The organism is Streptomyces sp. NPDC002845, assembly GCF_053591955.1.
Genome location: NZ_JBSFUU010000072.1, coordinates 1 through 51,788 on the forward strand (window position 1 = coordinate 1; position 51,788 = coordinate 51,788).

Annotated in this window: 49 protein-coding genes and 5 pseudogenes; 29 read left to right on the forward strand and 25 right to left on the reverse strand. The window is 71.1% G+C overall.

Translation table 11 applies throughout. The features are described from left to right. Positions 1 to 150 (forward strand): annotated as a pseudogene (locus tag ACWD3C_RS36550) (IS701 family transposase); the annotation flags it as partial. A gap of 107 nt (positions 151 to 257) precedes the next feature. Here ACWD3C_RS36550 and ACWD3C_RS36555 read toward each other — a convergent pair. Continuing rightward, positions 258 to 1,397, reverse strand: a complete 1,140-nt coding sequence (locus tag ACWD3C_RS36555; RefSeq protein WP_451150897.1) for an aminoglycoside phosphotransferase family protein — start codon at positions 1,395 to 1,397, stop codon at positions 258 to 260. Positions 1,398 to 1,629: 232 nt separating this feature from the next. Here ACWD3C_RS36555 and ACWD3C_RS36560 point away from each other — a divergent pair, with 232 nt between their 5' ends. Next, the gene (locus ACWD3C_RS36560; protein ID WP_451150899.1) at positions 1,630 to 3,117 is read left to right on the forward strand and encodes a DNA-binding protein NsdB; all 1,488 of its coding nucleotides are present in this window, start codon (positions 1,630 to 1,632) and stop codon (positions 3,115 to 3,117) included. Positions 3,118 to 3,149: 32 nt separating this feature from the next. Here ACWD3C_RS36560 and ACWD3C_RS36565 read toward each other — a convergent pair whose 3' ends face one another. After that, positions 3,150 to 4,589, reverse strand: a complete 1,440-nt coding sequence (locus ACWD3C_RS36565) for a PP2C family protein-serine/threonine phosphatase (RefSeq protein ID WP_451150901.1) — start codon at positions 4,587 to 4,589, stop codon at positions 3,150 to 3,152. Between the two features lie 484 nt (positions 4,590 to 5,073). Between ACWD3C_RS36565 and ACWD3C_RS36570 the strand changes: the two genes are divergently transcribed. Then, positions 5,074 to 5,487 carry an SsgA family sporulation/cell division regulator gene (locus ACWD3C_RS36570; RefSeq protein WP_451150903.1) on the forward strand — a complete coding sequence of 138 codons (414 nt, stop codon included), beginning with the start codon at positions 5,074 to 5,076 and terminating at the stop codon, positions 5,485 to 5,487. Positions 5,488 to 5,520: 33 nt separating this feature from the next. On the opposite strand, the gene ACWD3C_RS36575 is transcribed toward ACWD3C_RS36570, so the two are convergent. The 3 genes from ACWD3C_RS36575 to ACWD3C_RS36585 all read right to left on the reverse strand — a co-directional run bounded on the left by ACWD3C_RS36575 (position 5,521) and on the right by ACWD3C_RS36585 (position 8,997). After that, on the reverse strand, positions 5,521 to 6,624 hold the full coding sequence (locus tag ACWD3C_RS36575) for a baeRF3 domain-containing protein (RefSeq protein ID WP_451150905.1): 1,104 nt from the start codon (positions 6,622 to 6,624) through the stop codon (positions 5,521 to 5,523). A 61-nt stretch (positions 6,625 to 6,685) separates the two neighbouring features. Next, the gene (locus ACWD3C_RS36580) at positions 6,686 to 7,213 is read right to left on the reverse strand and encodes a DUF4232 domain-containing protein (protein WP_451150907.1); all 528 of its coding nucleotides are present in this window, start codon (positions 7,211 to 7,213) and stop codon (positions 6,686 to 6,688) included. 140 nt (positions 7,214 to 7,353) lie between these two features. After that, the gene (locus tag ACWD3C_RS36585) at positions 7,354 to 8,997 is read right to left on the reverse strand and encodes an alpha/beta fold hydrolase (protein ID WP_451150909.1); all 1,644 of its coding nucleotides are present in this window, start codon (positions 8,995 to 8,997) and stop codon (positions 7,354 to 7,356) included. A 300-nt stretch (positions 8,998 to 9,297) separates the two neighbouring features. On the opposite strand from ACWD3C_RS36585, the gene ACWD3C_RS36590 reads away from it, so the two are divergent. Continuing rightward, a complete protein-coding gene (locus ACWD3C_RS36590) occupies positions 9,298 to 9,993 on the forward strand; it encodes a chaplin (RefSeq protein ID WP_451150911.1) in 696 nt (231 codons plus the stop codon). Positions 9,994 to 10,047: 54 nt separating this feature from the next. On the opposite strand, the gene ACWD3C_RS36595 is transcribed toward ACWD3C_RS36590, so the two are convergent. Beyond that, on the reverse strand, positions 10,048 to 10,593 hold the full coding sequence (locus ACWD3C_RS36595; protein ID WP_451150913.1) for a nucleoside deaminase: 546 nt from the start codon (positions 10,591 to 10,593) through the stop codon (positions 10,048 to 10,050). Between the two features lie 132 nt (positions 10,594 to 10,725). Here ACWD3C_RS36595 and ACWD3C_RS36600 point away from each other — a divergent pair, with 132 nt between their 5' ends. Beyond that, positions 10,726 to 11,511, forward strand: coding sequence for a GNAT family N-acetyltransferase (locus ACWD3C_RS36600; protein ID WP_451150915.1), 786 nt, complete (start codon positions 10,726 to 10,728; stop codon positions 11,509 to 11,511). Between the two features lie 135 nt (positions 11,512 to 11,646). On the opposite strand, the gene ACWD3C_RS36605 is transcribed toward ACWD3C_RS36600, so the two are convergent. The 5 genes and pseudogenes from ACWD3C_RS36605 to ACWD3C_RS36625 all read right to left on the reverse strand — a co-directional run bounded on the left by ACWD3C_RS36605 (position 11,647) and on the right by ACWD3C_RS36625 (position 17,642). Beyond that, positions 11,647 to 11,910, reverse strand: a complete 264-nt coding sequence (locus ACWD3C_RS36605) for a GlsB/YeaQ/YmgE family stress response membrane protein (protein ID WP_451150917.1) — start codon at positions 11,908 to 11,910, stop codon at positions 11,647 to 11,649. Positions 11,911 to 11,992: 82 nt separating this feature from the next. Next, positions 11,993 to 13,816 carry a GNAT family N-acetyltransferase gene (locus ACWD3C_RS36610; protein ID WP_451150919.1) on the reverse strand — a complete coding sequence of 608 codons (1,824 nt, stop codon included), beginning with the start codon at positions 13,814 to 13,816 and terminating at the stop codon, positions 11,993 to 11,995. 53 nt (positions 13,817 to 13,869) lie between these two features. Beyond that, positions 13,870 to 15,189, reverse strand: coding sequence for an amylo-alpha-1,6-glucosidase (locus tag ACWD3C_RS36615; protein WP_451150989.1), 1,320 nt, complete (start codon positions 15,187 to 15,189; stop codon positions 13,870 to 13,872). Positions 15,190 to 15,609: 420 nt separating this feature from the next. Continuing rightward, positions 15,610 to 15,915: pseudogene (locus ACWD3C_RS36620) on the reverse strand (glycogen debranching N-terminal domain-containing protein); the annotation flags it as partial. A gap of 377 nt (positions 15,916 to 16,292) precedes the next feature. Next, positions 16,293 to 17,642: a mucin-1 gene (locus ACWD3C_RS36625; RefSeq protein ID WP_451150921.1), complete on the reverse strand. Its 1,350-nt coding sequence runs from the start codon at positions 17,640 to 17,642 to the stop codon at positions 16,293 to 16,295. A gap of 181 nt (positions 17,643 to 17,823) precedes the next feature. Here ACWD3C_RS36625 and ACWD3C_RS36630 point away from each other — a divergent pair, with 181 nt between their 5' ends. The 5 genes from ACWD3C_RS36630 to ACWD3C_RS36650 all read left to right on the forward strand — a co-directional run bounded on the left by ACWD3C_RS36630 (position 17,824) and on the right by ACWD3C_RS36650 (position 23,056). Beyond that, positions 17,824 to 18,843 carry a LacI family DNA-binding transcriptional regulator gene (locus tag ACWD3C_RS36630; protein WP_451150923.1) on the forward strand — a complete coding sequence of 340 codons (1,020 nt, stop codon included), beginning with the start codon at positions 17,824 to 17,826 and terminating at the stop codon, positions 18,841 to 18,843. Between the two features lie 97 nt (positions 18,844 to 18,940). After that, a complete protein-coding gene (locus ACWD3C_RS36635; protein WP_451150925.1) occupies positions 18,941 to 20,284 on the forward strand; it encodes an ABC transporter substrate-binding protein in 1,344 nt (447 codons plus the stop codon). 64 nt (positions 20,285 to 20,348) lie between these two features. Continuing rightward, on the forward strand, positions 20,349 to 21,347 hold the full coding sequence (locus tag ACWD3C_RS36640; protein ID WP_451150927.1) for a carbohydrate ABC transporter permease: 999 nt from the start codon (positions 20,349 to 20,351) through the stop codon (positions 21,345 to 21,347). A 2-nt stretch (positions 21,348 to 21,349) separates the two neighbouring features. Next, positions 21,350 to 22,204 (forward strand): carbohydrate ABC transporter permease, encoded by an 855-nt coding sequence (locus tag ACWD3C_RS36645; protein ID WP_451150929.1) that lies wholly within the window; start codon positions 21,350 to 21,352, stop codon positions 22,202 to 22,204. Between the two features lie 54 nt (positions 22,205 to 22,258). Next, on the forward strand, positions 22,259 to 23,056 hold the full coding sequence (locus ACWD3C_RS36650) for an ArsR/SmtB family transcription factor (RefSeq protein ID WP_451150931.1): 798 nt from the start codon (positions 22,259 to 22,261) through the stop codon (positions 23,054 to 23,056). Positions 23,057 to 23,125: 69 nt separating this feature from the next. On the opposite strand, the gene ACWD3C_RS36655 is transcribed toward ACWD3C_RS36650, so the two are convergent. Next, a complete protein-coding gene (locus ACWD3C_RS36655; protein WP_451150933.1) occupies positions 23,126 to 23,566 on the reverse strand; it encodes an SPW repeat protein in 441 nt (146 codons plus the stop codon). 167 nt (positions 23,567 to 23,733) lie between these two features. On the opposite strand from ACWD3C_RS36655, the gene ACWD3C_RS36660 reads away from it, so the two are divergent. The 3 genes and pseudogenes from ACWD3C_RS36660 to ACWD3C_RS36670 all read left to right on the forward strand — a co-directional run bounded on the left by ACWD3C_RS36660 (position 23,734) and on the right by ACWD3C_RS36670 (position 25,796). Then, on the forward strand, positions 23,734 to 24,363 hold the full coding sequence (locus tag ACWD3C_RS36660; protein WP_451150935.1) for a dihydrofolate reductase family protein: 630 nt from the start codon (positions 23,734 to 23,736) through the stop codon (positions 24,361 to 24,363). Between the two features lie 48 nt (positions 24,364 to 24,411). Beyond that, positions 24,412 to 24,866: pseudogene (locus ACWD3C_RS36665) on the forward strand (RpiB/LacA/LacB family sugar-phosphate isomerase). A 111-nt stretch (positions 24,867 to 24,977) separates the two neighbouring features. Continuing rightward, on the forward strand, positions 24,978 to 25,796 hold the full coding sequence (locus tag ACWD3C_RS36670; RefSeq protein ID WP_451150937.1) for an SAM-dependent methyltransferase: 819 nt from the start codon (positions 24,978 to 24,980) through the stop codon (positions 25,794 to 25,796). A gap of 10 nt (positions 25,797 to 25,806) precedes the next feature. On the opposite strand, the gene ACWD3C_RS36675 is transcribed toward ACWD3C_RS36670, so the two are convergent. Together ACWD3C_RS36675 and ACWD3C_RS36680 are read right to left on the reverse strand one after the other, a co-directional pair. Then, a complete protein-coding gene (locus tag ACWD3C_RS36675) occupies positions 25,807 to 26,862 on the reverse strand; it encodes an acyl-CoA dehydrogenase family protein (protein WP_451150939.1) in 1,056 nt (351 codons plus the stop codon). A gap of 94 nt (positions 26,863 to 26,956) precedes the next feature. Further along, positions 26,957 to 27,523 (reverse strand): annotated as a pseudogene (locus ACWD3C_RS36680) (ABC transporter substrate-binding protein); the annotation flags it as partial. A gap of 78 nt (positions 27,524 to 27,601) precedes the next feature. Here ACWD3C_RS36680 and ACWD3C_RS36685 point away from each other — a divergent pair. The 6 genes from ACWD3C_RS36685 to ACWD3C_RS36710 all read left to right on the forward strand — a co-directional run bounded on the left by ACWD3C_RS36685 (position 27,602) and on the right by ACWD3C_RS36710 (position 33,423). Further along, positions 27,602 to 28,051: a MarR family winged helix-turn-helix transcriptional regulator gene (locus ACWD3C_RS36685; RefSeq protein WP_451150941.1), complete on the forward strand. Its 450-nt coding sequence runs from the start codon at positions 27,602 to 27,604 to the stop codon at positions 28,049 to 28,051. A 235-nt stretch (positions 28,052 to 28,286) separates the two neighbouring features. After that, a complete protein-coding gene (locus ACWD3C_RS36690) occupies positions 28,287 to 29,135 on the forward strand; it encodes a glycoside hydrolase family 19 protein (protein ID WP_451150943.1) in 849 nt (282 codons plus the stop codon). Positions 29,136 to 29,245: 110 nt separating this feature from the next. Continuing rightward, complete coding sequence (locus tag ACWD3C_RS36695) at positions 29,246 to 30,613, forward strand: phospholipase (RefSeq protein ID WP_451150945.1); 1,368 nt, start codon at positions 29,246 to 29,248, stop codon at positions 30,611 to 30,613. A gap of 42 nt (positions 30,614 to 30,655) precedes the next feature. Continuing rightward, entirely contained in the window at positions 30,656 to 31,588 is a 933-nt protein-coding gene (locus tag ACWD3C_RS36700; protein WP_451150947.1) for an aldo/keto reductase, read from the forward strand. 111 nt (positions 31,589 to 31,699) lie between these two features. Continuing rightward, a complete protein-coding gene (locus tag ACWD3C_RS36705) occupies positions 31,700 to 32,782 on the forward strand; it encodes a SpoIIE family protein phosphatase (protein ID WP_451150949.1) in 1,083 nt (360 codons plus the stop codon). A gap of 107 nt (positions 32,783 to 32,889) precedes the next feature. Further along, positions 32,890 to 33,423 (forward strand): MarR family winged helix-turn-helix transcriptional regulator, encoded by a 534-nt coding sequence (locus tag ACWD3C_RS36710; RefSeq protein ID WP_451150951.1) that lies wholly within the window; start codon positions 32,890 to 32,892, stop codon positions 33,421 to 33,423. Positions 33,424 to 33,446: 23 nt separating this feature from the next. Here the strand turns inward: ACWD3C_RS36710 and ACWD3C_RS36715 are convergent, their stop codons facing one another. Then, entirely contained in the window at positions 33,447 to 34,214 is a 768-nt protein-coding gene (locus tag ACWD3C_RS36715) for a DUF4142 domain-containing protein (RefSeq protein ID WP_451150953.1), read from the reverse strand. Positions 34,215 to 34,425: 211 nt separating this feature from the next. Then, entirely contained in the window at positions 34,426 to 34,974 is a 549-nt protein-coding gene (locus ACWD3C_RS36720; RefSeq protein WP_451150955.1) for an aspartyl protease family protein, read from the reverse strand. Positions 34,975 to 35,201: 227 nt separating this feature from the next. On the opposite strand from ACWD3C_RS36720, the gene ACWD3C_RS36725 reads away from it, so the two are divergent. Continuing rightward, positions 35,202 to 36,350 (forward strand): site-2 protease family protein, encoded by a 1,149-nt coding sequence (locus tag ACWD3C_RS36725; protein WP_451150957.1) that lies wholly within the window; start codon positions 35,202 to 35,204, stop codon positions 36,348 to 36,350. Positions 36,351 to 36,528: 178 nt separating this feature from the next. Here ACWD3C_RS36725 and ACWD3C_RS36730 read toward each other — a convergent pair whose 3' ends face one another. Further along, entirely contained in the window at positions 36,529 to 37,206 is a 678-nt protein-coding gene (locus ACWD3C_RS36730) for a DUF4232 domain-containing protein (protein ID WP_451150959.1), read from the reverse strand. A gap of 326 nt (positions 37,207 to 37,532) precedes the next feature. Between ACWD3C_RS36730 and ACWD3C_RS36735 the strand changes: the two genes are divergently transcribed. The 6 genes from ACWD3C_RS36735 (at position 37,533) to ACWD3C_RS36760 (ending at position 42,392) form a co-directional block, all read left to right on the forward strand. Then, positions 37,533 to 37,991 (forward strand): FxLYD domain-containing protein, encoded by a 459-nt coding sequence (locus ACWD3C_RS36735; RefSeq protein WP_451150961.1) that lies wholly within the window; start codon positions 37,533 to 37,535, stop codon positions 37,989 to 37,991. Positions 37,992 to 38,306: 315 nt separating this feature from the next. Further along, positions 38,307 to 39,605: a glycosyltransferase family 4 protein gene (locus ACWD3C_RS36740; RefSeq protein WP_451150963.1), complete on the forward strand. Its 1,299-nt coding sequence runs from the start codon at positions 38,307 to 38,309 to the stop codon at positions 39,603 to 39,605. Positions 39,606 to 39,704: 99 nt separating this feature from the next. Continuing rightward, complete coding sequence (locus ACWD3C_RS36745; RefSeq protein ID WP_451150965.1) at positions 39,705 to 40,178, forward strand: diadenosine tetraphosphate hydrolase; 474 nt, start codon at positions 39,705 to 39,707, stop codon at positions 40,176 to 40,178. A gap of 74 nt (positions 40,179 to 40,252) precedes the next feature. Beyond that, the gene (locus ACWD3C_RS36750; protein ID WP_451150967.1) at positions 40,253 to 40,618 is read left to right on the forward strand and encodes a VOC family protein; all 366 of its coding nucleotides are present in this window, start codon (positions 40,253 to 40,255) and stop codon (positions 40,616 to 40,618) included. 245 nt (positions 40,619 to 40,863) lie between these two features. Then, complete coding sequence (locus tag ACWD3C_RS36755; protein WP_451150969.1) at positions 40,864 to 41,262, forward strand: VOC family protein; 399 nt, start codon at positions 40,864 to 40,866, stop codon at positions 41,260 to 41,262. Positions 41,263 to 41,321: 59 nt separating this feature from the next. Next, the gene (locus ACWD3C_RS36760; protein ID WP_451150971.1) at positions 41,322 to 42,392 is read left to right on the forward strand and encodes an adenosine deaminase; all 1,071 of its coding nucleotides are present in this window, start codon (positions 41,322 to 41,324) and stop codon (positions 42,390 to 42,392) included. On the opposite strand, the gene ACWD3C_RS36765 is transcribed toward ACWD3C_RS36760, so the two are convergent. Together ACWD3C_RS36765 and ACWD3C_RS36770 are read right to left on the reverse strand one after the other, a co-directional pair. After that, the gene (locus tag ACWD3C_RS36765) at positions 42,374 to 42,889 is read right to left on the reverse strand and encodes a mycothiol transferase (RefSeq protein ID WP_451150973.1); all 516 of its coding nucleotides are present in this window, start codon (positions 42,887 to 42,889) and stop codon (positions 42,374 to 42,376) included. The genes ACWD3C_RS36760 and ACWD3C_RS36765 overlap by 19 nt on opposite strands. Before the next feature lie 57 nt (positions 42,890 to 42,946). Then, complete coding sequence (locus tag ACWD3C_RS36770) at positions 42,947 to 43,840, reverse strand: LysR family transcriptional regulator (RefSeq protein WP_451150975.1); 894 nt, start codon at positions 43,838 to 43,840, stop codon at positions 42,947 to 42,949. A 112-nt stretch (positions 43,841 to 43,952) separates the two neighbouring features. Between ACWD3C_RS36770 and mgrA the strand changes: the two genes are divergently transcribed. After that, positions 43,953 to 44,954 (forward strand): L-glyceraldehyde 3-phosphate reductase, encoded by a 1,002-nt coding sequence (mgrA, locus tag ACWD3C_RS36775; protein WP_451150977.1) that lies wholly within the window; start codon positions 43,953 to 43,955, stop codon positions 44,952 to 44,954. A gap of 12 nt (positions 44,955 to 44,966) precedes the next feature. Here mgrA and ACWD3C_RS36780 read toward each other — a convergent pair whose 3' ends face one another. Then, complete coding sequence (locus tag ACWD3C_RS36780) at positions 44,967 to 45,254, reverse strand: DUF1905 domain-containing protein (RefSeq protein WP_451150979.1); 288 nt, start codon at positions 45,252 to 45,254, stop codon at positions 44,967 to 44,969. A gap of 250 nt (positions 45,255 to 45,504) precedes the next feature. Here ACWD3C_RS36780 and ACWD3C_RS36785 point away from each other — a divergent pair, with 250 nt between their 5' ends. Next, positions 45,505 to 45,915 carry a hypothetical protein gene (locus tag ACWD3C_RS36785; protein ID WP_451150981.1) on the forward strand — a complete coding sequence of 137 codons (411 nt, stop codon included), beginning with the start codon at positions 45,505 to 45,507 and terminating at the stop codon, positions 45,913 to 45,915. Between the two features lie 120 nt (positions 45,916 to 46,035). Here the strand turns inward: ACWD3C_RS36785 and ACWD3C_RS36790 are convergent, their stop codons facing one another. Together ACWD3C_RS36790 and ACWD3C_RS36795 are read right to left on the reverse strand one after the other, a co-directional pair. After that, positions 46,036 to 47,304, reverse strand: coding sequence for a streptophobe family protein (locus tag ACWD3C_RS36790; protein ID WP_451150991.1), 1,269 nt, complete (start codon positions 47,302 to 47,304; stop codon positions 46,036 to 46,038). Positions 47,305 to 47,655: 351 nt separating this feature from the next. Beyond that, positions 47,656 to 47,745, reverse strand: a pseudogene (locus ACWD3C_RS36795) (DUF6777 domain-containing protein); the annotation flags it as partial. 42 nt (positions 47,746 to 47,787) lie between these two features. Here ACWD3C_RS36795 and ACWD3C_RS36800 point away from each other — a divergent pair. Next, entirely contained in the window at positions 47,788 to 48,021 is a 234-nt protein-coding gene (locus ACWD3C_RS36800) for a DUF6480 family protein (protein ID WP_451150983.1), read from the forward strand. Between the two features lie 4 nt (positions 48,022 to 48,025). Here ACWD3C_RS36800 and glgB read toward each other — a convergent pair whose 3' ends face one another. The 3 genes from glgB to ACWD3C_RS36815 all read right to left on the reverse strand — a co-directional run. Then, positions 48,026 to 50,251, reverse strand: a complete 2,226-nt coding sequence (gene glgB / locus ACWD3C_RS36805; RefSeq protein WP_451150985.1) for a 1,4-alpha-glucan branching enzyme — start codon at positions 50,249 to 50,251, stop codon at positions 48,026 to 48,028. Positions 50,252 to 50,255: 4 nt separating this feature from the next. Further along, complete coding sequence (locus ACWD3C_RS36810) at positions 50,256 to 51,629, reverse strand: maltokinase N-terminal cap-like domain-containing protein (RefSeq protein WP_451150987.1); 1,374 nt, start codon at positions 51,627 to 51,629, stop codon at positions 50,256 to 50,258. A gap of 28 nt (positions 51,630 to 51,657) precedes the next feature. After that, positions 51,658 to 51,788, reverse strand: a 131-nt coding sequence (locus tag ACWD3C_RS36815; RefSeq protein WP_451150993.1) for an alpha-glucosidase C-terminal domain-containing protein, incomplete at its 5' end; no start/stop codon positions are given.

Below are 51,788 nucleotides of genomic sequence, written 5' to 3' on the forward strand. Positions count from 1 at the left end.
CTGGCTGTTCTCCGCGCCACCGTCATCCCGATGCCCCGCCGCGACCTCGACCACGTCCTGCACTGGTCCGCCTGGCGCCGCCGGCACCAACACCGCGCTACCGCCTGCCACCGGCACTGGAACAACGTCACCGCGGCGGCGACTACGTAACCCGACGACCAAGATCAAGACTTACAGCTGCCGTGACTGTTCAGCAGAGATGACGAAGGTCCGCGGCGCGCCTCTGTCCAGGGCGTGCCGCGGACCGTCGTCCCCCGTCAGCGAGTGCCGACCGCCGCGCGGACGGCCCGTCGGGCCAGCTGGCAGTCGTCGTGCAGCCGCCTGAGCAGCAGCCGTTGTTCCTCGCCGGACGGCGCAGCACTCGGGTGGGCCGGTCCCGGTGCCGCCGGGGTCGCGTCGTGCATCGAACGCTGCACGGCTGTCTCGTAGGTACGGATCTCACGCGTGAGGACGAGCATCAGGTTCACCAGGAACGCGTCGCGCGCCGCCGGACCGGCCGACTGGGCGAGCTGACTGATCTGGCGCCGCGCGACCGAGGCGTCCCCGAGCACGGCCCACAGCGTCGCCAGGTCGTAGCCCGGCAGGTACCAGCCGGCGTGCTCCCAGTCCACCAGCACTGGACCGGCCGGTGAGAGCAGGATGTTCGCCAGCAGGGCGTCGCCGTGGCAGAACTGGCCCATGCCTTGGCGGCCCGCCGCGTGCGCGATGCCGTGCAGCAGCTTCTGGAGATCGCCCATGTCCCGGTCCGTGAGCAGTCCCAGCTCATGGAAGCGGGAGATCCGCTCCGCGTAGTCCAGCGGGGCCGCGAAAGTCCCCGCCGGGGGCCGCCACGCGTTCAGCCGGCAGATCGCGCCCAGCGCCGCCCGGATGTCCGCGCGGGGCGGGGCCTCCACGGGATGCCGCTGGAGGGCGGCCACCCGGCCCGGCATCCGCTCGATCACAAGGGTGCAGTTGTCCGGGTCCGCCGCGATCAGCCGTGGCACCCGGACCGGCGGCCGGTGCCGTACGAAGCTGCGGTACGTGGCTATCTCGTGCCGGACCCGCTCCGCCCAGATGGGGGACTGGTCCAGTAAACACTTGGCGACGGCCGTGCTGCGTCCCGTCGTCCCGACGAGGAGCACGGAGCGGCCGCTGCGGCGCAGCACCTGTACCGGAGTGAACTCCGGGCAGATGCGATGCACCGAAGCGATCGCGGTGCGCAACTGGGCGCCCTGAGGGCCGGACAAGTCGAGTCTCCCGCTGAGCGGCTGGGTGCCGAGCCCGGGAACGCGCCGCGCCGGTCCGCCACCGAGCACGGGGGCCGCCGGGCGCGCGGGGTCGAGATAGGGGCCGCTGCCCGCCGGGCGGGGACGCGGCGACCGGGGCGGAGCGGACACGGAGGACGATGCTGCGTACATGGGCGGTACAGATCCCTTCGTGTGCCTGCGAGTTACGCGCTACCCGCCCCGGCCGCCGTGGCGCACCCTGGGGAATGCTCCTGCGGCGACCGGGTCGGGGTGGCGCGTTCCTACCTGACACCGGATGCCCACTGGCACACCATCTGGCGCACCCTGGCGAAGCCTGGCGAATAGTCCCGCAGCATCTGACAGGGGGTTACTGTCAACTCAGCCGAGTACCTGGGGGCTTGACGTGAGCGGACAACCCAACACCCGTCTGGCGGACCTGTTCGGCCTGGCCGGCTGGTCCAAGGGCGAGCTCGCGAGGCTGGTCAACCGGCAGGCGGCGGCCATGGGCCACCCCCAGCTGGCGACCGACACCTCGCGGGTGCGGCGGTGGATCGACAGGGGAGAGATCCCGCGCGATCCGGTGCCGAGGGTGTTGGCGGCGCTGTTCACCGAGCGTCTCGGCCGTGTCGTGACCATTGAGGATCTCGGTCTGGTCCGGCACGGGCGCGCGGGAAAACGGCAGGGCGGCGGGAACATCGAGCATCCCGACGGAGTGCCGTGGGCGCCCGAACGGACCGCCGCGGTCCTCACCGAATTCACGGGAATGGACCTCATGCTCAACCGACGCGGCTTGGTGGGCGCGGGTGCCGCGCTCGCCGCGGGATCAGCACTCAGCAGTGCCATGTACGACTGGCTGCACACCGATCCGGCCCTCACTTCCGACGCTCCCCGATTCGACCAACCCCTGCACGCCGATCCCGCCGGGTTCGACCGATACGAGGCCGCCCCCATCGGGTGGCAGGAGATCGAGGAACTGGAGCGTTCGGTCGAGGTGTTCCGGGCCTGGGACGCAGCCCGCGGCGGCGGGCTGCAACGCAAGGCTGTGGTGGGACAGCTCAACGAGGTGGGAGGCATGCTCTCCTACCGTCACCCCGACCCTCTGCAGCGGCGCCTGTGGGGCGTCGCCGCCAACCTCGCCGTCCTCGCGGGCTGGATGTCGCACGACATCGGCCTGGAGCCCACGGCACAGAAGTACTTCGTCATCGCCGCCCACGCCGCGCGCGAGGGAGGTGACCGGCCCCGCGCCGGGGAGGCGCTCTCCCGCGCCGCCCGCCAGATGGTGCACCTGGGCCGGCCCGACGACGCACTCGACCTCATGAAGCTCGCCAAGTCCGGTTCCGGCGACGAGGTGCTGCCGCGCACCAGGGCCATGCTCTACACCATCGAGGCCTGGGCACAGGCGTCCATGGGCAAGGGCCAGGCCATGCGGCGCACCTTGGGCGAGGCGGAGGAACTCTTCGTCTCCGACCGGGGCGATGTACCGCCACCGAGCTGGATGCAGATGTTCGACGAGGCGGACATGCACGGCATGCAGGCCCTCGCGTACCGCACCCTCGCCGAACACGAACCGGGCGCGGCTCTCATCGCGCAACGCCATGCGAAGGAGGCGATCGAGCTGCGGCAGGAGGGCCGGGACCGCTCGATGATCTTCGACCACATCTCGCTGGCGTCGGTCTGCTTCATCGCCGACGACCCCGAACAGGCGGCCGGCTACGCCCGCCTGGCCCTGTCCTCGATGGGATCCAACTCCTCCCACCGCACCTGGGACCGGCTGCGCGAGATGTACCGGCTCACCGCGCAGTACTCCGGCTACCCGAGGATCCAGGACCTGCGTGACGAGATCAAACTGGCGCTGCCCAGGCCGAAGGGCGGCAACAGCGCGCGGGTGTAGTCGGCGCGTGTGTATCAGTCGGAGGTCCCGGTTCAGCCAACCCTGGCGACGAGCACGCAGGCGTCGTCCTCGCGCTCGGTCTCGCCGAACTCCTCGACAACTGTCCGTACGCAGTCCTGCGCCGAGCGGGCTCCGCCGAAGCGCGGGGCCAGGTCGAGCAGCCTCTGGACGGCCGCCGTTCCTCCTTGAGGCACCAGTCCGTCGGTGTGCAGGAGCAGCAGGTCGCCCTGTTCGAGGGTGACCTCGGCCTGCCCGTAGGCGGCTCCCGAGGTCGCCCCGAGCAGCACGCCGTCCGGTGCTGTCAGCACGCACCCCGTCCCGTCGCGGAACAGCAGCGGGGCGGGGTGTCCTGCCCGCGCCCAGGTGAGGGTGCGACTCCGGGGCCGGTAGCGGCAGCAGACGGCGCTGCCGAGGGCCGGCTGCACGGTGGCATCGAGCAACTGGTTGAGCCAGCCCATGAGCTGGGCCGGCCTCGCGCCCGCCACAGCCATGCCACGTACGGCGCCGATCAGCGTCGCCATGCCCGAGGCGACCGCCACGCCGTGCCCGGTGAGGTCGCCGATGCTCAGCAGTGTCTCTCCGTCGGGCAGTTCGAGGGCGTCGTACCAGTCACCGCCGATCAGCGCGCTCGTCGAGGACGGCAGATAGCGGGCCGCCAGGTCCAGCGTCTGCGGACCCTGCCGCGGGAGCCGCAGGGAGCCGCGCCACGGCGGCAGCACAGCCTCCTGCAGCTCGACCGCGAGCCGGTGCTCGGTCTGGGCGATGTGCCGCTCACGTTGCAGCGAGTCACGGGTCTCGCGCACCGTCCGCTGGCTGCGCCGCAGTTCGCTGACGTCCCGCAGCACGGCCCACATCGAGGCGGTACTGCCGTCGGCGTCGAGCACGGGTTCGCCCATCATGTGCACCGTCCGCACCCCGCCCTCGGGGCGCACGATCCGGAACTCCCCGTCGATCGGCCTCGCGTCGATCAGACAGTCCGTCACCATCGCCGTCAGCCGGGACCGGTCCTCGTCCAGCACCAGCGACGGCAGCTCGTCCAGGGTGAGCGCCGGGGCGGCCGGGTCGCGGCCGAGGATCTGGTACAGCTCCCCGGACCAAGTCGCCTCGTCCGTCAGCAGATTCCACTCGGCACTGCCGACCCGGCTGAGCAGCGACCCCCGCCGGGGCTCGGCCGACGCGGCCGGTACCTCCGGCATGCCGGGAGCGGCTTTGGCGGGTTCGGCCGGTGATACGGGGGGCGGACCGTCCCGCAGCTGTGCCAAGTGCTCGTCCACATCGCTGAGCTGATGCAGCGCCAGATCGCACAGCGCGCGCTGCCATCGGCCCTCCGGGTCGGTACCGTCCGCGGGCGCGTCACGCCGTACGGCGTCCACGTCGCCCCGCAGCCGCCGCGTCTGCGAGATGAGCGCGTCGACCGTGCCGCGACCGGGCGGCTGGGCGGCGGAGCGATCCGCAGAGAGATGGGACGGCATGACGTACTCCGATACGGGACGGTACGACCAAGGCTGACGGAAGGACCGGTTACGACTGTTGCACAGCCTGCGACGCGCTGTAAGGGATTTGGCAACACGCGATGCGTAGATGCATCTGGCATATGCCGCAGTCCTTGCGAATGGAACGAGTGGCATCGATGCGGTACGCGTCCACGGTGCTCAAGTAGTAGGGCACGTACGCGACTTGACGGGTTGACGGAGTGATCCGACGCCACTCTCAGGCTTGCGTTCGAGGGTCATGTGTGCGACGGCGTCGTGGCTACGGAGCGTGGCATGCGCGGATGGGCCGCGCCAGTGCCGAGCCGAGTGGCCCACGGGTCCGGTGGGACTCGCACGCGATGTCCGGGCGGTGATATGGGTCACATTGGTCAATCCGGGAAAGCGCGTGCTGCGAAAACCCTCCGCAAGGCCGAACAGACATACCGGCAACCCCGGCCGGCCGTCACCCGAAGCGGAGTCCCTCATGCACATCACCCTGGAGCAGTCCGCCCGTCCCCGCCTGGTCACCGCCGAGGAGCGGGAGCTACCGGTGCCCGCCACCCTGCGCTACGACTCCGGCGACCCACTCGCCGTGCACATCGACTTCCCCGCCGATGTCGCCCTGGAGGGCGAGAGCGTGACGTGGACCTTCGCCCGCACCCTCCTGGAGGAGGGCCTGCGCACCCCCGCCGGGACCGGTGACGTGCGCATCCGGCCGTGCGGCCGCTCCCTCACCGTCGTGGAACTCCACTCGCCCCACGGCCTGGCCCTGACCCGGTTCGACACCCCGGCCCTCCGCGGCTTCCTCCTCCGTACGTACGCCGTTGTCGCGTCCGGGAGAGAAGACCTGGACGGGGCCGTCGACCGCGGTCTGACCGTCCTGCTCGGCGGAGTCTGACGCGCGGCCGTCGAGCCACGGGCGCCATCGCCCTCAGTAGCGCAGGACTCCCGCGATTCCGTCCGCGTCGCCGAGCGTGCCGTCGGGTACGAAGCGGACCTCGGCGCCCGTGTCCAGGCAGCGCTCGACGATCTCGTCCACGACGTCCTCGCGGGTGTCGAGGTCGCCGCTGTCGGCCGGGACGAGGTGGTCGCCGCCGTCGTCGCGGACCGTGACGCGGTAGTTCTCCTCGACGGCGAGCAGGCGGATGCGGCCCTCCTCCGCGTTCTGCCAGACCTCGTCGACGCCGGCGGCGAACTCCTTGCGCCCGCGGGCGGTTTCGAGCTCCCGGGCCACGGAGGCGACGTTCTTCCGGGTCTCGGCGTCGACCACCGGCCGAATCGCCTGCCACACGGCATCCGCGGTGCTGTGCGCGAGACCGCCGTGCGGGATGTGGGTGGCCTCCTTGGAGGCGGAGGCGGTGCCGACCTCGTCGAGGGCCGACAGCGCGGCGGTCTCGCCCGTGACGTACAGAGGCCGGGGCCGCTCGCGCAGCAGGGCGGCCATCGCGGTGTCGGCGTCGCGCAGGAAGCGGCGGGTTCCCTCGTCGAGGAAGGTGCTCGGCACGTCGCCGACCCGCTCCTCGCGCTCGACGTCCCAGTTCTCCGGGCGCCGGTTCAGCGGAAACCCTCCGGTGCGCTCCTCCACGACGCGATCGACGCCGCCGTTCCAGAGGGTGACCCGGTCGATGGAGACCGACAGGACCCAGAACGGCTGCTCGGCGGCCTGCGCGGCCACCAGGTTGCGGGTGAGGAAGGTGTCCGACAGCACCACCCGTTCGGGCACCGTGCGGGCCAGCGACCAGACCTGGTGCTCGCCGGGCGCGGCGAAGATGACCAGACCGTCCTCGGTGTGCCCCAGGTCGACCTCCGCGAGGGCGAGGTCGAGCTGCTGGGCGACGTCGTTGCGCCGCTCCCGGGTGACCGAGGGATCGGCCTCCAGCTTTTTCTTCGCCTTGGCCAGCACATTGCGCAGCCGGACGGGATCCTGCGCGTTGTCCGGCTCGCGGCGGTGCGTCGGAGCCAGCACGGACACGGCGGGGTACGGCCGCGGTCGGCGCAGTTCGATGAGGGTCGCGGGACTGAGAGCGTGCTCCATGACTTCACGATAGGACCGATTCGCGTATCGGGCATATGGGGCGCCGGAGGCTCGGCAGCCCTTACTTCGGTGCGTTCTCCAGTGCTTTGTCGGAGGCGGCCATCGACGGCTTCCACCAGGTCGTCACCGGCTCCCAGACCAGTACGGCGTCACCCGCGCCCAACTGCTCCGCCGTGAAAGTGCGGCCGTAATAGGCCGGGTTGGCCGAGACGGTGATCGTGTCCACGCTGCGGGCCTGAGGGTCGGCGGGGTCGGCGATGGTGCGCACGGCCGCGTACGCCGACCTGCCCGCGCCGAGCCGGTACGGACCGCTCTCGCCCGCGGGCACCGGCAGGGCCGCACCGTCGAGGTCACCGAAGGTGACGGTGGGGATGCGGTCGACGGTGCAGGAGCGGGCCGCGCCGTTGGTGACGCTGATGTGCGCCACGGTCGGGTCCGCGGACTGCCGGGCCCGCACCGTGAGCACCTTCTCCGGGCAGACGGCGGGCTTCGTGGCGGCCGGAGCGGCGGAGGCGGCCGCGCCCGGCGGTACGGCCACGAGCAGCGCACCGGCAGCGGCGGAGAGGGCGACGGCGGAACGAATGCGCATGGGTTGACGCATGGGTTGAATCCCCCGGTTTCGGTAATAAGCGTTGCTTACAGCTCTGGTGTGCATAAAAGTGACGCACACCCAGTGTGACGCGCGGGCCGTACGAAGGGTGCCGGGCGTCCCCGTAACGGGGCCGGTACTCAGTCGTCGGGCCCGCAGGAACTCCCGTTGTCCGGAAGGGACCCGTACAGCAGGAAGTCGTCGACCTTCTGGTGTACGCACTTCGACGACGCGTACCCCGTGTGCCCCTCGCCCCTGTTGTCGAGGACGACGGCCGAGGAGCCGAGCCGCTTGGCGGTCTCCACGGTCCAGCGGTACGGCGTGGCGGGGTCGCCCCGGGTGCCGACGAGGAGCAGCTTCGGCGTCTCCACGTCGCGCACCTCCTCGCGTATGAAGTCGGTCCCCTTGGGGCGGCCGTAGCACATCAGCACCTGGGTGAGCCGGTACGGCCCGAAGACCGGGGAGGCGTGCTCGTACGAGGCGCGCAACCGGTCGATGTCCTTGACAATCCGGTCGGCGCTGGGGCGGTCGGGGTCGTCCGCGCAGTTGATCGCCATCAGAGCGGCCCAGAGGTTGTCGAAGGGAACCTCGTCCTCGTCGACGAGTCCGGCGTGACCGCCGGTGGGGCTCGGACTGGTCTGCCCGGTCGGCTCGGTCGGCTTGATCTGCCCGGTCAGTGCGTTCGGCGCGTTCGGTGTGCCAGGTGCGTTCGGTGTGTCGGGTGCTGCGATGCCGCCGCCCGCCAGCGCCATCACACCCCGCGTGTCGCCGTCCATGACGAGCAGGTTGAGGGCCTGGGTGAGCGCCGGCCACAACTGCTCGCTGTACAGGGCCTGGCTGATGGCCCCCACGAGGTCCTGGCCGGAGAACTCCTGCCCGAAGCCCGCCGGGACCGGGTACTCGTCCAGCGTCTCGACCAGCTTCACGACCTGCTCGCGGGCCGAGCGTGTGTCCTGGCCGAACGGGCACGTCACCTCCTCGGTGCACGCGTCGAGATAGCCCTCCAGCGCGGTCTGCTGGCCCTCGGCGCCCACCAGGCCCTGCTCGGACAGGGGTTCGGTGAGGGTGTCCACACCGTCCAGGACCATTCGCCCGACATTCTCGGGGAACTGCGCCGCGTACACCGCCCCCAGCCGCGTACCGTACGAGAAACCCAGGTAGTTGAGCTTCTCGTCACCGAGCGCCGCCCGCATCACGTCCATGTCCCGGGAGGTGTTGACCGTGCCGATGTGCGGCAGGACGGGACCCGAGTGCTCGGCGCACTCGTCGGCGGCCCGCCGCAACTGCCTGAGCGCGGCCCGCGGATCGCTCGTGGCCTCGCCGCCGTCCGGCGTCCGAAGGGTCGGGTCGGTGCCCTCACCGCAGCTGACGGGGGAGGAGCGGCCGACGCCGCGCGGGTCGAAGGCGACCACGTCGTAGCCGTTCGTGAGCCCCATGAACGCGTCGCCCCCATAGGCCAGTTGAGGAACTCCCGACCCGCCGGGGCCGCCGAAGTTGAGCAGCACCGAGCCGCGCGACTTGCCCGTGGCCCGGTAGCGCGCCAGGGCCAGGTCGAGCGTTCCGGCGCCGGGACGCGCGTAGTCGAGCGGAACGGTCACCTTCCCGCACCGCAGGTCCTTCGGCATCTCCTCACCGCACGGGGACCACTTGATCTTCTGCTCGTAGAAGCGGGACAGGTCGGGCTCGTCGGGGGACGTGGCCATCGACAGCAGCCCGGCCGGCGGCAGCGCGAGTGCCGCGACCGCGGCTGCGGCGAGCGAGCGGCGTCTGTGCGTGGACCGCATGCATGCCTCCAGGGATGCCCGGCCGCGGGTCGGGGATGCCCCCTGGATCACGATAAGCGGGCACCCGGGGCCACGCCTCTCGGCGAGTGGAACGACCGGATCAGCCGCACCCTGCGGACCGACGCGCCGCGTGGCCTGCGCGCGCGTCGATGCCGTACGGCGGTCTCGATGATCGTTTCAGTTCGACAAGCAGGACACTCGATGGGGTGAAAGCCCGATTAGCCATAACTCCGATGGTTCGCCCGCGTTCTCACCGGTGCGGGCGCTTGCCCGCGTCCATCTCTGGAAGGCAGGGAACCTATGAGACGGGTGACCCGAAATGGAGTGATCGCCGCGGCCGCCGCCTCGGGCGCGATGGCCCTGACCGTCCCGGCGTACGCCGACTCCACGGCCGACGGCGCCGCGGCGGACTCGCCCGGGCTGATCTCCGGCAACACCGTCCAACTCCCGGTGCAGGTGCCCGTGAACGTGTGCGGGAACACGTTGAACGTCGTGGGGCTCCTCAACGCGGCGGCCGGCAACACCTGCGCTCACGCGGACCGCGGCACCGAACAGCACGGCGGCGCCGAGGCGCCCGGCAGCGGTGGCGGAGCCGTCGCCGAGGGCGGCGGAAAGGGTTCGCCGGGCCTGCTCTCGGGCAACGGCGTACATCTCCCGGTCGATCTCCCGGTGAACGTCAGCGGCAACTCCGCCACCGTGGCCGGCCTCGGCAACGCGGCCATCGGCAACGAGGCGACGAACACCTCCGGCGGCATCCCCGACCGCCCCGACCGTCCCGGCCATCCCGGTGAGCCAGCCCCGAAGCCGCCGGTCCCGCCGAAGGCGGAGCATCCCCCGGCGCCGAACCCCGAGCCCCACACCGCACCGCCGCCCACGACGCCCTCCCTCGCCCACACGGGCACGGACCACACGGTCCCGGCCCTCGCCGCGAGCCTGGCCCTGGTGCTGGGCGGCGCCGCGATGCACAGGCGCTCTCGATCCGCGGTGCCCCGCTGACCCGCTGACCGCTCAGACAGCGCCGGGTGGGGCGACATCGCCGTTCAGAGCGCGTTACCCGGTGGTGTTGCCCCCTTCGGGCGTGGCGTACGGCGTCACGACCCCGGAGGCGGAGCCGGTGGCGGACCCGTCGTGGAACCGGCGGTGCAGGGCGCGCACCTCCTCGGCCAGTTCCGGCACCGGCCCCTCGACGGTCACGCCGGGCGCGACCTCGTGGATCGGAAGGGTCCGCACCGGAGGCGCGGGCACCCCCAACTCGGCCAGCCAGGACGCGAGTTGCTCGGAAGAGGCGACGTACACGATACGTCCGAGGCCCACCCAGCCGTGGGCGGCCGCGCACATCGGGCAGTGCTCACCGGACGTGTAGACGGTCGCCGCCGCCCGCTCCTCCGGCGTCAGACGGGCCGCCGACCAGCGGGCCAGCGCGAACTCCGGATGCCGGGTACGGTCGCCGCCCGCCACCCGGTTGTGGTCCTCGGCCAGGACCGTGCCGTCGGCACCGACCAGCACCGAGCCGAACGGTTCGTCGCCGGCCGCCAGGGCTTCGGCCGCCAGCTCCACACAGCGCCGCAGGTACCGCAGCTCGGAGTCGTCCACCATGTCGTACGCACCCTTCTGGCGATCTCGTGACCCTCTGAACCTACGACGAAGTCTTGTGACCTTGCGGCGTGATGTGCAGAGGGGGCGGGTTATGCCGTTGCCCGGTGGGGCCCCAGGTGATGAAGTGACTGTATGGATCACAGTGGTGTGTTGGCCCTGTTTGACCGGGACATGCGAGAGAACGCGCGGCCGGACGCGCCCGGCGCGCGGATCGAGCGCGCCGACGGAGTGGTACGGCAGGTCACCGTCGACGAGCACGGTTGGAACGGGGTGCTCTGGTCGGACCTGGACGAGGCGATCGCGGACGCGGCGATCGACGCACAGATACGCTACTTCGCCGGGCTCGGCCGGGAGTTCGAGTGGAAGCTGTACGGGCACGACCTGCCCGTGGACCTCGGCAAGCGGCTCCGGGCGGCCGGGTTCACCGCCGAGCCCGAGGAGACGCTGATGATCGCCGAGTTCGGCGAGATGAACCTCGACGCCGAGCCGCCCGAGGGCGTCACCCTGGTCCCGGTGACCGACGCGGCCGGGGTCGATCTGGTCGCTGACGTCCACGCACAGGCCTTCGGCCGGGACAGCTCGCGCATGCGCCGCCGGCTCCTCGCCCAGCTGGCCGCCGACCCCGATACGGTCGTCGCCGTCGTGGCGCTGGCCGACGGCAGGCCGGTCAGCGCGGCCCGCATGGAGCTGATCGCCGGCACCCGCTTCGCCGGCCTGTGGGGCGGCGGCACCGTCGAGGGCTGGCGCGGCCGCGGCATCTACCACGCCCTGGTCGCCCACCGCGCCCGCGTCGCCGCCGAGCGCGGCTACCGCTACCTCCAGGTCGACGCCACCAGCCAGAGCCGCCCCATCCTGGAACGCCTGGGCTTCGCGGCACTGACGACCACGACGCCGTACGTCTCGCCTCCGGCACCGTAAAGGCGCGAAAGGCGCACCCCCCTCGGACACCGAGCACGGCTTGCCGCCCCGGCGGCCGAGCCGGTGCCTCGCGACGGTTGTGGGCCCGTCGTGCGCGGAACACCGGCCCCGCTCGCCGTACGCCACCTGTGGGCGTCAGCGCCGCCCCTTCAAGCGGTCGAGCGCCGCGACGCCCACTGCCGCGAGGCCGATCTGGATGAGCCACTCGCCCCAGTCGACCCCCTTGGTCTCGGCCACGTCGAACCCCTGGGCGATCGCGGTACCGAGCAGTGCGGCCGCGATGCCGACGAGGATGGTCCACAGGACGCCGATGCGCTGACGTCCCGGCACGACCAGGCGGCCGAGTATGCCGATGACGGTGCCGATGATGATGGCACTGATGATGCCGGAGATCTCCATCTCCACCCCTTTTCGTAGGGACCCGCACTTATGCGTGTTCCCGCTGGAGGCGGGTACAGTCCGTTCCGTCGGAGGCCGTTCGTCATCGATCCGTCCGGTCCGCCGGCCCCGGCCCGTCGCGGTGGCTCCAGATCCTCAGTACGACCTCGCGCCCCTTGGACGTACGCACCACGGGATCGTCGTCGGTCAGCTCGAACCCGGTCGCCTTGGCGACAGCTTCGCTGGCCGTGTTCCCCTCCTCGATGGACAGCACCACGCGCCGCGCACCCGTGTGCCGTACGGCGTACTCCGTCACCAGCCGGACCGCCTTGGAAGCCAGGCCCTTGCCGCGATGGGCGGGTCCGACACCGTAGGCGATCTCGATGTCCCGCTCGTCGGCCGCACCGCGGAACAACATGACTTCGCCCAGGGGTGGTTGACCGTCCGTGGTGATGGCCAACTGCACAGCGCGTTCCTCCGCCCGTTTCTGGCGGGCCGCGGCGATGTACGCGTGGGCGGCCTCGGTGTCGAACGGCGAGACCACCGGCGTCCACCGGTCGATCTCGGGGTCGTCGTACACCGCGACCATGGCCTGGACGTCGTCATCGGCCCACTCGCGCAGCCGCACGCCGTGGCCTTCGAGCCGGAAGGGCGAAGGGAAGGTCAAGGGCAGTTCGCTGTCCATGAGTTGATCCTGCCGCAGGCCGACTTCGTCTCGTCCGCCGGTGGCGAAGCCCGGATCCCCGGCGCATCGCACCGCCTTCCGGATCTCCGTGGCCGGATCCCCCTCGTGGTAGGGCCGCTCCGACGTCTCGATGCCGTCCAGGAAGTCCTGGTATCGGACTGCGTACGCGAGGTGCGCCAGCGGTTCGGCGAGCGCGAGGGCGCGGACCGGGTCGCTCGACGGCGCATGGGTCCGCCATGCGTCGGCCCAGGCGTCGACGGCCGTCGCGCGCACCGGCTCGGGGAGGAAGTCGTGCAGGCGCAGGACGTCCAGGACGGGGTTGCCCCAGAAGGCGTCGGCGAAGTCCACGACGACCGGCGGCCCGCAGTCCGCACGCCAGTTGCCGGGATGAAAGTCACCGTGCACGACCGTGTCCGGCAGACCGCACTGAGCGAGCAGGGCCCAGCCGTCGGCCAACTCCAGTGCCGTGGCGCGCTCCTGGGCGGTGATGCCCAACGGGACCGCACCGTCGAGGAGTCGACGGACGCGTGCGGCCAAGGTGCCGTCCCGTCCGTCCCGGAGCCCGGTCGGCCACCGGGACGCCAGGGCCGCCTGCGCGGCGACGAAACGGCGGACCCCGGCCTCGACCGTCGCGGGCGAGGCCTGCCAGCAGTCCTCGCCGGGGATGTGCTCCATGAGGACGCGCCGCTCGCCGGAGCCGAGGACGGTCGGCACCAGGCCCGGGTCCACGCGGGCGAACTCCGCGATGACGGCGGCCTCGTCGGCAGCGAAGTGCGGTGTCGCCTTGAGCCAGACCGGCCCCCGCTCGGTGGGCAGCCGGAACAGCCCGGCCAGGTTCCACGTACGCCGCTGCTCGACCGGACCGCTCACCGGCCGGCCCGCCGCGGCCAGCGTCCCGGACGCCCAGCCGAGCAGCTCCCGCAGGCCGTCGGCCCGGGCCCAGGGCGAACGGAGCTCCTCGTGCCCGTTCAACAGCCCCCGGTCGACGGGCCCTTGCTCCAGCACACCGGCAGCCGGACGTCTCAACGCCTCGACGTGGTACGTCACATGACCGTCCCGGCCGCTCTCACCCCCGTCGTTCTGCACGAGCCGCAGTACGAACACGGGCACCCCGAGTGCCGTCTCCAGCCGTTCGACGACCTGCCCGACCTCGGCCCACCACGGGACGTCCACGGGGAAGGGGCCCGTGACACCGAGGAAGTCCGCACCCGATGTCACCCATGCGCTCACTGTTCGACTCACCACGACAGTCTGAGGATCGCGACCGTCCCGGGCGAACGAATATTGCCTGTGGCTCAATGCGGCCGGGTGGAGGGGGCGCTGTTCTCGGTCACCCGTACATCCGCCGTGGTGGTGGTGTGGACGTGGCCCTGATGGTCGACCGACACATGCAACGGCTGCCCGGCGAGGGCCAGTTCGGTGATCTCCAGTGACCGGAACCGCGCGGGGACCGTGCCGCTGACGGTCAGTGTCCGGCCGGGTGCGTCGGCCCGGAGGCCGAGGACCGTCTGCAGGACGAGCACGGAGGCGGCGGCGGACCAAGCCTGGGGGCGGCAGGAGGCCGGGTACGGTGCGGGGTGGCGGGCCGAGGCGCGCGGTGTGCCGGCGAACAGCTCGGGCAGCCGGAAGTCGACGGCCGGTGCCGCTTCGAGAAGTCGCTCGGCGAGGCGGGCGGCGTGGTCGGGGAAGCCTGCGCCGGACAGGCCCTGTACGGCGATGGCCGTGTCGTGGGGCCAGACGCTTCCGACGTGGTAGCCGAACGGGTTGTAGCCGTCGTTGGCGCTGCTGTAGGTGCGCAGCCCGTAGGTGTCGGAGAGGTCGGCGGCGAGGAGCCGGTCGGCGACGAGTTCGCTCTCGCTCGCGTCGAGCAGGCCCGTGCCGAGCAGGTGGCCCATTCCCGAGGTGACGGAGTCCACCGGGCGCTTGTCGGCGTCGAGCGCGATGGCCGGGTAGGGGTCCTGGTCGTCGCTGACCCAGAAGTGCTGCCGGAAGGCGGCCTTGAGACGTTCGGCCCAGTCGCGGTAGTGCTGTGCGCCGGGCCGGCCGAAGGCGTCGAGCAGAGCGGTACCGTTGAGGGCGGCTTCGTAGGCGTATGCCTGGACCTCGCACAGGGCGATGGGAGGGGTGGCCAGAGAGCCGTCGCGGTTGCGTACCGCGTCGGCGGAGTCCTTCCATCCCTGGTTGGCCAGGCCGCTGCCGGTGGAGTCGATGTATTCCAGCAGCCCGTCCCCGTCCGCGTCGCCGTACCCCACCAGCCAGTCGAGTGCGGCTCGCAGGTGCGGGAGGAGTTCGGCGACTTCGGCCTCGGGCATGCCCCAGCGCCAGGCGTCGTGCAGCAGCGAGATCCACAGCGAGGTGGCGTCGATGGTCCCGTAGTACTGCGCGGGCAGGGTCGTCCCGCCGTCCAGTGCGAACTGCTCGGCGCGGACCTCGTGAAGGATCTTGCCGGGCTGTTCCTCGGTCGCCGGGACGACATGGCGGCCTTGACGGCGGGCGAGGGTGCGCGGGGTGCCGGCGGCGAGTCGGGTGCCCAGCGGCAGCAGCATGCGGGCCGTCCACAGGGAGTCGCGTCCGAAGAGGGTGAGATACCAGGGTGCCCCGGCACCGGCGAACACGTCCTGCGGGGCGAGGGGGTCGGCGAGCAGAGCCGGTCGAGGTCCTGCTGGGCCTGGGTCAGGAGCCTGGCGAAGTCGTTGTCGCCGGTGAGCCGGAGGTTCTGCCACGGCCGGCTCCGCTCGGGGGCGGGCAGGAAGGGGGCCGGGGTGTCGTCGTGGGCCTCGCCGGTGAGGTCGCAGGTCCAGCTCTGCCCCGGTTCCAGAGCGACGTCGAAGGTGAACACTCCTCGCGTGTCGTCGGCCGCGGTGTCCGTGCGGCCGCCGGAGGCGCCGAGGGTGAGCCGACCGGAGCCCTGGGCCCAGGTCAGTTGCCCGGGCCGGGCGGTCGGCCGCAGGGCCGGGAGGCGTTTGCCCGCCTGCTTCCATCGGGGCGAAGTCCGCTTCGGCTGTGACGCGCAGGCTCAGCCGGACGTGGAGCGAACCGTGGTTGACCACCCGCAGTGTCTCGGTGAAGGCGCCGGGTCGGACCCGGCGGTCGCGGCGCAGGATCACGGCGGGGTCGGGCGTGCTCTGCCCGACGTTGCCCACGACGGCCTCGAACGCCGCGGACTCGGCCGACCGGGCGCCGCCCCCGGCTGCGGCGAGCGGAACGCCGTCCACGGTGACGCGCAGGGTGTGCAGACAGCGCCGGTCCCGGTGGTAGAAGCCGTCGACGCGTGTGCCTAGGTCACCGCTGGTGCGTGAGGCGACGAAGGCCGGCGCCCAGAGGGGCAGAGCCTGTGTCATATCCCCGGCCGGGCGCACGCCGTCTGGCACGCACTCCCCCACTGCCTTAAGGACGTGGGGGGACCCCAGCCGCGTTGCCGAAAGACCCTAGTAGCTCAGCTACGAGGACCTTCCGGCGCCTTGCGATCGCACGCTCCCCCACTCTCGGCTGCGCTCGAGCGGGGGGACCCCCATGACGGCGTGCGCTGATCCGACCGGGGATATGACACAGGCTCTCAGGCAGGCGTCGTGCACGAAGGGCCACCCCTCGTATGCGAAGGACGCGTGCGGGGTGTGGTCCGTGCCGTGAGTCATGGTCGAAACCTTCGGCCTTCTGTCCGGGGTGGCGTCGTGTACGGCTCGGTCGCAGCATCGGTCCGGGAGCGTGCTCCCGCGTGCTACCGGGGTGAAGGGCCGGGCCAGACGGCCGAGGCGTCGTCGCGCCGGGGATCGGGCAGCCGGATCGGGCGGACCGGGATCGTACGGCTGCGCCCCTCCGTCACGGCTGTCCACGGGGCCGGGTGCCCGGAGTAGCACAGGGCCGTGAGGGCGAAGACGTCGTCGGCGTAGACCTCGACGTACTCGCCGATGGTGAGGACGCGCAGGGTGGCGGCGGGTTCGGTCAGGAGGGTCTCGCCGAGGCGCGTGCCGTCGGGCCCGGTGGCCCACAGGTTCTTGCCGTCGCAGCCCACGGCGAGGGCGGACCGGCCGCCGCCCGCCATGTCGGTGCGCAGGACGATCTCGACGGGCCCGGTGACACCGATGTCGCCGACCGCGTGCAGGACGGGCCGCTCCGTCTCCTCGCCGAGCCAGGTGTCCAGGCCGGGCCACCATTCCAGGCGTGGCGCACCATCGCCCTGCACGACAAGCGACTTGGGCTGGGCGAGCATGCCCCGGCAGCGGTCCCCGGCATCGGTGAGGCCGACCAGGCGGGGCGTGGTGTGCAGGACGACGCGGCTGCCGTCGGGCGCGGCGATGACGCGGGGGGCATAGGTGCCGGTCGGTCCGAGCGGGCCGCGACGGGTCCAGGGACCCCGCAGGGCCGGGGCGGTCCAGGCCTCGAAGCCGCGGGTGGCGCCGATGGAGCCGAGCAGCAGCCAGCCACCGTCGTCGAGGCGCTCCAGGACCGGGCACTCGAACTCGTCCACGTCGCCGGGTGAGATCAGCGGCGGGTGAACGGTCCAGTGCTCCAGGTCGTCGGAGGTGGCCCAGGCGACACAGCCGCCGACCTCGACCGGGAGGGAGGCGTCGTTGGCGCAGACGACCATCGCCCAGCCGTCCGTCTCGTCGTCGCGTACGACGAAGGGGTCGCGCCAGGCCATCCTCTCCCCGGTGCGGTACCAGCGCGGGTCCGCCTCGGCGACCGGCCCGGTGCCGTGGCGTCGCCAGCCGGTGCCGTCGGTGCGGTCGGAGTGGGCCAGGCCCACGCTCTGGAGCGGCCAGCCGCCCGGCGTCAGCCCGCTCACCCCGGTGTAGAACATCGCCATCGCGTCGCCGTGCCGGACGGGATGCATGGTCCACACCGCCTGCTGGTCGAACCGGCCGGGCAGACCGACCCCGAAGGCGGTGCCCCGCGGCTGCCAGCCGACCAGGTCGGTGGAGGTGGCCCGGCCGTAGGAGGTCTCCATCCGGAGATGGTCGAACTCGGCTGTCCACGGCCCCTGGAGGTGCAGCACCGCGTAGGTGCCGTCCTCGTCGCGCAGCAGGGCGAAGTCGTTCAGGCAGAGGCCGGGCGGGGCGTATCGCATGCAACAGTTCCTGTCGGCTCACAGCGCCCAAACGCATGCGCTGACCTTCGATAACAAAGCGATCTCTTGAGAATCGGCCCAAGTAAAACTGAACGCAAACGCTTGCGCAACAACGAGGGCGGGTTTACGGTCACGTCACCCACAGATCACACCGACGTGAAGCAACGGGAGGAACCGCGCCGTGACGGTCAGCATCACCGATGTCGCCAGCGCCGCCGGGGTCTCGGCGTCCACCGTGTCCCGCGCCCTGCGCGGCCGCCCGGGGGTGTCCGACGAGGTGCGGGACCGGATCACGGCCGTCGCCGCCGGGCTCGGCTACACCGCGTCCCGCTCGGCCTCCAGCCTGGCCAGCGGCCGCACCTACACCATCGGAGTCCTGGTCCCGTACGTGGGCCGCTGGTTCTTCGGCACCGTGCTGGACGCCGCCGAGCAGGTCCTCAGCGCCGCCGGGTACGACGTCCTGCTGTACAACCTGGGCTCACCGGAGGCACGCAAGCGCTTCTTCACCAAGCTGCCGGTCCGCAAGCGCGTGGACGCCGTGCTGTCGCTCCTCATCCCCGACCACGAGGAGTCCGCCGCACTGCGCTCACTCGGGGTGCCGCTGGCCACCACGGTCGGCGGCAGCCGGCCCGGCTTCACCGTGGTCGGCATCGACGACCGGGCCGGTACCGAGAGCGCCGTACGTCATCTGGTGAACCTCGGCCACCGCCGGATCGGCATGATCAGCGGAGCCAGCGGGCCGCTGCACTGGACCACCCCCGTCGAGCGGCGCAACGCGTACCTGAACGTCCTGGCCGAGGCGGGCATCGACCACGATCCGGCCTTGGAGGCGGACGGTGACTACACCGTCGAGGGCGGCGAGCGGGCCATGACCGAACTGCTGGCCGCCTCCCGCCCGCCGACCGCCGTGTTCGCGCAGTCCGACGAGATGGCGATGGGCGCGCTGCGCGCCCTGCGCCGCCACCGGCTGAAGGTCCCGGACGACGTGTCGGTCGTCGGCTTCGACGACCACGAACTCGCCGACGTGGTCGGCCTGACGACCGTCTCCCAGCCGGTCGCCGACCAGGGCGCCGAGGCCGCCCGGCTGCTCCTGCGCCAGCTCGACGAACCCGGCGCCGAAGCACCGGGGCAGGTGCGGATGCCCATCCGCCTCGTCCTGCGTGAGACCACCGCCCCACCCCGCCCGCGCGGACCGCAGTAACCCCCGTCCCCTGGAACCCCACACCCCCACGCCCTGTCAGCACCCCGTCCATGACACCCGTACGTCACACCCTCGCCACAGCACGGAGGCACAGCCCATGAGCTCGACCAGCAGAAGGTATCGCCGCACAGCCAGTACGGGCCTGGCCCTCGCCCTTCCCCTTGCGGCGCTGGCCGCCTGTGGCGGGGGCGGCGGCACCGACGCCTCGGCGGAGGCGGGCAGCGGCACGGGCACCATCAGCGTCTGGGCCCACCAGGGCCAGAAGAGCGAGGACGCCGCGGTGCAGGCCGCGGTGAAGTCCTTCAACTCCTCGCAGAGCGACATCAAGGTCGAGCTGAAGCTGATACCCGGCAACGACTACACCAAGACCATCACCGCCACCAACGCCTCCGAGCTGCCGGACGTGATGGAGTTCGACGGCCCGACCATGGCGAACTTCGTCTACAACGGCAAGCTCGCCCCGATCGACGACTACGTCTCCGCCGAGACCGTGGCCAACGCCACCGACGCGAGCAAGTCCCAGGGGGAGATCGGCGGCAAGCACTACGGCCTGGGCATGTACGACTCCGGCCTGGGGATCTACGGCAACAAGAAGCTGCTGGACGCCGCCGGGGTGACGTACCCGACGAGCGTGGACGAGGCCTGGACGGCGGACGAGTTCACCGCCGCGCTCACGGCGCTGAAGGCCGAGGACTCCGACGGCAAGACCCTCGACGTCCAGGAGAACAACGGATTCGCGACCGAGTGGGGCACCTACGGCTTCGCCCCGATCGTCTGGTCGGCCGGCGGCTCCCTGCTCACGGACGGCAAGGCGGAAGGCGGCCTGGACACCCCGGAGGTCGTCTCGGCCCTGAAGACCTTCCAGTCCTGGAAGACGTACGTCGACCCCAACACCGACGGCAACGCCTTCGCCAAGGGTCGCGTCGCGCTCAGCTGGGTCGGCCACTGGATGTACCCCGCCTACAGCGAGGCCCTCGGCGACGACCTGGTCGTGCTGCCGCTGCCGGACTTCGGCAACGGCCCCAAGACCGGCCAGGGTTCCTGGGCCTGGGGCATCGGCGCCGACACCAAGAACGCCAAGGCCGCCGGCGCCTTCATGGACTACCTCCTCAACGACACCAACATCGCCGCGATGACGACGGCCAACGGCGCCCCGCCCGCCACCAAGTCCGCGCTCGCCGCGAGTGAGCTGTACCAGGAGGGCGGCCCGCTCCAGCTCTTCGCCGACCAGCTCGCCAAGCCCTGCGGCGACAGCGGCATCAGCGCCTCCTGCGTCGCCGTCACCCGCCCGGTGACCGCCGGATACCCCACCGTCACCGCCAAGTTCGGCGAGGCACTGAACTCCGTCTACGGCGGCGCCGACCCCGAGGAGGCCCTGTCCAAGGCCGCCCGCGCCATCGACCAGGACTTCTCCGACAACGCCGGCTACGAGATCCCGTAGGACCCATCGGCAGGGGCGGGCCGCAGCACGCCGTGCCCGCCCCCGCCGGGAACAGGACCCGCCCGTGAAATCCGTCGAACCGGCGAACGCCGCACCCCCCGCCCGGGAGCAGGCCCCATCCGTGACCGCCGCCGAGCCCGCGCGTCCGGCGCCCTCCGTGCGCAAGAACCGCGAGTGGTTGCACGGGCTGCTCATGTCCACGCCCGCCGTCGCCGGACTCATCGCGTTCGTCGGCATCCCCTTCGGCTACGCCGTCGTCCTCTCCTTCTACAACGTCCGCCTCGGTTCCCCGCTGGAACCCACCTTCTTCGGCCTGGAGCAGTACCGGCGGCTGTTCACCGACCCCGACCTGTCCGGCCCGTTCCTGCGGGCGCTGCTGAACAACCTGACCTTCGCCGTGGTCGTCGTACCGGTCCAGACGGCTCTGGCACTCGGGCTGGCGATTCTGCTCAACCGCAAGCTCAAGGCCATCGGCCTGTTCCGGTCCTTCTTCTTCATGCCGGTCGTCTTCCCCATGGCGCTGGTCGCCGTGATCTGGCGTCTCATCCTCGCCCGCAGCGACCAGGGCATGCTCAACTCCGCGCTGGACGCGGTGAGTTTCGGCAACTGGGGCGCCTTCGACTGGCTCGGCGACTCCGCGACCGCGATGGCCTCGATCATCGTGCTGTCCATCTGGCAGGGCGTCGGCTTCCAGATGGTCATCCTCCTCGCCGGCCTCCAGCAGATACCGGGCGAGCTCTACGAGGCCGCCCAGCTCGACCGCGCCGGCCGCTGGCAGCAGTTCCGGCACGTCACCCTGCCCGGCATCCGCGGCACCCTCGTCTTCGTCGCCATGCTCACCTCGGTGCTCTCCTTCCGGGTCTTCGACCAGGTCTACGTCCTCATCGACGGCGGCGGCCTCAACGAGGACGCCACCCGCACCGTGATGTACCAGGCCGTCACCACCGCCTTCGACCAGAACAACGTCGGCCAGGCGGCCGCGATCACCGTCGTCTTCTTCCTGATCGTCGTCGTCCTGACCCTCATCCAGCGCCGCGTCGTCCGGCCCGACAACGAGGACTGACCATGAGCACGAACACGGCCCTCGCCCGCACGCCCCTGCGCCGCTTCCTCGACTACGCCGTCCTCAGCGTGCTGGCGTTCATCTTCGCGCTGCCCGTCCTCTACCTCTTCCTCGGCAGCCTCAAGCCGTCGGACGAAGTGCTGAACGGCCTGTCCGGCTTCCTGCCCACCCATCTGTCCTTCGACAACTACTCCGCCGTCCTGAGCAGCCTCAACTCCGACAGCACCGGCTACTTCTGGCGCTTCATGGGCAACTCGCTGCTGCTGGCGTTCGTCGTCGTCACCGGCGGCCTGTTCGTCAACTCGATGGCGGCGTACGGGCTGTCACGGCTGAAGTGGCGCGGCCGGAACGCCGTCTTCTCCGTCGTCCTGCTGCTGATGCTGGTCCCGTTCGAGTCGGTGGCCGTCCCGCTCTTCTACATGTTCAACGGCCAGCGCAACACCCTCTTCATCCTGGCGCTCCCCTTCATCGCCAACGCCTTCTCCGTCTACCAGTTCCACACCTTCTTCCGCTCGATCCCGCCCAGCATCGAGGAAGCCGCCCGCCTGGACGGCGCGGGTCCGTGGCGCACCTTCTTCGCGATCATCGTTCCGATGTCGAGGCCGGCGTTCGCCTCCGTGGCGATCCTGACCTTCCTCATCCAGTGGGGCTCGTTCCTCTGGCCGGTGCTGATGGTCTCCGATCCGTCGGTCCGGCCGCTGCCGCTGGAGATGAGCGTCTTCCAGTCCCAACTGCCTCCCGACTGGGGACAGATCCTCGCCTTCGGCGTCCTCCTGGTCCTGCCCGTGCTGGTCGTCTTCGCGTTCTTCCAGCGCTGGTTCGTCCAGGGTGTGGCCAGCTCCGCAGTCAAGGGCTGAGAGCCGTGAGGGCGTCCGATTGACATGCAGGTGATTACCTGCATAACGTTGGGTGTGCGATCAGAGAACGAGCCGGAGACGGACCTGGTCTTCAAGGCGCTGGCCGACCGGACGCGGCGGCGGCTCCTCGACCGGCTGCACGAGCAGAACGGGCAGACGCTCGGCGAGCTCTGCGCGCGCATCGACATGGCGCGCCAGTCGGTGACCCAGCACCTCGCGGTCCTGGAGGCCGCCAACCTCGTCAGCGCCGTGCGACGGGGACGGGAGAAGCTGCACTACCTCAATCCGGTGCCGCTCCACGAGATCCAGGAACGGTGGATCGCCACGTTCGAGGAGCCGCGACTGCGCCTGCTCGGCGCCGTCAAGCAACGAGCCGAGGAAGCCATGACCGACAAGCCGAGTTTTGTGTACGTCACTTACATCAAGAGCACGCCCGAGGCGGTCTGGGACGCGCTCACGGACGCCGAGCTGACGGCCGCGTACTGGGGCCACAGCAATGTGTCGGAGGACTGGCGGCCCGGTTCCCGCTGGGAACACCGGCGTACGGACGGGTCGGGCATCGCCGACGTCGTCGGCACCGTCGTGGCGAGCGAGCGGCCCACCCGGCTGGTCACCACCTGGGCGGACGACGCCGACGTGGGCGAGGAGGGCGGCGCGTCCCGGGTCACCTTCGACATCCAGCCGCACGAGGGCATCGTCCGGCTCACCGTCACCCACGAGAACCTCGCCGACGAGACCGCACGCGAGGCGGTGGCCACGGGCTGGCCGGCCGTCCTGTCCAACCTGAAGTCGCTCCTGGAGACCGGCAGCACGCTGCCGCACGAGCCGTGGCTGATGCCCGCGGTCCGGTGACGGAGCGTGAACGGCGACGGCCGACACGCCCGGGCGTGTCGGCCGTCCATACCCTCGCGGGCGTTCCTGTCACGTACGCGACGACGTGGTCCTCGCCGCCGTGCCCGCACACATCAGGCCCAGGATCAACGCCAGGGCGCCGATGATGATGTTGTTGAGCACGACACCGGCGTCCGGGCCCGCGCCCACGACCCACGGCGCGATGATCATCCAGATGCCCATCGCACACATGGCCCAGCTGAGGCCGTACATCCTCTCCGGCTGGCTGGTGAACCCGAGGGCCAGCAGGCCTATCGCGATACCCACGATCAGGTTGTGGGTCACGAGTGCGGGCTGGCTGGTCGTGTAGTGGACTATCCACGGGGATGCGGCGCAGTACAGACCGAGGAGGAACACCGGTCCGTCCACGAGCGCCACATCGCGACCACCGAGCACGCGGGCGTACCTCGCCCGCATTTCGGAAGCATCAGGGTGGGTGGCGATGTCACTCCTGTGCGAGACGTTGGGCATGACTCGTCTCCTTCGTTCTCTGCAGGCCTGACCGCGTCTGGTGTGGTATGCGGTAAGGGCCACGTATCTTCATTCTGCGCTTATTTCGCCTTTATGTGTAGTCGTGGGAGGAGAGGGAGCGACAGCCCCGCCGACCGTCTTCACCGGCACCGAGCAAGGAGAACGCCATGCCCAGACTGCGCGTACACAACCTCACCGTCTCGCTCGACGGCTTCGCCGCCGGCCCGAACCAGCGCCTGGACGCGCCCCTCGGCGACCGCTTCGAACGTGCGCACGAGTGGATGTTCGCCGCGATGCGGGACCGCGCCGAGGGGAAGGCGGGGACCGATGTCGACTACGTCGAACGCAGTGAAGAGAACATCGGCGCCACCGTCATGGGCCGCAACATGTTCGGGCCGGTGCGCGGTCCCTGGCCGGACGAGTCGTGGACGGGCTGGTGGGGCGACAACCCGCCGTACCACCACGACGTGTTCGTCCACACCCACCACCCGCGGCCGTCCCTGCCCATGGCGGGCGGAACCACCTTCCACTTCACCGACGAGCCCGTCGAGACCGTGCTCCAGCGGGCCTTCGAGGCGGCCGCGGGCAAGGACGTACGCCTCGGCGGGGGACCGGCCACCGTCCAGCAGTACCTGCGCGCCCGCCTCGTCGACGAACTCCACCTGGCCATCGTCCCCCTCCTCGTCGGCAGCGGTGAACGCCTGCTCGACAACCTCGGCGACGGGATCGACGGCTACCGGGTCGCGGAACTGGTCAGCTCCCCGGCGGTCGTACACGCCCGCCTGATCCGCCGTTGAGCGGTATGCCCGTCAAGCGGGCCTTCGACGTCGAGCAGGCTCCGGGACATGCGGATCTCCGTTTCCTCGGACATGGACGAACCTGTAGCCCGCTTCCTCGTCGACGAACTGCGCGACCGCGGCCACGAGGTGCTGACGCACGGGGCGCTGCACCCGGCGACGACCCGCAGTGGGCCGTGTGCTCGGAGGCGGCGGCCCGCGAGGTCGCCGCCGGGACGGCGGAGCAGGCGGTCGTGTGCTGCTGGACCGGCACGGGCGCGTCGATCGCCGCGAACAAGGTGCCGGGCGTACGAGCGGCCCTGTGCACGGACGCCTACACGGCGGACGGCGCACGCCGCTGGAACGACGCCAACGTGCTGGCGCTCAGCCTGCGGCTGACGTCCCAGCCACTGCTCAAGGAGATCCTCGACGCCTGGTTCGCCGCCGAGGCCGGCGAGGACACGGACGACCGGGAGAACGTGGCCCATGTCGGACGGCTCGACCTCGGCAGGACCGCTCCGTAGCCACGAGGCCCGGCGGCGAGGACCCTCAACCGGCAACCCGCGTACGCACCGCGAACGTTGGGCCTTAGGTTGTCCCTGACAGTGCAAGCCCCCGCTGAGGAGACGGCGCCCATGACCGACCACTCGACCACGCCCGGAGCTGCGGTGAACGAGAGGATCGACACCTCCGTACCGCACTCGGCGCGGATCTGGAACCACTGGCTGGGCGGCAAGGACAACTACCCCGTGGACGAGGAGGCCGGCGACGCCTACAGCGCCGTCTTCCCCGGCATCGTGACCATCGCCCGCAGCAGCCGCGCCTTCCTGCGCCGCAGCATCGGCCACCTGGTCGAGGAGGCGGGCGTCCGGCAGTTCCTGGACGTCGGCACCGGCCTGCCCACCGTGGACAACACCCACGAGGTCGCCCAGCGCCTCGCCCCGGACGCGCGCATCGTCTACGTCGACAACGACCCGCTCGTCCTCGCGCACGCCCGCGCCCTGCTCACCTCCACCCCGGAGGGAGCCACCGCCTATGTGGACGAGAGCCTGTTCGAGCCGGAGCGCATCCTGTCGGCCGCCGCCAGGACCCTGGACCTCACCCGGCCCACCGCCCTGATCCTCAGCGGCATCCTGGGCCACGTCGGCGACTACGACCAGGCACGTTCCATCGTCCGCCAGTTGCTGGACGGCCTGCCGTCCGGGAGCTACCTGTCCGTCAACGACGGCTCCCGCGGCACCGACCCGGCCTACGAGCGGGCCCAGGACGCCTACAACGAGACCGGCGCCGTCCCGTACTTCCTGCGGCCGGTGGACCGGATCGCCGCGTTCTTCGAGGGCCTGGACCTCGTCGAGCCCGGTGTCGTGTCGGTGCCGCTGTGGCGGCCCGAGCCGTCCGGCGCAGGGGAACCGACCCCGATCGGCCAGCACGGCGGCCTCGGCCGCAAGCCCTGACGATCCGGTTCTACGGGGTGGACAGCGCCCCGAGGTGAGCCCGCCGCACCTCCGCCGTCTGTCCCTGTACCAGCAGGAACATCCCCTCGCGCGCCAGCCGTTGGGCCCGGCTGCCCAGGTCCATGGTGCGGCCACCCCCGGCGACGATCGCCGCGGTGGTGGCCGTACGCATGAGGTCGTACGCTCGCGTCTTGAGCGCCAGACGTTCAGCGATGCGCTCGTGCGGCATGGGGTGGTCGGCGAGCGCGTACGCCTGCTGCCGGACGTCGTCGAGGCGGGCACGCAGCGAGCGCGCGGTCTCCTGTCCCTCCGGGGAGTTCTCCAGGAGGCCGAGCGCCGCGTACGCCACCCCGAAGACCGCCGGGTTGGCGTTGGTGGCTCTGGGCAGGTCGACGAGGGCGAACTGCTCCGTCGAGGTGCGCAGCACGACGGCCTCCTCCGGCAGCCCCAGACCGTCCAGCTCCAGGGAGACCGTGCGGGCCGCGGTGAGCGCCGCGAGCCGCATCGGCGGCGACGGGCGCAGCCCCGGCTGCTCGCGCGCCTCGGTGAAGGCGAAGACCACCTCGCCGGTGTCGGTGACACCGGCGAGCAGCATCACGTCGTTCAGCCCCCAGCCCGTGTACCAGGGCACGGTGCCGTCGAAGCGCCAGCCGCCCCGCTCGGGCGTGGCACGCACCGGGACGCGGGGGAAGGCGCGGACATGGGCGTACGCGACCCCGGCCAGCAGCTCGCCCGTGGCCAGCGGCCCCAACAGCCGGTCACGCACGGGGAGTCGGGAGGCCGTCAGCAGCTTCACCGGTGTGTGGTGCTGGGTCTGCACGAACCAGGTGGAGCAGCACGCCCCCGCCAGGATCTCGGCGGTCGCCCTGGCCACCGCCGCGGGCGCGGCCGACCCGCCGCACTCCTCGGGCGCGCCCACCCCCAGCAGGCCGGACCGTTTGATCGCCTCGATATGGCTCGCGGGCACCGCCCCCTCCTGGTCGACCCGCTCGGCCCGCGGTGCGAGGAGGCCGTCCGCGAGCTGCCGGGCGCGGGTGACGAGGGGGTGGTGGAGTGCGGTGGTCATGGGGAGGATTCTCCCCGTGCCGTGCCCTCACACGCTGAGCGCCTCCCGCACGGCGAACTCCGACTCCTTGCCGCCCTCCCCGGACGACGTGACCCGGCCGGCCTCCCTCGCCGCTGATGCCGCCGCCGGACTCGCGCGCGTACGCGTGCGCAGCGCGTGCCGTACGGCGCGGCCACACATAGTCGTTGCCGACCACGAACCATCGCCGCGTCCCGCGCTCGTGCGCCAGCAGTTCCATCGCGGGCCGGAGCTGGTCGCGTGGGGTCTCGCTGGTCAGGAAGACGCCCGCGGTGTGCTCGCCGCCCTCGTACAGGGCGGTGTAGACGTACGGCACGCGATGCGCGACCCTCGGCGCCAGCGCCTGTCGCACCGAGGAGATGTGCCAGCCCGTGACGCCCTGTACGACGCCCAGGTCCACCAACGGCTCGACGCGGTCGGCCACTTCGCGCGGATGGGCGCCACCGTCGACGGGCAGCAGCCGAAGCTCCTTGCCGAGCACCCCGCCCGCCCGGTTGACCTCCTCCGCGGCCAGCTGCGCGCACAGCTCACAGGTGGGCCCGAAGATCCCCGCGGCCCCCTGCATCGGGAAGACCAGCGCCACACTGAACACGGAGTCGTCGGCCGTGAACCAGTCGGGTGCGGGAACGTCGTGCCGGAACATGGCGTCATGATTTCGGGTCGGCCCGGTGAACTCCAGTCCGTCTCATGCGATGTACGCACCCCGTGACCTGGGAACAGGATGCCCACCCCATCACCGCGCCGGCCCCAGGACCTCATGCGGCTGCTGACCCGGGCCGAGCGAGTGGCGGCGCGCCGGCTCCAGGCGGTCCTGGACGAGGACGGCTGCTCGCTCGACGCGTGGCGGGTGCTCGCGCTGCTCTCCGACGGCACGGGCCACCACATGACGGCCATCGCCGAGGCCGCCTTCCTTCCGCCGCCCACGCTGACCAGGCTGATCGACCAGCTCGTCGACCAGAACCTCGTCCACCGCCGCGTCGATTCCCTCGACCGCCGCCGCATCCTCGCCCACCTCACCCCGCGTGGCCGGCAGTACTGGCGTCGTGTGGACCGGACGGTGCGCGCGGACTGGCCCGTGCTCAGTGACGGCGACGAAGAGTTGTTGCGCGGGCTGCTGGAGCGGCTGGCGGAGACGCTCGACGGGGCGACGACTCCTTCGTCCAAGGTGTGACGAGCCCATTCGCGACGCTCGTTCACGACAGGGAATCCCAACTGCCCTGCCGCGATGGCTCGATCCGACTGGTCTACACCATTGACTGGTGCAGAACCAAAGCGGTTGAGTGTGCCTCCACCCCCCACCACGGCCTCCGCCACGCCGTGGCCGGCTCGTCCGGCACGTGCGCACGAGGCCCGCTCCACCCTGCCCTCGTCCGGGAGCGGCCGTGCTCCGCGAAGGAGTTGGTCCCGTGTCGAGGCTCCGTACCTCCGCCCTCATGGCCGCGCTCGTCGTCGGCAGTGCCGCGCCGGTGCTGCTGCCCGCCCAGGGCGCGACGGCCGCCGCCTGTTCGAGCTACCCGAGCTGGGTGGCCGGCAGGCCCTACGTCACCGGCGACATCGTCCGCTACACCGACGGCAAGGCGTACATCGCCGAGCACGACAACCCGGGCTACGACCCCACGATCAGCACCTGGTACTGGGAGCCGTACGCCTGCGACAGCGGTCCCACGAATCCCGCCGCCTTCGTCGTGAGCGAGGCGCAGTCCAGCCAGATGTTCCCGAACCGGAACTCCTTCTACACGTACAGCGGGCTGAGGGCCGCGATGAGCGCGTACCCGGCCTTCGCGAACACCGGCAGCGACACCGTGAAGAAGCGGGAGGCGGCGGCCTTCCTCGCCAACGTCAGCCACGAGACCGGCGGCCTGGTGCACATCGTCGAGCAGAACACCGCCAACTACCCGCACTACTGCGACTGGAACCAACCGTACGGCTGCCCGGCCGGACAGGCGGCGTACCACGGGCGCGGCCCGATCCAGCTCAGCTGGAACTTCAACTACAAGGCCGCGGGCGACGCGCTCGGCATCGACCTGCTGAACAACCCCTGGCTGGTGCAGAACGACGCGGCAGTGGCCTGGAAGACCGCCCTCTGGTACTGGAACACGCAGACCGGCCCCGGCACCATGACCGGCCACAACGCCATGGTGGGCGGGGCGGGCTTCGGCCAGACGATCCGCAGCATCAACGGCTCCCTGGAGTGCGACGGCAGGAATCCGGCGCAGGTGCAGAGCCGGGTGAACGCGTACCAGCGGTTCGTGTGAATCCTCGGGACTTCACCGGGGGGCAACCTGTACTGCTGACGGCGACCGGTGCCTCATGATGTCATGCACCTGATCTTCCCTGGCTTCAGATCGGACTGAAGGGCACCGTCATGCCAACCCCCCGCTCCGTCCTGCTCACCACGACCGCCGCGCTGGCCGCGGCGGTCGTCTCCCCCGTACCCACGGCCTCCGCCGCCGTCCCGCCCGCAGGCGCCTACTACGTGCAGAGCGTCACCACCGGGCTCAACGCGTCCGACGCCTCGGGCGCGGTCGAACAGCACAGACCCAAGGGCAACGAGGACCGTCAGCAGTGGACGCTGCGGGCGAGCGGTTCGTCGTACGTCCTGGAAAGCCTGGACGCGGCGGGCAGTTGCCTCGGCCGCTCCGGCGACCGGGCCAGGACCGTCGCCTGTACGAGCACCGATGCCACCTGGGACCTCACGGAGCTCGGCGCCGACCGGTACCGGCTCAAAGCCCCCGGCGCCGAACGCTACTTGACGGTCGCCGCCAAGCCCTCCGGCGCCAACTACCCCGCCCAGCTGGCCATCGGCTCGGCGGGCAGCCTCGCCTCCTGGTACCTCACCCCCGTCACCCCCACCACCAACCCGATGCCCTCCCAGGCCCAACGCACCCTGGACCAGGTCACGTTCCTCACCTCCCACAACGCCTACGCCAACGGCGTCGACGGCGGCTTCGCTCCCCCCTTCGTCAACCTCGTCCCCAACCAGTCGCGCGGCCTCAACCAGCAGCTCGCCGACGGCGTACGGGGATTCATGCTGGACATCCACCAGACCTCCGACGGCGCCATCCTCTGCCACAACAGCTGCACCCTCGTCAGCCGCCCGGTCGCGCTGTGGGTCGACATCCAGCGCATCGTGGACTTCCTCCGGCAGAACCCCAGCGAGATCGTCACGGTCTTCCTGGAGGACTACGTCGACCCGGGCGTCCTGCGCGGCGAACTCGCCCGCGTCAGCGGCCTGTCGGACGTGCTGTACCGCCCCGACCGCACCGGCGCACGCCAGAACGGCTGGCCGAAGCTGGCCGACCTGATCGCGGCCAACGACCGGCTGCTCATCTTCACCGACCACAGCCGCGCCTCAGACCAGTCCGCCGGACTGACCCGGGACACCTTCGGCGTGATGTACCAGCGGGAGTGGACCGTCGAGAACTACTGGTCCATGGGCGGAGGGATCGGCACGTCCGACTGGTCCTGCTACAGCCGCTGGTACGGCGCCAACGTCAACATCCCGCTCACCCGCACCGAATCCGCCTTCCGCCCGCTGTTCGTCATGAACCACTTCCGCGACATCCCCATCACCGCCACCGTCACCACCGACAACACCAAACTCGCCGACCGCGCCCAGCGGTTCTGCCAGCCGGCCGCCCGCAAGAAGCCCAACTTCCTCGCGGTGGACCACTACAACCTCGGCAACCCGGCAGCGGCGGTGGCGACGCTGAACACGTACACCTATCCGTAACGTGCCGCGGTCGATGTGCGCCGCGCGTGCGAAACTCCGTCGATGACCTCAGAGACGATCACCGCGGAGACCGCGGGTACCTGGAAACTCGGCGACCTGCCCGTCCACCGCATCGGCTTCGGCGCGATGCGGCTGACGGGCAGCGCCGCCTTCCACCTCGGCACCCCGAGCGACCGTGACCGCTCGATCGCCGTACTGCGCCGCGTGATCGAACTCGGCGTCAACCACATCGACACCGCCGCCTTCTATTTCTCCTCGCTGCGCTCCGCCAATGAGCTGATCAACAGCGCCCTGGGCGGCCCCTACCCGGACGGCCTCGTCATCGTCACCAAGGTCGGCCCGCACCGGGAGTACGACGGCGCGTGGGGCACGGCGGCCCGCCCCGACCAACTGCGCGGTCAGGTCGAGGAGAACCTGCGCCAGTTGGGCCGCGACCATCTCGACGTGGTGAACCTCCGCCGTATGCGGCAGGACTCCATCGCTGAGCACTTCGGCGCGCTCGCCGAACTGCGCGAGGCGGGCCTGATCCGGCACCTCGGCGTCTCCGGCGTCGAACCCCGGCACCTCGCCGAGGCCCGGGCCATCGCGCCCGTGGTCTGCGTGCAGAACCAGTACGGTCTCGACGCATCGGACCCCGCCTCCGACGAGGTGCTGCGTCTCTGCGGCGAACACGGCATCGCGTTCGTGCCGTTCTACACGATCGCGGGCGAGGCCGGCCCTCGGGGCGCGAGCGCCGCGCACGGCGACGAGGTCCTCGCCATCGCCCGCGCGCACGACGCCACCCCCGCCCAGATCCGGCTGGCCTGGACCCTCCAGCAGGGCCCGCACGTCCTCGCCATCCCGGGCACCGGCAACCCGGACCACCTCACCGAGAACGTGGCCGCGGGTGCACTCCGCCTCACGGCCGACGAGGTGGCCCGGCTCGACGCCGTACGCGCCGCCGGGCCCGGATCGGGTCGGGGCTCGATTGGATAAAGGCACAGGGGAAACGCCACCTCGTACCAGGGTCTCTTGCATAGTCTAAAGACGGGGAGGGGTACCTGGGGAAGGTGGCTCTCAAGGGTTTGGGACACCGCTGGAGCATGCATGGCCGCAGAGAAGTCGTACTCGAGTCTCGTCGTGCTGAACTGGATGCCCGCCGCCGTGATGGCGGTGGTGGCCGTCGTGGACATCGTCGCCGGCCCGGGGGTGGGGTTCCTGCCGTTGGTGTCGCTCGGGCCCGCGTTCGCCGGGCTGGTCGGGGGCTGGCGGCGTACGGTACTGATCGGCGTGGCGGCACTCCTGCTGTGCGTCGGCCTTGGTGTGTACGACGGACTCTTCGACGGACGCCGGGGCTACACGGCGCTGGCGTCCGTGGCCGGTGTGACGGGTGCGGGTGTCGCCGCGGCCGTGATGCGCGGCCGCCGGGAGGCGGAACTGGCCAGTGTGCGGTCGATCGCGGAGGTGGCCCAGCGGGTGCTGCTGCGGCCGGTGCCGCTGGTCGCCGGTCCGCTGCGGGCGGCGGTGTCGTACACCTCGGCGGTCGCGGAGGCACGCATCGGCGGCGATCTGTACGAGGTCGTCGCCTCGCCGCACGGCATACGCGTCATCGTGGGCGATGTGCAGGGCAAGGGCCTGGCCGCCGTGGAGACCGCGGCGGTGGTGCTCGGCGCGTTCCGGGAGGCGGCACACGACGAACCCGACCTGGTGAGGCTCGGTGAGCGGCTGGAGCGCAGTGTGGCCCGGGAACTGGAGGGCGAGAAGTTCGTGACCGCGATCCTCGCCGAGGTCCGCTCGGACCACGAGGTCGTCTTCCTCAACTACGGTCACCCGGCCCCGCTGGTCGTACGCCGTGACGGCACCGTGGACTTCCCGAAGCCGCCCGCCTACGCGCTTCCCCTGGGGCTGGGCGCGCACGGAAGCGGGGGCCCGAAGCCCTATCGCGTGACGTTCGCCCCGGGCGAGCAGCTGCTGCTGTACACCGACGGCGTCACCGAGGCCCGCGACGAGAGCGGCACCTTCTACCCGCTCGACGACCGGGCGCACCTGCTCAAGGAGCCCGACGCCCAGAGCGCGCTGGACGCGCTGCGCGAGGACCTGGTCCGGCATGCCGCGGGTCCGCCGCACGACGACGCCGCGATGCTTCTGCTGCGCTACCACGGTCACGGGGAAGGGAAAGAGAAAGGATAAAGAGTATGGAAAAGAGTCAGGGAAAGAGAAAGGAAAATCTGTGCGAATCAGCTGATACGTGCGGATCAGCCGAGAGGTCGGCCCCTCCGGCGCGGTAGAAAGGACACATGCCTCAGAGCGCGGACGCCGCGGAGAGCGTGGATGATGCCGACGCGGTGACCCGTGCGGTGCTGACCGCCTCGCGTCTGCTGGTCGCCGTGTCCGCGCGTTCCCTCGCCGCGGTCGAGGAGCGGGTGACGCTGCCGCAGTTCCGGATGCTGGTGGTCCTGTCCACGAGAGGCGCCACCAAGCTGGTCGTTCTCGCCGACCTGCTCCAGGTGGCGCCGTCCACCGCGACGCGCATGGTCGACCGCCTGATCGCGGCCGGACTCGCCGACCGGCAGACCAATCCGGACAACCGCCGCGAGACCTTGCTGCGGCTCACCTACGAGGGCCGGCGTACCGTCGCGGACGTCATGGCCCGGCGCCACGCAGAGATCGCCGCGATCGTCGAACGGCTCGCCCCGCAGCAGCGCACGGCGCTCGTCGAGGCGCTGATGGCCTTCAACGAGGCGGGAGGGGAACCCCCGGCCCCGGCGCTGGACGATCCGGATCCGCACCCGCTGGGGTGGACGGACACCATGGTGGGCCCCGGGGCCTGACGTTCCGGCCGCGCCGTGGCTGGTCACCCGGTGCTCGCGGTGGTGTCCGTGGGACTGGGCGCGGGGCTGGGCGTGGCCGGGTTCGCCGTGTTGACGTCCAGGTCGGGGCGGGGGGTGAGGACGAGGACGGGTTCGCCGGGCTGGGGTACGGGCGGAGTGGCCTGTTCCGTGGGGAGTTTGGCCGGGGCGGTCTGCTGGAAGTTGGCCTTGTCGAAGTTGACCATGCCGGTGTTCTCCAGGACGGTGATGTGGTCCAGGACGGTGTCGTTGGCGAGGTCGGCGAGTTCGCGGACGAGGGTGTTCCGGGTCGTGGCGCGGATCTTGGCGATGGTGGGGAAGATCTGGCCGTGGGTGACGCGCATGACGTTGGCCGCGGTGACGTCGAACTCCTTGCCGGTGGCAGCGTTGACGGTATCCACGAACTCCTGCTGTTGCGGGCTGGCCAGGTTGGGCAGGGTGATGTTCAGCTCGGGGGCGATGCGGCGGCACATCTCATCGAGGCCGGCGTGGCCGACGACGAGGTGTTCGCCCGCTTCCTTCATCTCGGGGGTGGTGCCGCGTTCCATGGCCAGTTCACCGAGGGGGTACTCCCACAGTCCGGCCGAGCGCACTTTGACGACGAAGTCGCGGTCGGCCTCGGTGAGAGGGCCGTAGGGGGTGTTGGCGATGACACGTTCCGAGTTCTTGGGCTTTTCGTCGATCCCGAGCACCACGGGGAACGCGAGCGCGCCGACAGTCAGTAGCAGGGTGCCGCTGGCGAAGACGGTTCCCATGTTGCGCGAGATGGGCATCGGGCCTCCTTGCAGGGGTGGTTCGCCCCGGCGGCCACCTTTGCCGGGGCGTGCCATGTTGGTCGGGGCGGGTTCGGTCGTCCTGGAGTACGGATGTGACGCGGAGTTTAATCATTGCCCTGGGCAAAATTTGCGGCTGGCGCATGTCGTAGGGCGGCCGGGCGCTTGCGGACGGCGCGGGGCTGGTGCTCTGCCTGGGCGAAGCACGTGCTCAGGCGGCCGGGAGCCGGAGCGTCTCCTTCTCGTAGTCCACAGTGATCTGGCCGAAGTCGCTGAGCACGTCCGAGCCGAGCAGGCCTTCGATGGGACGGTCGCCGTGGAGTGAGTCGAGGTCGACGACCGTGGTGTCGGTCGCGTCCAGGCTGATGTCTCCGACCTTCCACTCCCGTACCGAGACGACGGGAACCGTATCCTCGCCGATCACGCCGCTGATGGGCTGCCGTTTGCCGGTCCTGGGCAGGTCCAGCTCCCGCGCGAGGTCGTCGTCGACGACACTGGAGGACGCTCCGGTGTCCAGGACGAATGTGTAAGGGCCCTCGCCGTGGATGCTGACGGGTGCGAGGACGATCGTCTGACCGCCCCGCTCGACCACGGTGAGCGGGATCTCGCGGGCGGCCGACCGCTCCGGAGAAGTGGCCGAGCCGGGTGCGCCATCGATGCAGGCCGTCGGCAGTACGGCGACGAGCACCGCTCCGAGCCACAGCGTGACCCGGCGGGTGTGCCCGACGCGGGACCGGGCGGCGAGGGAGGACTGCGGCATCACTGCGCCTCCTGGTCTCTGCGGACCTGCGCCGCTGTTCCCGCCGAAGTATCCGCGGGGTCGCGTGGCAAACGTTCCGGACGCCGGGCCGGGGCATCGAGTCCTGGGCGCAGCGGCGCCGTCCCCCGGTGCAGGCCGTGTCGTGCGCTTGGATCCCCTTCCACCGGGTACTCACTCATTCCGCCGACGAGGCGGCGACGAGTGGCCCCTGTCGAGGAGGTCCCACCGTGGGAGCGACGTTTTCCCTGGGGCGTTTGGCGGGCATCCGCATCGGGGTGCACTGGAGCGTCCTGGTCATCTTCGTGCTGCTGGCCGCGGGGCTGGCCGAGGGACGCCTGCCGGCGGCGCACCCGGGCAGTTCGGGATGGCTGTACTGGATCGTGGGACTGGGCGCGGCCGCCGTGTTCCTGCTGTCGCTGCTGGCCCACGAGATCAGCCACGCCGTCGTGGCCCGCCGCAACGGTGTCGACGCCGACGAGATCACCTTGTGGCTGCTCGGCGGCGTCGCACGGCTCAGGAGCGAGGCCCCACGTCCGGGTGCGGAACTGCGCATCGCGGGCGTGGGCCCCTTGGTCAGCCTGGTGCTCGGAGTGCTGTTCGCGATCCTGGCAGGGGGGTTCGGCGGGCTCTACGGCTACGGCCTGTTCGTGGAGGCGCTGGCCTGGCTCGCCGCGATCAACATCCTCCTGGCGCTCTTCAACGTGCTGCCCGCCGCGCCGCTGGACGGCGGCCGGCTGCTGCGCGCGGCGGTGTGGAAGTGGACGGGAGACCCACTGCGCGCCACCATGGTCGCCACCTCCGCAGGGCGGATCCTCGGTTGGCTGCTCATCGTCGCAGGGCTGTACCTGCTCTTCCTGGGCGCCTCCTTCAGCGGCATCTGGCTCGCGATCATCGGCTGGTTCCTGATCGCCGCCGCGACGGTCGAGGGCGGCCAGGCGAAGATGCGGGAACTGTTCGCCGGCGTACCGGTACGCCGGGCGATGACGCCCGACCCGCTGACAGTTCCCGCGGACGCGACCGTTGCGGAGTTCCTCGACGAGCCCACGCTGCGCTACCAGCACTCGGCCTTCCCGGTCACCGCCGACGGGGACGTGCCGGTCGGCCTGGTCACCGTGCACCGCGCCGGTGCCGTACCGTCCGGGGAACGGCACACCACCACCCTGGAGTCCGTCATGACCCCCCTGGACGAACTGACCACCGCCGGTCCCGACGATCCTCTGTCCCGGGTCCTGCCCGACCTCGCGTCGAGCCCTGTCCGCCGGATACTCGTCGTGCAGGACGGAAGGCTGGTCGGGATCGTCAGCTCGTCCGACATCAGTCGCATCACCACGTGGCTCACGTCGGCCGCACCGTGGCAGGGCCGTACCCGGCCCTGACGCTCAGGGGAGTGCCCCGGCCGGGGCGGCGGGTGGGTTTCACACCGCCGGGTGGAACCGACCGTCACGGCGCCGTGTCTCGCTGACTCCGTCCCTGTAAAGGAAGGGCTGGTCGCCGGGTGCGAACCGCGCGGTGCGCGCGGGGCCGCTGCCCGTCGACGGTCTCCCGGTCGGTGCCTCAGGGGTGCTCGCCCGGCCTGACCGCGCCGACCTCGAAGACCTCACCGCACACCTGGAACGAGCGGGCCGGTGCCCGTAGCGCCCAGGTCGAGCCCGGTGGGTACGCCTGGACCTTGTCGGCGGGGCGCCGGCACGGCTTGTCCGTAACGCCCTCGGCGACGGTGTGCAGGCCCGCGTAGGCGCTGCCTCCCGGCCGCAGCGTCACGGCCGGAGCTTCCGGACCCTGAGGCTCCGCGGGTTCGCCGATACGGTCGCCGGAGGAGTCGAGCAGGGTGACACCGGGATACCCCCTGAGCGAGCAGGAATCGGGACCGGTGTTGGTGAAGACCAGCGGGGCGTAGCGATTGCCCGCGCCCGGTGAGACACGGCCGAGGGACAGGTCGAGGTGGTCGCGGGTGCAGCGAAGGGGCAGCGCGGAGTGCGAGGGCGACGGGGTGGCGTCGCCGCCGGTGGCGGACGCGGTCGGGGTGCCGGGGACGGGCCCGGTGGTGGACGGTGCGGCTGATGTCGGTGGTGCCTCGACGTGGTCCTCGTCCCCGCACGCTCCGGTCACCAGGACACCGACGATGACCGTGACGGCCGACAGGAGCCGCCTACGGCGGCCGCGGCGGCTGCGGCCCGGCGCGGTGGCGGTGCGCCGCCACGCACTGCCCCGCCGCAGGGATCCGGTCGTCATCGCCGACCCCTCAGGGTGGGTACACATAGCCGGTCCCCCGGAACGGGACACAGCCGTAGCGGGTGTAAGGGCCGACGACCTCCATACGACGTTCCATACGACCTCCGTAGGTCGCCACGGTAGGGACACTGCTGCCGGGCGTCCGGGCCCGGTGACGCGTCCACTCCCGGTTCCCTGTCCGCGGGCGCTCATGCCGCTCGCGGACGGAAACCGGATGCGAACCCGTGCTACGGGCGCGAGGTCTCGGGTACTCGGCGGTCAGCACGCGGCATGCCGGGCGGCGGGTCCGGTGTGCCCACGCGGAATCCCGGAGGAGGGACCGCAGCATGTCAGGACTGCTGAGCGCACGGAACGGGCGAGCCCGGCTGGCAGGAGTGGTGACCGCGGCACTGATGGCGCTGACGGTGGGGTGTACCGGGGACGACGACACCCCTTCGGATATCGCTTCCGTCGTATCCTCCGCAGCCGAGGAAGCCCAGGAAGCCCAGGAGAAATTCCGGGAGATCCGCGACGGGATCGTGGCCACCGGCGACGTGGAGGTACGTGAGACCGCTGTCGAGGACGGGCGCGTCGTCGCCGAACTCACCGTGACCAACAGCGGTGACGACACTGACTCGTACACGATCCAGGTCAACTTCCACGACCGGGACGGCGATCTCGTCGACGTGGTGCTGGTGACCGTCGACTCGGTGGAACCGGGAAAGACGGCAAAGGCGACGGCACGCAGTCACCGCGACGTGCCCGAGAGGACCACCGCCGAGGTGATCACGGCTGTGCGCTACTGAGCGGGCACGCGGAACGGACAGGACGACAGCGGTGAAGGCGCGGGAAACGAACCAGTCCTGGGAGGGTCGTGGCCCACGCCCCGCGTCACGACCCGGAGATCGTCGCCCCCTCCGACTACTCCCGCAGTGTGTACGACCACAACGGACCACGGCCCTGCCGGAGCCCCCGAACCTTCTCCCCGGGCTACCCTTCCTCCACATGAGCTGCCGCCGTCCGCGGGAGCTCATGTCGCTGTCGTACGCATGGTCCACGGTCACGTCGGTACGGCGTGCAGACGGGCGAGACACCGCCCGGGGAACGGGAGTCGGCTCGCGATGAAGGTCTCCTTCCTCATCCATCACGGCTACGGCATCGGGGGAACGATCCGCACGACGTTCAACCTCGCGCAGGCACTGGCCGAACGGCACGAGGTGGAGATCGTCTCGGTCTTCCGGCACCGTGACCGGCCGGCCTTCCCGCTCGACGGGCGCGTGCGGCTGTACTCCCTGGTCGACATGCGCCGGCACTCGCCCGCGTACGCGGCCGACGATCCGCTGGCCGCCGTGAGGTCGCGGGTGTTCCCCACCGGCGACGGCACATACTCGCACTACAGCGAACTGACGGATCAACGGATCGGACGCTGGCTCCACGAACTCGACAGCGACGTGGTCATCGGCACCCGGCCCGGGCTGAACGTGCATCTCGCCGCGCAGGCACCGCACCGCCTGATCCGCGTCGCGCAGGAGCACCTGACGTTCGACGCGCACCCGGCGCGGCTCAAGCTCCAACTGCGGCGCAGATACCCGCAAATGGACGCCGTGACCACCGTGACCGAGGCCGACGCCGCCACCTACCGGCGCAAGCTGCGTCTGCCCGGCGTACGGGTGGTGGCCGTCCCCAACGGCGTGCCCGAGCCGCCGCTTCCGCCGTCCGACACGACGAACCACCTGGTCATCGCCGCGGGGCGGCTGGTCCCGGTCAAGCAGTACAACTTCCTCGTCAGGTCGTTCGCCCATGTGGCACGGGTGCGCCCCGACTGGAAGCTGCGCATCTACGGGGCGGGCCCCCAGAGGGACCGGCTCCGTCGTCTCGTCGATGAACTCGGCCTGTACAACAACGTCTTCCTGATGGGTGCGCGCACCTCCATCGAGGCCGAACTGGTCAAGGGCTCGATCGCCGTCTCCACGTCCCGTATCGAGGCGTTCGGCATGTCCATCGTCGAGGCGATGCGCTGCGGACTCCCCGTGGTGAGCACGGCCTGCCCCCTCGGCCCACTGGAGATCATCGACGACGGGACGGACGGCCGACTGGTGCGCCCCGGCGACCACAAGGCGTTCGCCGATGCCCTGCTGGAGCTGATCGCGGACGACTCCCTGCGGCGGAACATGGGCCGCCGGGCGGCGGCCAACGCCGCTCGGTACGACCCGGCGATCGTCGCCGCACACATGGAAGAGCTGCTCCATAGCCTGGTCGACCGGCGCCGCACCACGGTCCGCACCCGGCACATGGCGCTGCGCGTGACGGGCAGGCTGCTGACCACCGCTTACGCCGTCCAGGACGTGCGGCGGGCGGTGACACACCGACTGCGGACCCGAACCACCGCACTGTGGCGCGCCGTCCACCGGCGGCCATGAGCACGCCGCGCTGCGGTGGCCGTCGGAGCGCCACCGCAGCGCGACGTCGGCGCTACGACCTGCGCACGGCCGAGGCACTCGCGGTTAAGGTCACCGATCATGGCGGACGACTGGCGCAGGAACAGGATCGGCAGCGCGCTCCGGGGCGAGAACCCCACCGTGCTCCGAAGGCTGGACGCGGGATTCGCGGTGATCGGGGACGTCCAATTCCTGCCGGGATACTCGGTGTTGCTGGCCGACGACCCCGCCGTACAGCGACTGTCGGGCCTGCCGAAGGGCAAGCGCCTGGCCTTCCTCTCCGACATGGACCGACTGGGCGAGGCCGTCGAACGCGCCTGCGCACGCCTCGACCCGGCCTTCCGCCGGGTCAACCTGGAGATCCTGGGCAACACCGACCCCTTCCTGCATGCCCACGTCTGGCCGCGGTATGACTGGGAGCCGGCCGATCTCGTGGGTCTGCCGGTGTGGCTGTACCCGCGCGAACGGTGGGGCGACGAGCGGTACGCGCTCGGCCCGCGGCACGATGCCGTGCGGACGGCGATCGGCGGGGAACTGGACCGCCTGGCGCCCTGAGCACGGGGATCGGCACAAGGCCGGCCGGGCGATGGAGCCTTGCGCCCGCCGCCCTCGCGCCCCAGGCTTCGAGCATGCATCTGACGCATCTCGGCCTGCCCGTCCGCGATGTGCCGCGCAGCCGACGCTTCTACGAGACGTACTTCGCTTTCGACCCGGCCACCGCGCAGCAGTACGACGACGGCACGGTCGTCATCCGCAACGCCGACGGCTTCGACCTCGCCCTGCACGGTGGCCAGGACGTCGGGCCGTTGCCGCCCTTCCTCCACTTCGGCTTCCGGCTCGCGAATCCGGACGAGGTGAGGGCTCTTCTCCCGGATGCGTGCGGACGGAGTGCGCATCGTCGAGCGTTTCGACGAACCTGCCTACGTGGCGTTCAAGTGCGCGGACCCGGACGGCCATCGGGTCGTTACTGGGAGCCCCGCGAACCCCGACCGTAACTGCCGGTCTGCCGGACTGCCGCAGAAGCAGCCACCCTGTACGCGGACGCCCTCGCCGCCCACCCGCAGTCGTCCGAGATACGGCGCGACCGCGACGGCGCTTCGTGCCGCCCGCTGCGCGGCATCCACCGCCGCACCAGGCCCCGCGTCTCCGCTTCCCCGGGCCTAGAGCACCTCCGTGGATGACATATCCTACGTGTTACGTATAACCTCTGTCGTCAACCACCCCGCCCGGAGAGACCCCGATGAGACATATCGCCCTGGTCGCCCTCGTCGTCGACGACTACGACGAGGCCATCCGTTTCTACACGGAGGCGCTCGGGTTCCGGCTGGTCGGGGACGAGCCCCGGCCCGACGGATCGCGCTGGGTGGTCGTGGAACCGGGCGCGGAAGGCGACGGTCACGGCAGCGGACTGCTGCTCGCCCGGGCCAAGGGCGAGGCGCAGCGCGGCCGGGTCGGGGACCAGACCGGCGGGCGCGTGGGCTTCTTCCTGCACACCGACGACTTCGCCCGCGATCACGCGCGTATGTGCGCGGCGGGCGTGAGGTTCCTGGAGGAACCGCGCCACGAGCCGTACGGCACAGTGGCCGTCTTCGAGGACCTGTACGGAAACCGCTGGGACCTGCTCCAGCCCGCCGCCTGAACCCGCTCGACACGCGCTTCACCAAACCGCTCACCGAACCGCCGAGGAACGACCCGCACATGACATCTACGCGCATAGACTCCGCCACCCTCCGCCGCCTCCCCAAGGCTGTCCTGCACGACCACCTCGACGGCGGCCTGCGCCCCGCCACCCTCGTGGAGCTCGCGGAGACGGTCGGCCACACCCTGCCGACCACCGACCCGGAGGGGCTCGCCGACTGGTACTACGAGGCCGCCAACTCCGGTGACCTGGTGCGCTACATAGCCACCTTCGAGCACACCCTCGCCGTGATGCAGACCCGCGAGGGCCTGCTGCGCACCGCCGAGGAGTACGTGCTCGACCTGGCCGAGGACGGCGTCGTCTACGGCGAGGTGCGCTACGCCCCCGAGCTGATGGCCAGCGGCGGGCTGGCCCTCCCCGAGGTCGTCGAGACGGTGCAGGAGGGTCTGGCCGCCGGTATGGCCAAGGCGGCCGCCGCGGGCACCCCGGTCCGGGTCGGCACGCTGCTGTGCGGGATGCGCATGTTCGACCGCAGCCGGGAGATCGCCGACCTGGCCGTGACCTTCCGCGACGCGGGTGTGGTCGGCTTCGACATCGCCGGCGCCGAGGACGGCTTCCCGCCCGCCGACCACCTGGCCGCCTTCGAGTACCTGCGCGGCGAGAACGTCCCGTTCACCATCCACGCCGGTGAGGCCCACGGACTGCCCAGCATCCACCAGGCCCTCCAGGTGTGCGGCGCCCAGCGCATCGGCCATGGCGTGCGCATCACCGAGGACATCGTCGACGGCAAGCTCGGCCGTCTCGCCGGCTGGGTGCGTGACCGCCGTATCGCCCTGGAGATGTGCCCCACCTCCAACCTCCAGACCGGTGCGGCCACGTCGATCGCCGGGCACCCGATCACGGTCCTGAAGGACCTGGGCTTCCGCGTCACCCTCAACACCGACAACCGCCTGGTGTCCGGCACGACCATGACCCGCGAGATGTCCCTGCTGGTCGAGCAGGCCGGCTGGACCCTGGACGACCTGCGCACCGTCACCGTCAACGCCCTCAAGAGCGCGTTCATCCCCTTCGACGAGCGCAACGCCCTCATCGAGGACGTCGTCCTGCCCGGCTACGACTCCGCGCGCTGAAGCAGCCCCCGTACGTACGCGGCCTGGCCGGCGTGCTGCAGATCGTCGGCGAGGACGCTGATCAGCCGTACGCCCAGGGTGACGGCCGGGGTCCAGCGCTCGTCCACGATCCGGTCGAGGTCCTTGTCGGCCAGCCCGTCCACGAACGTGAGCGTCTGCTCGTGCACGGCGTCGAAGTAGCCCAGCAGCAGGTCGCCCGAGTCCACCCGGACCTGGGCGACCTGCTCGGGCGTGTGCCCGTACCCGGTGTCGTGGGGTGGCAGCCCGAGCCCGAACCGGTCCGACCAGCCCTGCGCCGGCCAGACCTGGTCCCGGTCGGCCACGTCCGCGACATGGTCGTCCTGGATGCGGGTGAGGTGCCAGACCAGCCAGCTGATGGAGTTGGCGCCCTCCTGGGGAAGGGCGTTGAGGTCGTCGGGGGAGAGGCCCTCGACGGCGGCGTGGACCTCTTCCCGGATGCGTCCGAACGCGTCGGTGAGAACGTCTTTGGAGTGCATGCGTCTACCCTCTCGCAGTCGCCGCCGAACCGCCGGGCAGCCGCGGTCGATGCCGTGTCACCCACCCTGCTGCGAGCCGTCCAGCAGCAGCATCAACGCCCGTGCCGCCGGACTCGTGGCCTCCGGCGGCGGCAGCATGGCGACGGTCTCGTACGAGGTCTCGGCGGCGCCCTTGAGGGGGAGCGAGGCGAGGGCGGAGGCTTCGCGCTTGTGACCGAAGTGGCGGGGGACGACGGCGATGCCGAGGCCCTCGTGGACGAGTTCGAGGAGGCTGTGCACGTCGTTGACCTCAAGGGTGACCGTGCGGTGGACCCCCGCCGCCGCGAAGGCCGCGTCCGTGGTCCGGCGCGGTCCCCAGTCGGGGTGGAAGTCGACGAATGCCTCGCGGCCCAGCTCCTGCGGGGTGAGCGCGCCACCGGCCGCGAGCCGGTGCCCGGGGTGGCAGAGCACGGTCATCGGCTCGCTGGTGAGCGGCACGCAGCGCAGCTGGGCGGTGTCGGCGCGGGTCGTGACCGCGAAGGCGAGGTCGAGGCGGCCGGCGGCGACCTCGTCGGCCAGTACGCCGGAGCCCGCCTGCCGCAGCCGGATCTCCACGTCCGGGTGACGCCGTCGGAACGCGGCCAGCAGCCTGGGCGCATGAACCCCGGCGGTGCACTGCTCGGTACCCACCGACAGCGTGCCGCGCAGCACGCCCTGCACCGCCGCCACCGCCTCGTGCGCCGCCCGGACCTGCGCGAGAATCCGCTCGGCCTCGGCCAGCAGCGCCCGCCCCGCCTCCGTGAGCGTCACCCGCCGGGTGGTGCGCACGAACAGCGGCGCCCGCAGCTCCCGTTCCAGGGCGCGGATCGAGGCGGACAGGCCCGACTGCGACACCATCAGGCGCTCGGCCGCCCGGGTGAAATGCCGGTCCTCGGCGACCGCGACGAAGTGCTGAAGATGGCGCAGTTCCATGATTGAGAAGCCTAGACGCTGAATCCCATCCGATTCCCCTGTTGGACCGCTGCGCAGTGCGCGCGCGAAAGTGGACATCGTCACCAGGTTTTCCGGCATCCAGGAGTACGCGTTGTACACCGCACACACCGACCGCTACGCGGACATGCCCTACCGGCGCACCGGACGCAGCGGTCTGAAGCTGCCCGCGCTCTCGCTCGGCCTGTGGCACAACTTCGGCCCCGACCGCCCGGTGGAGACCCAGCGTGCCATCCTGCGCCGCGCGTTCGACCTGGGCGTCACCCACTTCGACCTGGCCAACAACTACGGTCCGCCGCCCGGCTCCGCCGAGTCCGCCCTCGGCGCCGCGCTGAGGGAGGACTTCGCGCCGTACCGCGACGAACTCGTCATCTCCACCAAGGCGGGCTATCTGATGTGGGACGGCCCGTACGGCGAATGGGGCTCGCGCAAGTACCTGCTGTCCTCCCTCGACCAGAGCCTCGCCCGCATGGGCCTCGACTACGTCGACATCTTCTACTCGCACCGCCCCGACCCGGACACTCCGCTGGAGGAGACGATGGGCGCCCTGCACTCGGCGGTCCAGCAGGGCAAGGCGCTGTACGCCGGCATCTCCAACTACTCGCCCGAGCAGACCCGTGAGGCCGCCCGCATCCTGGGCGAGCTGGGCACCCCGCTCCTTATCCACCAGCCCCGCTACTCGATGCTCGACCGGCGTCCCGAGGAGGGCCTCCTCGACACCCTGGACGAACTCCAGGTCGGCTCGATCGTCTTCTCGCCCCTGGAACAGGGCCTGTTGACCGGCCGCTACCTCGACGGCATCCCCGCGGACTCCCGCGCCGCGAGCGACAGCCCCTTCCTGAGCGCCGACACCGTCACCGAGGACCTCGTACGACAGCTCCGCGCCCTCGACGAGATCGCCAAGTCCCGCGGACAGTCCCTCGCCCAGCTGGCCCTCGCCTGGGTCCTGCGCGGCGGCCGCGTCACCTCCGCCCTGATCGGCGCGAGCAGCCCCCAGCAGGTGGAGGACAGCGTGGCGGCCACCCACAACCTGGACTTCGACCCGGAGGAGCTGGCCCGGATCGACGCGATCGTGCGGGCGACCGCCCAGTCGTAACGGCCGCGAGCGTCAGCCCTCGATGCGTTCCTCCAGGTGTACGGTCACGGTGTCGCCCGCCTCCTTGCCGATGGCCTTGCGTACGTCGGCCCTGACGGGCAGCTTGTGGGTGCCGTCGCCCAGGGCCATGAAGGAGCTGCGGAAAGGGCGCCCGTCGATCGTGCCGCGGACCTTGACCAGGCCGCGGGTGCCGAAGAAGGCGACGGACTCGGGCCAGACGAGATAGGTCCAGCCGCCTTTCTCTGGGCTCTTCCGCAGCACCGCGGTGAACTGTTCGTCGAGTTCGCCTGTCGTGCTCATGTGGTCCTCCGCTCCGGATATTTCTCACCGAGCCATTTCAGCCAGTCCCACCCATGAATATGCCAAGAGACTGGCTGGAATGGCATGGTGACAGAGTGTCAGTAGTGGCGATACTCGATTCCTAGGGCGATCGAGCCACGGCCGTAAAGCATCACGGTGCGCGGTCGAGGTGTTGCCCGACGTCACAGCGAGTGAGGTGCGAGCCGGGCGCGGCCGGGCCGGCAGTCAGCGGTGCGATGGGGGAGCGATCGTGCACGACGAATTCCTGTGCCATGTTACGGCCTATGGCATATGCGGCGGGCAGCGTGTCGGCGTACCCCTGGGAACATACCGCGCACCGACCCTGGCGCTCGCCCTGTGGTGGATGCGCGACCGCGCGTTATGGATCGCCGAGCGCCTCGACCCGCACCCCGACAACCCGACCTACCCCGCGAACGCGGTCGTCCCGGTCGGCGACAATGTACCCGACGTACCCAGTCTCCTGCGCTCCTGGTCCGGCGACGTCGTCCAACAGGGACAGGTGGCCGAGGAGTTGGCCGCCGGGAACCTCGTCCGCGTCGCCACCAGCGACGACACCACGGAGTACGAACTCCTCGCCGAGTCCATCGACGCGCTCCGCATGCAGCGCACCGCGAACAGAATCGCCGAACCCGCCGCCTGAGCCCGGCTCGCCCCCTCGCGTTCGTGGCCGCGCTGCGCGCCGCGGCGAGGGACACCGCGTGCCGCCCGCCCCCGTACTCCTCCCCGGGCCGTCGTCATGGGCCCTCCCTGTGTCCCGCCGCTAGCCGGACCCGACCTTGCCTCGCCGCCGGACCCCCTTCGCCAGCACCCCGCCGAGGAACCCGGTCACCAGCCCCCACAGCGCGGCGAAGCCCAGGGCGGACCACAGTCGGGGCCGCAGGAACAGTTCCCCGGACAGGCCGCCGCCGAGGTCGCCGATGCCCAGCACGGACAGGCCGTAGTGGGCGGAGACCTCCGCGACCAGGCAGATCATGAGCACCGTGAGCGTGAGCGCGACCGCCATGTGCACGGCGTGCTGCCACAGGCGCACCCGGGTCGGCGACCGCGCCGCCATCACGAAGGCGGCCGCGGGCAGCAGGACCGCGGCCACGGCCACCAGCCACCACGCACGGCCGTCGTACTCGGCGAGCGTGCGCACATTCAGTGTCGAGATGTCGGGTGTGCGCAGCACCTGATCCAGCACATGAGGCATCGGCAGCCCGAAGGGCCCCTCCACGCGGCCCTCCCAGGAGGCGCCAAGACCGAGGGTGAGGGCGAGCCAGACGAGGTTCGGCAGGCCCAGCAGGAGCACCGCGAACGTCTCGGCGGCGTGCCCGCGCGTGGCCGCCACCACCAGGCCGATCACCAGCCCCACGACGACGTACGCGAGCAGCAGGACGACCATGGCGTACGCGGCAGGCCGCACGGACTCCTGGAAACGCACCAGCCGCGCCGGCAGCGGCGCCCCGCGCGAGACGAGCAGGGCCAGCACGAACACACCCGCGAGCCACAGCAGCCCGAAGACGGCGGTCAGCGGAACGTCGGTGGTGAAGCCCACCTCCGGCGTGGCGCCGAACAGGTCGGCGAGTTCGTCGAGTGCCTCGTCCCCGAGGGAGATCCTGAAGGTCTGCCGTGCCCCGAGCGCGAGGCCGACGAGGGCCAGCGGCCACAACAGGGCGATCCGGCCGGCCCAGCCCGCGAGTTCGGGCGCTCCCGCCACCGCCCGGTGCCGCAGCGGCCGCAGGAACCCGGCGGCGATCACCAGGGCTCCGGCGAGCGTCACCGACAGCGGGATCACGGTCAGGTCCGCCCGGGTGTCGGCGATCGCCCCGGCGCCGCCGGAGAACTCGATCGTGCCGCCGACCGCCGTCACGACCGTGGCCGCGACGACTCGGGGGAACGCGTTGTCCGGGAGGTCCGCGGCACCGGCCCCCCACAGGCCGAGCGCGGCGATCGTCACCATGACGATCAGCCCGGCGAGGACCGTGCCGAGCGCCTGCACCCAGCCGTGGCGGGCCACGGCCCGGCCGGACGGGGTCGGGGAATCCATGGTCTGGCGGCTCACTCTTGCCACGCTAAGCAGGGCTCCGGCGGTCCGCGCGCCGGGAGGTCCGACCGCGTCGGCTTGCGGGCCGGACGGGGACGAAGCGCGTAATGGGTCTGATGCGGAAGGAATCGGCACAAATGCGTTGAATCGGCATCAAAGTTTCATCAAGGCGCTGCGAATCCCTACGGCGGGCGAAGAGCCCGTGAGTGCCGAACAACCGTCCTCCGGCCGCCCCACCGGACCCCCCTCGGGCCCGCTGTCGGCCCGCTGTCGGGCCCCACAACGGCGCGAGCTGCGACGTCGAGAAGCAGATCAAGGTCCTTCAGGTGGGCGCGGCGAAAACAAAGTTACCCCGGCGGCCGGCGGCAGCAGCGGGTTGTCGCAGGCGCACCGGACCCGGGGCACCCCGCGGTCGTCGACGAGGACGGCCGTGCCCGCCTGGACTGGCCGATGGGTCCGACGGCGTTCCGGGGGGACTCGTACGGTATGAATCAGCCCAATCCGGATCCAGAACCAGAACGCAGCACCGGCCTCGAACCCGGCGGAGGCGTTCCGCCGGGTGAGACTCCGCCGGGGGAGAGCAGCATGCCGGGCGCGGGCCCGAGGGAGACCCACAACCCGCCGACCGGCTGGGCGAAGGCACCCCTGGCCGTGGTCATCATCATCGCCGTCCTGGTCGCGGCCTTCTTCCTGGCGTACGCCATCGACCTGATGCTGTGAGGCCCTACAGCGCGTGCACCGGGCGCAGCCACACCGTGGCCAGCGGCGGCAGGGTGAGCTGGATGTGCCGGCCCGCCCGGACCACCGGGTGGGGGTACGTCACGTCGCCGCCGCCGTAGCGGGACGCGTCGGTGTTCAGGACCTCGCACCAGGCCGGGACGTCCTCCGGGGCTTCCAGGCGATAGCCGTGCCGGACCACGGGAGAGAAGTTGGAGACCGACAGCAGCGGCGAGCCCTCCGTGTCGTAGCGGAGGAACGCGAACACGTTGTCCTCGGCGGCGTCCGCGGCCACCCACCGGAACCCGCCGGGTTCGGTGTCGCGCTGCCACAGGGCGGGTGTGGCCCGGTAGACCGCGTTGAGGTCGCGTACGAGGTCGCGGACGCCGAGATGGTCGCCCGCGGCGACGTAGCCCGGGTCCAGCAGCCACCACTCGGGCCCCTGGTGCGCCGACCACTCCCCGCCCTGGGCGAACTCCTGGCCCATGAACAGCAGCTGCTTGCCGGGGTGGGCCCACATGAAGCCCAGGTAGGCGCGGTGGTTGGCGCGCCGCTGCCACCAGTCGCCCGGCATCTTCGACACCAACGCCTGCTTGCCGTGGACGACTTCGTCGTGGGAGATCGGGAGCACGAAGTTCTCGCTGTAGGCGTACACCATCGAGAAGGTCATCTCGTTGTGGTGGTACTTGCGATGGACGGGTTCCTTGGCCATGTAGCCGAGGGAGTCGTGCATCCAGCCCATGTTCCACTTCAGGCCGAAGCCGAGGCCGCCGCTGTCGGTCGGGCAGGTCACGCCGCCCCACGCCGTCGACTCCTCCGCGATCGTCATCACGCCCGGGACCCTGCGGTACAGCGTGGCGTTCATCTCCTGCAGGAAGGCGACCGCGGCGAGATCCTCCCGGCCGCCGTGGACGTTCGGCTCCCACTGACCGGAGTCGCGCGAGTAGTCGAGGTACAGCATCGACGCCACGGCATCGACCCGCAGCCCGTCGATGTGGAACTCCTCGCACCAGTACACCGCGTTGGCCACCAGGAAGTTCCGCACCTCGGTGCGCCCGAAGTCGAACTCGTACGTCCCCCAGTCCGGATGCTCGGCACGCCGCGTGTCCCCCGGCTCGTACAGCGGCTCCCCGTCGAACCGGGCCAACGCCCAGTCGTCCTTGGGGAAGTGCGCGGGAACCCAGTCCATGATCACGCCGATGCCCGCCCGGTGCAGCGCGTCCACCAGGGCACGGAAGTCGTCGGGCCCGCCGAGCCGGGAGGTCGGCGCGTAGTACCCGGTGACCTGGTAGCCCCACGATCCGCCGAAGGGGTGCTCGGCCACCGGCATCAACTCGACGTGGGTGAAGCCCAGGTCCTTGACGTACGGCGGGAGTTCGTCCGCCAGTTGACGGTACGTCAATCCTGGGCGCCAGGACTGCAGATGCACCTCGTACACTGAGAACGGCGCCTCGTGGACGGGGGTTTCCGCGCGGGCCGCCAGCCACTCCTGGTCGCCCCACTCGTAGCCGGAGGAGGCTGTCACGACGGACGCCGTCGCGGGCGGCATCTCGGCGCGGCGCGCCATCGGGTCGGCCTTGAAGAACCGTCCGCCGTGCCGCGACGTGATCTCGAACTTGTACCGCTCGCCCTCGCCGATCCCCGGCAGGAACAGCTCCCACACCCCGGACGCGCCGAGGGACCGCATGGGGAAGGCCGTCCCGTCCCAGTGGCTGAAGTCCCCGGCGACCCGGACACCTTGCGCGTTCGGCGCCCACACCGTGAACCGGGTACCGGCCACCCCCTGATGCGTCATCGGCTCGGCCCCGAGCGCCCGCCACAGCTCCTCGTGCCGGCCCTCGCGGATGAGATGGAGATCGAGTTCGCCGAGTGCGGGCAGGAAGCGGTACGGGTCCTGCAGCTCGAACTCACAGCCGTCGTACGACACGAGCAGCGTGTACTCGGGGATCGCGTCCAGCGGCAGTACGGCGGAGAAGAGGCCGTCGCCGTCGTCGGCCAGCTCCGTACGCCGCCCGTCGATCACCACGCTCACGGCACGGGCGTACGGGCGCAGTGCGCGGAAGGTGATGCCGTCCGGGCCCGGATGGGAGCCCAGCAGCGCGTGCGGGTCGTGGTGGGAGCCCGACAGCAGACGCTCGCGGTCGGACGGGTCGGGGGGAGCGGCCGGAGCCGGCCCTCGACCGGTCGGGACGGGGCTTGCTGCTTCGGGCAGGGAAGGGTCGCGCAGTGCCACGGGTTCAGCCTCCTCGAACGGCTAGACGTCGGATCGCCGCCATCGGGACGGGGAGCCAGTCCGGTCGGTGCCGGGCCTCGTACAGCGCCTCGTACACCGCTCTGTCGGTCTCATGGGCGCGCAGCACGTCGGGCTCGGCGCGCGGGTCCCAGCCCGCCCGGGCGGCGTAGCCCGCGCAGTAGGCGTCCCGGCAGCGCTGGGCCCACTCGGGACGCCAGGGGCGCCGGGTGCGGGCGGCGTAGTCGAAGGAGCGGAGCATGCCCGCGACGTCCCGCACCGGGGACTGGGCGCCCCGGCGCTCGGCGAGCGGGCGGGACGGTTCGCCCTCGAAGTCGATGACGAACCACTCGCGACCGGCCCGCAGGACCTGCCCGAGGTGCAGGTCGCCGTGAATCCGCTGCGCGGGCCGCCCGGCACCGGACGCGCCGAACGTGTCGAAGGCGGCCCGCAGCCCGGGCACGTACGGCTGGAGAGCGGGCACACAGTGCGCGGCGACGTCCAGGCGCTCGGTCATCGCCGCCGCCGTACGCCGGTTGTCGTGGCCCGGGTCGGGCGGGAAGGCGGTGGCCAGCGTCAGATGCACCTCCGCCATGGCCTGCCCCAGCTCGTAGGACTCCAGGGCGAAGTCGTGTCCGGAGGCGAGCGCGCGCAGGGCCAGGGTCCAGCCGTCGGCGGCATGGGGCAGGAACGGCTGGAGTACGCCGAGGGTCGCGTCCTGCGGCTGTGCGGTGCGGATCCAGGCCACGGGCGCGGGCACGCGGGTGCAGCCCCGCCGGGCCAGTTCCCACGGCACTTCCAGGTCCGGGTTGATGCCCGGCTGGACACGGCGGAAGACCTTCAGGATGTACGCGTCGCCGTACACCAGCGAGGTGTTGGACTGCTCGGCGTCCAGCACACGCGGGGCGAGCCCGGCGGGGACGGTCATCGCCGGGTCGTTCTCGAAGCGCAACGGGCCCGCCGCTCCGGGGTGCCGCAGCCGCTCCATGAGCAGCTGTGCCGCTCGGGGGTCGTGCAGCGCGTCGTACACGACGCGGCCGGCCAGCGGTCCTTCCTGGGCGCGGCCGATGAAGGCACCGGCGAGATGCCGCGGCAGCCGTTCGCGTACGCCGAGCAGGAGCTGGTAGCAGTCGCCGGGCGGGGGAGTGCCGCTGGGGGCGGGGAGCCCGGCGTGTTCGGCGCGGACCAGGAGGTGCAGACAGCCCGGGTACAGCTCGGTCATCGACACCAGCGTCACCTCGGTGACCGGCCGGTCCTTGCCCGCGAACCAGCGCTGCCGCGGCAACCAGTCCCGCAGCAACCCGCTGAGCCCGGCGAGGGGTTGAACGGCGGCGGGGTTCCTGGGCCGGAGCCGTGCGCTCGGCGTTGCGGTCTTCGGCATGGTGACCTCTCCTTTCGCGGGCACACGTTCAATGTCCTCGGCGGGCGCGGGCCAGGGCCCTGGACAGCCTGAACCAGTAGAAGCCGTGGCCTGCGAGGGTGAGCAGGTACGGCAGTTGGCCGATGGCGGGGAAGCGGACGCCGCCGATGAGTTCGACGG

What these genes read in the sequence shown, in the direction of transcription:
- ACWD3C_RS36645 (WP_451150929.1), top strand. Translation starts at nt 21,350, where the DNA reads ATGAGCACGAACACGGCCCTCGCCCGCACGCCCCTGCGCCGCTTCCTC.
- ACWD3C_RS36720 (WP_451150955.1), bottom strand. Translation starts at nt 34,974, where the DNA reads ATGCCGCAGTCCTCCCTCGCCGCCCGGTCCCGCGTCGGGCACACCCGC.
- ACWD3C_RS36730 (WP_451150959.1), bottom strand. Translation starts at nt 37,206, where the DNA reads ATGACGACCGGATCCCTGCGGCGGGGCAGTGCGTGGCGGCGCACCGCC.
- ACWD3C_RS36685 (WP_451150941.1), top strand. Translation starts at nt 27,602, where the DNA reads ATGCCCACCCCATCACCGCGCCGGCCCCAGGACCTCATGCGGCTGCTG.
- ACWD3C_RS36810 (WP_451150987.1), bottom strand. Translation starts at nt 51,629, where the DNA reads ATGCCGAAGACCGCAACGCCGAGCGCACGGCTCCGGCCCAGGAACCCC.
- ACWD3C_RS36595 (WP_451150913.1), bottom strand. Translation starts at nt 10,593, where the DNA reads ATGGTGGACGACTCCGAGCTGCGGTACCTGCGGCGCTGTGTGGAGCTG.
- ACWD3C_RS36755 (WP_451150969.1), top strand. Translation starts at nt 40,864, where the DNA reads ATGAGACATATCGCCCTGGTCGCCCTCGTCGTCGACGACTACGACGAG.
- ACWD3C_RS36700 (WP_451150947.1), top strand. Translation starts at nt 30,656, where the DNA reads ATGACCTCAGAGACGATCACCGCGGAGACCGCGGGTACCTGGAAACTC.
- ACWD3C_RS36780 (WP_451150979.1), bottom strand. Translation starts at nt 45,254, where the DNA reads ATGAGCACGACAGGCGAACTCGACGAACAGTTCACCGCGGTGCTGCGG.
- ACWD3C_RS36590 (WP_451150911.1), top strand. Translation starts at nt 9,298, where the DNA reads ATGAGACGGGTGACCCGAAATGGAGTGATCGCCGCGGCCGCCGCCTCG.
- ACWD3C_RS36675 (WP_451150939.1), bottom strand. Translation starts at nt 26,862, where the DNA reads ATGACCACCGCACTCCACCACCCCCTCGTCACCCGCGCCCGGCAGCTC.
- ACWD3C_RS36770 (WP_451150975.1), bottom strand. Translation starts at nt 43,840, where the DNA reads ATGGAACTGCGCCATCTTCAGCACTTCGTCGCGGTCGCCGAGGACCGG.
- ACWD3C_RS36570 (WP_451150903.1), top strand. Translation starts at nt 5,074, where the DNA reads ATGCACATCACCCTGGAGCAGTCCGCCCGTCCCCGCCTGGTCACCGCC.
- ACWD3C_RS36575 (WP_451150905.1), bottom strand. Translation starts at nt 6,624, where the DNA reads ATGGAGCACGCTCTCAGTCCCGCGACCCTCATCGAACTGCGCCGACCG.
- ACWD3C_RS36715 (WP_451150953.1), bottom strand. Translation starts at nt 34,214, where the DNA reads ATGCCCATCTCGCGCAACATGGGAACCGTCTTCGCCAGCGGCACCCTG.
- ACWD3C_RS36565 (WP_451150901.1), bottom strand. Translation starts at nt 4,589, where the DNA reads ATGCCGTCCCATCTCTCTGCGGATCGCTCCGCCGCCCAGCCGCCCGGT.
- ACWD3C_RS36580 (WP_451150907.1), bottom strand. Translation starts at nt 7,213, where the DNA reads ATGCGCATTCGTTCCGCCGTCGCCCTCTCCGCCGCTGCCGGTGCGCTG.
- ACWD3C_RS36625 (WP_451150921.1), bottom strand. Translation starts at nt 17,642, where the DNA reads ATGCGATACGCCCCGCCCGGCCTCTGCCTGAACGACTTCGCCCTGCTG.
- ACWD3C_RS36660 (WP_451150935.1), top strand. Translation starts at nt 23,734, where the DNA reads ATGCCCAGACTGCGCGTACACAACCTCACCGTCTCGCTCGACGGCTTC.
- ACWD3C_RS36790 (WP_451150991.1), bottom strand. Translation starts at nt 47,304, where the DNA reads ATGGATTCCCCGACCCCGTCCGGCCGGGCCGTGGCCCGCCACGGCTGG.
- ACWD3C_RS36760 (WP_451150971.1), top strand. Translation starts at nt 41,322, where the DNA reads ATGACATCTACGCGCATAGACTCCGCCACCCTCCGCCGCCTCCCCAAG.
- ACWD3C_RS36740 (WP_451150963.1), top strand. Translation starts at nt 38,307, where the DNA reads ATGAAGGTCTCCTTCCTCATCCATCACGGCTACGGCATCGGGGGAACG.
- ACWD3C_RS36585 (WP_451150909.1), bottom strand. Translation starts at nt 8,997, where the DNA reads ATGCGGTCCACGCACAGACGCCGCTCGCTCGCCGCAGCCGCGGTCGCG.
- ACWD3C_RS36800 (WP_451150983.1), top strand. Translation starts at nt 47,788, where the DNA reads ATGAATCAGCCCAATCCGGATCCAGAACCAGAACGCAGCACCGGCCTC.
- ACWD3C_RS36600 (WP_451150915.1), top strand. Translation starts at nt 10,726, where the DNA reads ATGGATCACAGTGGTGTGTTGGCCCTGTTTGACCGGGACATGCGAGAG.
- ACWD3C_RS36605 (WP_451150917.1), bottom strand. Translation starts at nt 11,910, where the DNA reads ATGGAGATCTCCGGCATCATCAGTGCCATCATCATCGGCACCGTCATC.
- ACWD3C_RS36705 (WP_451150949.1), top strand. Translation starts at nt 31,700, where the DNA reads ATGGCCGCAGAGAAGTCGTACTCGAGTCTCGTCGTGCTGAACTGGATG.
- ACWD3C_RS36745 (WP_451150965.1), top strand. Translation starts at nt 39,705, where the DNA reads ATGGCGGACGACTGGCGCAGGAACAGGATCGGCAGCGCGCTCCGGGGC.
- ACWD3C_RS36735 (WP_451150961.1), top strand. Translation starts at nt 37,533, where the DNA reads ATGTCAGGACTGCTGAGCGCACGGAACGGGCGAGCCCGGCTGGCAGGA.
- ACWD3C_RS36635 (WP_451150925.1), top strand. Translation starts at nt 18,941, where the DNA reads ATGAGCTCGACCAGCAGAAGGTATCGCCGCACAGCCAGTACGGGCCTG.
- ACWD3C_RS36555 (WP_451150897.1), bottom strand. Translation starts at nt 1,397, where the DNA reads ATGTACGCAGCATCGTCCTCCGTGTCCGCTCCGCCCCGGTCGCCGCGT.
- ACWD3C_RS36670 (WP_451150937.1), top strand. Translation starts at nt 24,978, where the DNA reads ATGACCGACCACTCGACCACGCCCGGAGCTGCGGTGAACGAGAGGATC.
- ACWD3C_RS36710 (WP_451150951.1), top strand. Translation starts at nt 32,890, where the DNA reads ATGCCTCAGAGCGCGGACGCCGCGGAGAGCGTGGATGATGCCGACGCG.
- ACWD3C_RS36695 (WP_451150945.1), top strand. Translation starts at nt 29,246, where the DNA reads ATGCCAACCCCCCGCTCCGTCCTGCTCACCACGACCGCCGCGCTGGCC.
- ACWD3C_RS36750 (WP_451150967.1), top strand. Translation starts at nt 40,253, where the DNA reads ATGCATCTGACGCATCTCGGCCTGCCCGTCCGCGATGTGCCGCGCAGC.
- ACWD3C_RS36765 (WP_451150973.1), bottom strand. Translation starts at nt 42,889, where the DNA reads ATGCACTCCAAAGACGTTCTCACCGACGCGTTCGGACGCATCCGGGAA.
- ACWD3C_RS36655 (WP_451150933.1), bottom strand. Translation starts at nt 23,566, where the DNA reads ATGCCCAACGTCTCGCACAGGAGTGACATCGCCACCCACCCTGATGCT.